Source organism: Rouxiella badensis (assembly GCF_026967515.2).
GTDB lineage: Bacteria > Pseudomonadota > Gammaproteobacteria > Enterobacterales > Enterobacteriaceae > Rouxiella > Rouxiella badensis.
Genome location: NZ_CP114062.1, coordinates 2,983,493 through 3,041,163 on the forward strand (window position 1 = coordinate 2,983,493; position 57,671 = coordinate 3,041,163).

The following is a 57,671-nucleotide window of genomic DNA, read 5'->3' on the forward strand; positions in this document are numbered from 1 at the left end:
CCCCAGGGCGCTATGTTGGCGCGGCTGAGCAGGAAGAAGACGATGAGCTTTTTGCAGAGAAGATGGCCCGGCTGACGGCTCAGCTTAAAGATCAACTAGAAGAAAGTGCAAAGCTGGAAGCACAGATTAGGGCGAATCTAGGGGGGCTGGGTTATGAGTTCTGAATGGATTAATACCATATTAGGGGATTTTCTAAACCTTAAACGTGGCTACGATTTGCCAAAAACAAAACGTAAAGACGGTAATGTCCCTATTATTTCATCCTCTGGCTATTCTGGTGTTCATGACAAATCAATGGCCAAAGGACCTGGGGTTGTGACTGGTCGATATGGTACGATTGGTGAAGTTTTTTATATCCCTGAAGACTATTGGCCACTGAACACAACACTTTATATTGAGGATTTTAAAGGGAATTCGCCACTTTTTTCTTATTATTTACTACAGACAATCGATTTTCATGCTTACAGTGATAAAGCTGCTGTGCCTGGTATTAATAGAAATCATGTTCATATGGCAAATGTCAGAGTGCCTAATTCAATTATTACTCAGGAGAGGATTGCATCGTTCTTAAAAAAAATTGAAGATAAAATTACTTCTAATAAAAAAATCAACCAAACCCTTGAACAAATGGCTCAAGCGCTTTTCAAAAGTTGGTTTGTCGATTTTGAACCAGTAAAAGCCAAAATCGCGGTGCTAGAAGCTGGTGGTTCTCAGGAAGAGTCAACTCTTGCGGCAATGACGGCTATTTCTGGGAAAGATGCTGATTCACTGGTTGTTCTTGAACAAGAAAAGCCTGAAAAATTTGCCGAGTTAAAAGCCACGGCTGAGCTGTTTCCTTCGGCTATGCAGGATAGTGAGCTGGGAGATTTACCGGCTGGGTGGAACACAGGTCCATTGAGTGACATTGCTATTTTTTCAAAAGGAAAAATCGAAGTATCAAAACTAACTACTGATACATATATTTCAACAGAAAATATGCTTGAGAATAAAATAGGAATTTCTCAGGCATCATCTTTACCCTCTGCAAATACTGTTCCTAACTTCAGTGCAGGGAATATATTAATTTCTAATATACGTCCCTATTTCAAGAAGATTTGGCTTGCTAGTTTTTCTGGTGGCAGATCTGCGGATGTTTTGGCATTTGAGGGTAAAACAAACATTACAGTTGAATTTTTATACAACCTTCTCTATCAAGATGTCTTTTTTGATTTCATGATGTTGACTTCAAAAGGCGTTAAAATGCCTCGTGGAGATAAAACAGCCATTATGGGATGGCCTTGCATACAACCGGAAGAAAAGCTTTTGAAAGTTTTCTCAAGAAGAGTAAAGCAATTTTATTTTTATATAGAAAGCCATAATTCAGAAAATAAATACCTTACCGAACTCCGAAACACCCTGCTTCCAAAACTTCTTACGGGTGAATTTGATTTAGCAACAGAAAATAAAAACTGTTCGCAGAATCATGAGGTAAGCCGTAATGAATAATATACCAGAGAATTATTGGGATAAAATCCCCAAATGGGATGGCCACAATCCACACAAAAGTTTTACTATAACTGCTGATAACTTCAGTGGAAGAATACCAGTGACTCGCCTAGAAGACTGGCATGAATTTACTCATCTACTCGAAAATGAAATATTTAATCAACCAGACTTACAATTTGTTTTTAGAGGACATAGACGTTTTGATTGGAGCATGACGCCAACTTTGGGAAGAGTCACACCTAATGGCATTGTCACTAAAGAACTTGCCGGACGCCAATTGGCTCTATTCAGGAAGGCAATCCGAGGTCGTATCAAAGATCATAGTTTATTAGAAGATGATCAAGAAGATGAACTATGGTCGATAGGCCAACACCATGGCTTAATGACACCATTACTTGATTGGACTTACTCACCTTATGTTGCACTCTTCTTTGCATTTTGCAAAGAAGATCAACTTGATGAAGATGAAAATCCCTATCGCTCTGTTTATGTTTTAAATAAAACATTTATAGCTGATAACGATTCATGTCAGGATATTAGGCTTTTTGAACCTAAAAAAGATGATCATGGTAGACTTGTCAGTCAAGCAGGATTGTTCACTTACTCTCCTCACGATGCAACTATTGAGAATAAATTAGCAGAAATTTTAAGTAACGAAGATGTCCACGATGAGGATTTATCTTCTGCATCTGAGGATGAAGAAGCATTTATTCTTGCTAAGTATATATGTAAAATATACATAAAAAATGAAAATCAAAACGATTGCTTGAAATATTTACGTCGGATGAACGTTCATCATGCTAGTCTTTTCCCAGATTTAATTGGGGCTGCTGATTATTGTAATATATTCATTTCAGAAATTGAGAAATCAAACAATAGGAAACAAGAAAAACACCTTAACTACTCCACTGTTACAGCCGAAAATAGTGACTATGAAGTTATTGAAAAAAATAGAGAATTCAACTCCTCAAGCTCGATTTTTGATTTATTACTGACCCCACCAGAAGCTAAAAACTTTGACGCCGAGAGATTAAAATTTATAGCCAATGAAATATCAAATACTCTAGTTAAAGGTAAATTAATTGACTGGGAAGATCGTGAATCTTTGAAAGATAGTATGTTAGCAAAGACTAGAATTATTTTAAGGAGATCTGGATATCCTGAGTCAGCTAGAGGGTTTATCACTTCTAATATTCTTCAAATAGATTTAGACTCAGGTAGTAAAGGAAAGAAAAATGAATGAATCAGCATTAGAAAATTTATGTCTAGATTGGTTTGTCAAGCAAGGGTGGGAAGAGTTATATGGGCCTGATATCGCACCAGATGGCAACAATCCGCTGCGTATTTCATTCCACGATGTATTTCTGCGTCCGGTGTTACGGGAGCAACTGACGAAACTGAATCCACACCTTCCCGCTAGTGTTTGCGATGAAGTGCTCGCCCGTATCACCCGTGCTGGAAGCCCGGATATCGTCGCCAGTAATAAAGCGTTCCATCATCTACTTCTCGCCGGAGTTCCGATCGAATATAAACGTGATGACAAAGTCATTCACGATACTGCCCTGCTGATGGATTTTAATCATCCGGCAAATAACCGTTTCACGGTGGTCAATCAGGTGGCCATCAGCGGTACAAAACAATTGCGTCGCCCTGATGTGATTTGTTATATCAACGGATTTCCGGTCGCGGTTATTGAGCTGAAAAGTCCGATTGATGCTAACGCCGATATCTGGACCGCATTCAATCAGCTTCAAACTTATAAAAACGAAATCAGCGATCTATTTATTTGTAATGAAGCATTGGTGATCAGCGATGGTTATAACGCACGAATTGGCTCTCTGACCGCTGACGAAGAACGTTACTTACCATGGAAAACCATCAACAACGAAGACGATAAGCCGCTACTAGATTGGCAACTAGAAACCGTTGTTAAAGGTTTCTTTAACCGCGAGTTGCTGCTCGATTACATACGTTATTTCATTCTGTTTGAATATGATGGCAAACACCTGATCAAGAAAATTGCAGCATATCATCAATTTCATGCCGTGCGTGAAGCGGTGAATGCGACCATCGTCGCTTCCACCGGTAAATTTTTTCCACTGCGCAGTGATATCAAACCCGGCAGTAAAAAAGCCGGTGTTATTTGGCATACGCAAGGTTCGGGTAAGAGCATTTCCATGTGCTGCTATGCCGGGAAACTATTGCAGCAGGCAGAGATGAACAACCCGACCATCGTGGTGGTAACTGACCGCAACGATCTGGATGGGCAGCTCTACGCCACTTTCTATCAGGCCAAAGATCTGTTGAAGCAAGAGCCGCAGCAAGCCCGTGACCGTGACCAGTTACGCGAAATGCTGGCTGCCCGCGAATCCGGCGGCATCATCTTCACCACGGTTCAGAAGTTTGCGCCATTGGATGACGAAAAAGTACATCCGCCACTGAACGCGCGTGACAACATCGTGGTGATTTCTGATGAAGCCCACCGCAGCCAGTATGGATTGAGTGCCACGCTGGACACAGAAACCGGTGCCTATAAATACGGTTACGCCAAACACATGCGAGATGCATTACCGAATGCCTCATTTATGGGCTTTACCGGCACACCAGTTTCTTCTGAAGACAAAGATACCCGCGCAGTATTTGGTGACTACGTTTCAATTTACGACATTCAGGATGCCGTAGAAGACGGTGCAACCGTACAGATTTTCTATGAGTCCCGACTGGCAAAACTCGACCTTAACCACGAAGAGCTGGAAGAACTTTCAAACCAGGTCGATGAACTGGTTGAAGACGAAGAAACCGACCAAAAAGAAAAAACTAAAGGTGACTGGAGCCGTCTGGAGAAGCTAGTGGGTTCAGAGTCCCGTATTCATCAGGTCGCTGCTGATCTGGTTAAACATTTTGAAGCACGTAACGCGACGATGGATGGCAAAGCAATGGTTGTTGCCATGAGCCGTGACATCTGCGTGCGGCTTTATAATGCTCTGGTAGCACTGCGGCCAGAATGGCATAACGAAGATGTCGAAAAAGGCGGACTCAAAGTCATCATGACAGGCACGGCTTCTGACAAAGAACATCTTCAGTCGCACATTTATAATAAGCAGACAAAAAAACGTCTCGAAACGAGATTTAAGGACCTGAACGATCCTTTGAAAATCGTGATTGTGCGCGATATGTGGTTGACGGGATTTGATGCACCTTGTTGCCACACCATGTATATCGACAAGCCCATGCGCGGCCATAACCTAATGCAGGCCATCGCACGCGTGAACCGCGTGTTCAAAGATAAACCCAGCGGTCTGGTGGTAGATTACATCGGCATCGCTAATGAACTGAAAGATGCTCTGAATACCTACACAGACTCGAAAGGTAAAGGCCAAACGACCGTTGATACTAAAGAAGCCTTTTCTGTGCTGTTGGAAAAACTCGATATTATTCATGGCATGTTTGCCAAAACGGCAACAGACCCAGGTTTCGATTATTCAGCGTTTGAAAATAATCCACAGCGAGTGCTTCTCGATGCAGCAAACTACATTCTCGGACTCGATGACGGTAAAAAGCGTTATTTCGATGTAGTGCTGGCACTGAATAAATCCTGGTCACTATGTAGTACGCTGGATGAAGCGAAACCGTTGCAGAAGGAACTCGCCTTTTTATCTGCAGTGAAGGTTGCCATAATAAAGTTGACCACCACCGATAAAAAATTCAGCCAATCCGAGAAAAACTCACTACTCAGCCGTATTCTAGATAATGCCATCATCGCGACCGGTGTTGACGATGTATTCGCACTAGCCGGTCTAGATAAGCCTAACATCGGCTTACTTTCTGATGAGTTTTTACAAGAAGTACACGATATGCCACAGCGCAACCTGGCGGTTGAATTACTTCAAAAGCTTCTGAATGATGGTATTCACGCCCGAGCAAATAACAACGTCGTTCAGGAAAAAAAATACTCTGATCGTTTGAGATCGGTGCTGCTCAAATACAATAACCGCGCCATTGAAACCGCACAGGTAATCGAAGAGCTGATCCAGATGGCCAAAGAATTTCAGGCTGCTATGGCACGTGATGATGCTCTGGGTCTGAACCCTGATGAAATTGCCTTCTATGATGCGCTGGCGGAAAACGAAAGTGCTGTTCGGGAGCTAGGGGATGATATTCTCAAGAAACTAGCAATTGAAGTGACGGCTCAGTTACGTAAATCCACTACCGTTGACTGGCAGGTACGTGAAAGCGTGCGTGCGCGGTTGCGGATTCTGGTACGTCAGACATTGCGTAAATATAAATATCCACCAGATAAAACCGCTGGTGCAGTTGAGCTGATACTTAAACAGGCTGAGGTTGTTTCAAATAGTTGGACAGTTTGATAAATTACATAAGAAAATTCTAACTAGGTGGCCACATGCCTTTTTTAGACATTGGCCACGAAACTAAATTTAAAGTAAGGAGAAAAAAGATAATCCCCCCACCACTCGCCTTAGAGAGTTTTTTAATAATTTTTTCTCATCCAGTCATTATAATCCTAGGTGTCATTTCCTCACTCGCCATTAAACAAATTTAAACTGAAGGATAAAATCATTAACGCAGCTATTTTCTCATGATTATTTGACTCTTAAGAAAAACACGAATCTAAAAAGCTAGCTGTATTCTATATACCTTAGCCCGAAATCAATGCAGTCATAAACTAGAGATCTTTGTCTTTACGAAGACTTCGGATAAACTCTGCCAAAGTCATACTATTTAATGAAAAGTGCGCCCTTTCATTATTATATTCTCTGTGCCAGTCATTGATTTTATTATGCACATCTTCCAGGAACAGGAACCAATGAATACTCAGACATTCATCCCGCAGACTGCCTTTAAATGATTCAATAAACGAGTTATCTGTCGGTTTCCAGGACGAGTGAAGTCTAATGTCACACCCTGATCATACTCATTTATCCGAACTTTTCGAGATAAATTTGCTGCCATTATCAGTCTGGATACGTTCTGGCAGGCGTTTATCCGCCCCCTAAGAGCGCCCAGTATACTGACCACATCTTCAAAGTTCAGAGACTTCCCTGCATGGATCGCAAGGCATTCGCGACTAAAATTATCCACCAAAGTTAGTGCCTGGAAGCATCTGTCGTTGAACAGACTATCTAACACAAACTGATCCACGTAGGTTAACACTGAGCGCTTCTGACGATGTACTGCACTAACATGCCTTCTGGGGCGTTTCCTGCAGATTCAGGCCCTACAAAGTAAATCCCATGTGTTTTCTTGTGTTTAATTCCGTCTTATGAGGATATGAATGCGTGGACATCCGAAGCATATCTGTTTTTTGCAATTTCCATGATGCGCCAAGTTATCGCCCTATTATCACGTCGACTCAGCCAGTGGTAAACAGTTCTGTGGGCTGACGCCAATGGAAGCATTACTTAATAGAAAGCGCATCTGGGCTGATAAAAATTTAAGCCTGATGCAAACCAGTATAAATCATCAATAACTGTCAAATCAGTTCTGAGATTATACATCTAATGTCACCACATGAGATACTGTAGCTAAATTAATCAACCCCAAACATTAACTGTTTTTGCATCGAAAATTTTAACTTTTGCGTGAAATCTTGACTCTATTGAACGTATATGTTTAGCATCTTTATCAGAATAAACTCCAATATAAATACTCCATAGTTTTGGTGGTATTTTGTTTTGAGCATGCGTGGCTTTATTGATTGCTTCAATAACATGCTCATCATATTCACCAAAGTTAAAGCCAAAGGTAATCAAAGAGCCATTTAAAGATGATAACTTATCAAAACAGTAAGATAGATATCTATTATGTCTTATGTGGCTAAGTTTTTCGTCACCATTACCTGCAGTTACAAATATTGGATAACTTCCTCTATCAAGCCTTCCTTTAATCTTTTCTATTAGAAAATTACTTTGATCATACTGTTCTTTCTCAATATCAACCCCAGAATCGAAAATATGCAAAGCACCGTGTAAATAATGAATATTTTGCTTATCTTTATTTGGACCCCAAACAAGATTAGAATACTCAGGAGGTTCCCCACGAAGAACCTCATCCATATTTTCTATTTCCCTTCCAAATCCATCGATAGCATTTTCAACATGCTGCCGCATAAGAGCCCAGTACAATAACATATCGTAGTTTGTAGATAATATGTGCCCACCACTTTTAATAAATAAGTTTAAAAATTCCGCGCAAGCGATTATCTTTGTCTCTGGTATCTTATATACATGTTCAGGATGAAGTTGATGTATAGAATTTAGCAAACCATTTTTTAGTTTTTTACTTGCTAAGATAATACTTTCTTGTAATTTAACGTCTGAACCAAAAGCCTCTAACAATGCTAATGTCATATCTAATTGTTGCATTACCAGTTCAAAATTCTTTGTTTTTATTACATCGAACAACTTATTTATTAGCTCATCATCTCTTGAAGTTAAAAAATTATAGAGTGCGTTATATGAAAATATTTCGCTATCATAGGCCATGCTAAAACCATTCCCCATAAGCAATGAATATGGTCTAGATTTTCTATGTAGGTAAGTAATCACTTCATCAAAAGCCATCACTTTCATTTAATTACTCCTAAAAACACGTATATTAGGATATACTTTATATGATACTAAGCACTAAGGCTAAATAAATAGGTAATTAGAAAGAAACTGTAGACTTCATCACAGTTATAGAGGTAGGTGGTCTTTCAAAGAAAGATATTTTATAACACCAAGCAAAGAAACTTACAATACCCCCTAATTTTCTCATCAAAACTATCTCAGTATTATTTTCAGCTACGTTTTTGCAAAGTAAAATAGACTAACATCATTTCTCGATTAGCATCCAGAAAATCGGCCCACTACTTTAGCACAAGACTACGCTCTTCAATGTTGAATATCCTTTCAAAGGTTTGGTGTGGTTACAAACATTATCCATGCAGGAGATATACATAAATGTACTACATCGATAAGTTGATGCAGGTTGACCGAAAAAAAGCAGGCTTTGAGGGGACTGAATTTTTTAGACAAAAAAAGACCTCATCTGAGGTCAATTTACATAATAATCGTAACTAAGACTGGGACTATTTTGGCCCCTAAATTCATCCTATTTCACGAAGCTTAGCAAACTCCCCAATATCTTGCTTCTCCAACCTGTCCACATAATCCCCATACCACTGCAACATTTCCCTACGCTGCTCCAGATACTGTGCATGGTTGTACGTGCCACGAATGGTGTTCTTATCCACATGTGCCAGCTGTAACTCGATCCACGCCGTGTTATAGCCTTGTTCATGTAGAATAGTACTCATCGTGTGCCGGAATCCGTGCCCTGTAGCCTTCCCGTGATACCCAATCCTTTTCAGTACTTGATTGATGCTCGCTTCGCTCATTGGCTTAGTGATGTCATTGCGCCCAGGAAATACCAAGTTATAACGCCCTGTCACTGCCTGGATCTCTCGCAGTGCTGCCACAACTTGATCAGATAGTGGCACCAAGTGAGGCCGACGCATCTTCATCCTTTCTACCGGCACTTCCCAAATTTTCTTGTCGAAATTAAACTCCTTCCATTCGGCCATACGGAGCTCAATAGTTCGAACACCCGTTAACATCAGTATCTTTGTCGCTAGCCGGGTTATTGGGCTACCAGAATAAGCGGCGAGCGATTGTAAGAAAGCAGGAAGTTCATCAGCCAACATGTGTGGGTAATGGACAGATTTTGGAGGGGTTAACGCACTTGCCAACTCAGAAGCAGGATTAGTCTCCGCTCGACCGGTGACTATGGCGTAACGAAACACCTGGTTGCACGCTTGGCGAATTTTGCGCAATTTGTCGAGTACCCCACGCTTTTCGAGTTTACGAAGCGAGCTGAGGATCTCCAGAGGCTTTATCTCTGCAATCGGGCGCTTACCAATATCTGGGAAGATATCGTTTTCAAACGCTTCCATAATGTCTTCGGCATAACCCTTCGACCAGTTTGGGCGTTTGTACTCATGCCATTCCAGAGCAATAGCTTTGAAAGTATTTTCTACAGTCGCCTTGCGAGCCTGTTTCTCAATCTTCTTCTGTTCACTGGGATCAATGGCGTTCGCTACCTGCCGTTTAGCTTCATCTCTTCGTTGCCTGGCTTCGGATAAAGAAATTTCTGGATAGATACCTAACGCCAGCATCTTTTGCTTACCGTCAAAACGGTACTGCAAACGCCAGTATTTAGATCCATTGGGATGAACCATTAAATGCATTCCTTCACCGTCAGTAAGCTTGTAAGGCTTGTCGGTGGGCTTTGCACTTCTTACCTTCACATCGGTTAATGCCATTTGAGGCTCTCCGTTGCTGGTTGTTGGTACAAGATTTCATTGAACGGGGATGTACCATCACATATACCAACAGATACTACTTGATGTGGGTAGATACCGGTAGACTCAGGGAGAGTTTCGATGCGCTAAAACCAGCCAATTCACTGAATTTTAGGCATAAAAAAAGACGTCGATTGACGTCTGTTTACTTCGAAATGGTACGCCCTACAGGGCTCGAACCTGTGACCTACGGCTTAGAAGGCCGTTGCTCTATCCAACTGAGCTAAGGGCGCATTAGACTGCTAAAAGGCAGTACAGCGGACTCGGATTATACGGGCCATCCGAGTTGAGTCAATGGCTTTTGCGTTTACTGCTCAATGCCTGAGCAATTTCACCTAAATTTCTAACTAATACGGCAGCAAGGCTGGTGAAATTAAATAAATTTCAATGATTAGGCCTCTGCCGCCGTTTTTTACGATTTGCCGCATTGGCTTACGACTTTAGCGGTTAAAGGCATCTAAAATGACTCGTGCGGAGGACTCGTAGGCCGCATTCTCTGCTGTTGTGAGCTTTGGATGTAGGCGTTTAACAATGCCACCTTTGCCAACAATGGCCGGTTGGCCGATGTAGACCTGTTTGGCCTCGTCCCACGCGGCGACCGGATACACACTTTGCGCATCGGAGAGCACGGCATCAACCAATCTTGCCGTCGCGGTGGCGATGCCGAAGCTGGTCCAACCTTTGCCCTGCAGAATCGCCCATCCGCCGCCGCGCACCGCCGACTCAAGCTGTAGCCAGTTTGCTTCCCCCTCTACCGCCAGTTCGCTAACCGGGCAGCCGCCGATGTTTACCGTGCTCCAGGCCACAAACTGCGATTCGCCGTGCTCGCCCATCACGTAGCCGTTTACGCTTTTCGGATCGACGCTAAAGAACTCACCGACCACGCGCTTCATACGTGCTGTATCCAGAGAGGTGCCGGTACCCAATACCTGCGCATGCGGCAGTCTACTCACTTTCTGAATTACCTGAGTAATCACGTCGCAGGGATTGGTAATATTGATGATAACGCCATTAAATCCGCTGGCGATGATTTTTGGTGTTACCTCACTCACTGCCTCTCGTGTTTCGGCCAGCTCTTCGAGACGGTCTTCGCGCAGCAGCGTTTTAGGCCCGACGGCGATGACAACAACCTCGGCATCCTCCAGCGCCGCATAATCATTGGCGATCACCTGCACCCGCGAAGCCGTCAGCGAAGCCATATCACGCAGCTCAAGTGCCTGACTGTCAGCCTTCGCTTCATTTTCATCGATCAGGACCAGAACGTCACACAGCCCCTGCGTCACAAGTGAAAATGCCGTATCGGCCCCAACGTGACCCACGCCAATAATGCCTACTTTTCTGGTCATTGCCGCCTTCTCCCTCTTAAAATCGATAAAAGTGCATTTTTACGCGCAGAGGCGTCATCGTTTGTATCTGTTATAAAACGCATAACTCTCGATTCTGTCACGCCTTTTTGCACTTTATTGCTACAAAAATCGGCTATTCGATTAATTTACGTTCATCTTATGATGATTCTGCGCCTGACAGCAGCCGCGCGTTCTGACAAAATAGGCGCATTCCCCGCACTTAATTAATTGATGGATTTATTCCCAGATGGCAGCAAAGATTATTGACGGTAAAACGATTGCGCAGCAGGTTAGAAGCGAAGTCGCTGAAAAAGTTAAACAACGCCTGGCCCAGGGTAAACGCGCCCCAGGACTGGCCGTTGTGCTGGTCGGTCAGAACCCGGCATCACAAATTTATGTTGCCAGCAAACGCAAAGCTTGCGATGAGGTTGGTTTCCTTTCCCGTTCATACGATTTGCCTGCTACCACCACCGAAGGTGAGTTGCTGGCGCTGATTGACCAGCTTAACAACGACGACGCAATCGATGGCATTCTGGTTCAGCTGCCTCTGCCTGCGGGCATCGACAACGTCAAGGTGCTGGAAAACATCCATCCGGACAAAGACGTCGACGGCTTCCATCCTTACAACGTCGGCCGTTTGTGCCAGCGCGCGCCTAAGCTGCGCCCTTGTACCCCACGCGGCATCGTGACGCTGCTTGAGCGTTACAATATCGACACTTTCGGCCTGAACGCCGTGGTTATCGGGGCGTCAAACATCGTAGGTCGCCCGATGAGCATGGAGCTGCTGCTGGCTGGCTGCACCACCACCGTGACTCACCGTTTCACCAAAAACCTGCGCCATCACGTTGAGCATGCCGATTTAGTGGTCGTTGCGGTCGGTAAACCGGGCTTTATTCCGGGAGAATGGATCAAACCGGGTGCTATCGTCATTGATGTGGGTATTAACCGTCTGGAAAGTGGTAAAGTAGTCGGCGATGTGGAATTTGAATCGGCGTCCGAGCGAGCTTCGTACATTACGCCGGTTCCTGGTGGCGTTGGTCCTATGACCGTTGCTACACTTATCCAAAATACCTTGCAGGCTTGCGAGGAATACCACGACGTGAATAATCACTAAGACAGGATGGCATGGAAACTTTTTATCTCGAATCTCACCCGCACGTAGAACTCTGCGACCTGCTCAAATTTATGGGCTGGTGTGAGAGCGGTGCAGCAGCAAAAGCGGTGATTGCCGAAGGTCTGGTTAAGGTCAACGGTCAGGTTGAAACCCGTAAACGTTGCAAAATTCTGGCCGATCAGCAGATTGAATTTGCCAGCAGCAAGATGGTCGTTAAAGCCTCCCAGTAATCAGGCAGACCTATTGCGATAAAAAAAACGGCGGTTAAGCAATTAACCGCCGTTTTTTATTAGTTTATCGGAATGATAAATCTGGAGATTTCGCGTCACATCAGGTCGGTGAGCTAATAACTCCCCAGTAGCTTAGCGAACTAAGTGACTGGGGCGCAGAGTAGCTGAAAAGCTATGATTTATTTACGACGCCAGGTTGTACCAGAGGCACCATCTTCCAAAACAATACCCATTTCATTTAAACGATCGCGCGCCTGGTCGGCCATTGACCAGTTTTTAGTTGCTCGGGCATCGTTGCGCTGCTTGATCAAGGCTTCAATCTCGGCCACTTCACCATCGTCTGCCTGAGCGCCAGACTGTAGGAACTGCTCGGGATCCTGCGCCAGTAAACCCAGTACCCCGGCCAAACGACGCAGCTCGGCAGCAAGGCCATTAGCAGCTTCTGGGTTCTCACTCTTCAAGCGGTTGATATCGCGAGCCATATCAAACAGCACTGAATAAGCCTCTGGAGTATTGAAATCGTCGTCCATTGCCGAACGGAAACGAGCCTCAAACTCTTCCCCACCCGCAGGTTGCGCATTGGCATCTGTACCGCGCAGTGCGGTGTAAAGGCGTTCCATTGATGAACGCGCAAGCTTGAGGTTCTCTTCGCTGTAGTTCAGCTGGCTGCGGTAATGGCCAGACATCAGGAAGTAACGCACGCTTTCGGCGTCGTAATACTTGAGAACGTCACGCACGGTAAAGAAGTTATCCAATGATTTGGACATCTTTTCGCGGTCAATCATCACCATACCCGAGTGCATCCAGGTATTGACGTAAGGACCATCGTGCGCACAGCAAGACTGGGCAATTTCGTTTTCGTGGTGCGGGAACATCAGGTCGGAACCGCCGCCGTGAATATCAAAATGGGTGCCCAGCTGTTTGCAGTTCATCGCCGAACATTCGATATGCCAGCCCGGACGGCCGTTGCCCCACGGTGAATTCCAGCTCGGTTCGCCCTCTTTGGACATTTTCCACAGCACGAAGTCCATCGGGTTACGCTTGACATCGGCGACTTCGACGCGAGCTCCAGCCTGCAACTGGTCAAGATCCTGACGCGACAGGATGCCGTAATCAGCATCGCTTTCAACGGAGAACATCACGTCACCATTGACGGCAACGTAGGCATGATCGCGGTCGATCAGGCGCTGAACCAGTTCAACGATCTCGGCAATGTGATGCGTCGCGCGCGGTTCGAGATCGGGAGGAAGGATCCCTAACGCCTCGAAATCAGCATGCATTTCAGCAATCATGCGATCGGTAAGATCGTTAAAACCTTCGCCATTTTCAGCAGCACGTCTAATGATTTTGTCGTCGATGTCGGTGATATTACGCACATATTTAAGCGCATAACCGGAATAACGCAGGTAGCGAGCCACGACGTCGAAAGAGACAAAAGTACGGCCATGCCCAATGTGACAGAGGTCGTAAACGGTAATCCCACACACGTACATACCGACTTTTCCGGCATGAATTGGTTTAAATTCCTCTTTTTGGCGACTCAGGGTGTTAAAAATCTTCAGCATCGAGCTATTCCAATTGTGTTGTGGGTAAATTACTTAAAATGCAAAAAACGTGCGTGTGATAATAATGCTCATAATATAACGAAAAGCCCGCTACCGAAACGGTATAAGCCGCTCATCAACATATTGACGCATTCTATTGTTATAACATAACAAATTAAACAGCATCCAGGCGCTTTGCCGCACCTTATATTAGCGGCCAGCGAGCAAGAAGCTGACGGCTACTTTTGAGTTATGGTATAAGAAAAGGCTATAGTACTGCCTCATTATGAGTAAACACTAACAAAAGCAGGATGATTATTATGGTCACTTTTCACACCAATCACGGCGACATCGTTATCAACACCTTTGCTGACAAAGCGCCAGTCACCGTTGAAAACTTCCTGAACTATTGCCGTAAAGGGTTCTACGACAACACAATTTTCCACCGTGTCATTAACGGCTTCATGATCCAGGGCGGCGGTTTCGAGCCAGGCATGAATCAGAAAAACACCGACGCACCTATCAAAAACGAAGCGAACAACGGTCTGAAAAACACCCGTGGTACGCTGGCAATGGCGCGCACTAACGATCCACATTCTGCAACTGCTCAGTTCTTTATCAACGTTGTTGATAACGATTTCCTGAACTTCAGCGGCCAGAACGCACAGGGTTGGGGCTATTGCGTATTCGCAGAAGTGACCGACGGTCTGGATGTTGTAGAAAAAATCAAAGCAGTTAAAACCGGTCGCAGCGGTATGCACCAGGACGTTCCAGTAGAAGACGTGATCATCAAAAGCGTTACCGTTAGCGAATAACGCACGCAGGAATGACAACGTTTTTTATCGCAGATATCCATCTTTGCGCACAGGAACCGGCAATCACTGCCGGTTTTCTGCGTTTTTTGCGGGAGGTTGCCCCGCAGGCCGAGGCGCTCTATATTCTGGGCGATTTGTTTGAAGCCTGGATTGGCGACGACGATCCCCAGCCTTTACACGCAGAAATCTCTCGTGCACTCAATCAATTACATCAACAGGGCGTACCCTGCTTTTTCATTCACGGCAATCGGGATTTTTTGCTGGGCCGACGTTTTGCCCGCGACAGCCTGATGACGCTGCTGCCTGAAGAGAAGGTGCTGGAACTTTACGGCCGCAGAGTGCTTATCCTGCACGGTGATACGCTGTGTACTGATGACGTGGGCTATCAAAAGTTTCGCAAAAAAGTGCATAACCCACTGATTCAAAAAATATTCTTAATGCTTCCGCTCAAATGGCGTTTGGCGATTGCCGCCAAAATGCGGGCGGGGAGCAAGGCGTCGAACGGCCATAAAGACATGAGCATCATGGACGTCAACCCTCAGGCCGTCGTGCAGCAAATGCAGGCCCACGGCGTTGAATGGATGATCCATGGCCACACGCATCGGCCCGCCATTCATCCGGTCGAGCTGGGCAAAACCCTGGGTCATCGTGCCGTGCTCGGGGCATGGCACGAAGAAGGTTCAATGGTGAAGGTCACGCCCGAAGGCGTAGAACTCGTCACCTTCCCATTTTAACCGGTAAAGATTAAGCCGGTACTCCGCTGTGAAAACGGAACTGTTGGTCTGGTGACAGAATCAGTTCCGCCTCTACCCTGCCTAACTCCTCGACGCGATCGCTGATGTCCACTCCAGCATACTGCTGCGCCAGTGACAGATAATCCTGGAAATGACGCGCTTCGGAACGCAACAGTGAGGTGTAGAATCGCGACAGCGTTTCATCAAGATGCGGGGCAATCTTGGCAAAACGCTCGCACGAGCGCGCTTCGATGTATGCACCAATAATCAGTCTGTCGACCAGAAGATTCAGCTCATCGTGATGGCGTGAATGTTTGAGCAAGCCATTGGCGTAGCGAGATGGCGTAAGAACCTCATAATTTATGCCGCGCTTTTGCATAATATCCACCACCTGCTCGAAATGGTGCAGTTCTTCGCGCGCGAGACGTGCTGCGCAAAACAGCAGTTCGGTGCGGTCAAGATAGCGGGTCATCAAACTCATCGCCGAGGCGGCGGCTTTCTTTTCGCAGTTGGCGTGGTCGATCAGCATAATTTCCTGATTAACCAAGGCAACGTCTACCCAACGTGCCGGGGTTTCGCAGTGCAGAAAGTCATTGATCGGAGCCAGTAAATCTTCAGTCATGGCGATAATTCCAGGTAAAGTCTGTGAAATTTGTTATCCCTTGATTATATGCGCAAAGTCATCGCAGTTGCAGCAATGCTGGCTACGCAACCGTTTTCCTTGCGGATTTGCCGTGCTATTATTTGCGCCCTCTCGGTCAGGTAATCATTCATGTTTACGCCGCTACCTGACAACGCTTGCATAATCACAGGAGCTTTACAGGCATGACATCCAACGTTACCCCGGCAAAAATCGCTATCGTCATGGGGTCTAAAAGTGACTGGGCTACCATGCAGTTCGCTGCTGACGTCCTCACAACGCTGAATATTCCTTTTCATGTCGAGATTGTCTCCGCTCACCGCACGCCGGACAAACTGTTCAGCTTTGCCGAGCAGGCGTCTGAAAAAGGTCTGGATGTAATCATCGCCGGTGCCGGTGGCGCTGCACACCTTCCGGGCATGATTGCTGCAAAAACGCTGGTTCCTGTCCTCGGGGTGCCGGTACAGAGCGCGGCACTGAGCGGCGTTGACAGCCTTTATTCCATCGTGCAGATGCCACGCGGTATCCCGGTCGGTACGCTGGCGATTGGTAAAGCGGGTGCGGCTAACGCAGCCCTGCTGGCGGCTCAGATTCTGGCGCTACACGACACGCGCATCGCAGAGGCTCTCGCCGCCTGGCGTAAAGAGCAAACCGACGAAGTGCTGAACAATCCCGATCCGCGGGAGGAAGCATGAAGCCGGTCTGCGTACTTGGAAACGGCCAGTTAGGCCGCATGCTGCGTCAGGCAGGTGAGCCGCTGGGCATCGCCGTTTATCCGGTTGGGATTGACGCAGAGCCTGAAGCCGTTCCTTTCCAGAATAGCGTGATCACTGCCGAAGTTGAACGCTGGCCAGAAACCGCGCTGACTCGCGAACTGGCGAGCCATACCGGCTTTGTAAACCGCGACATTTTCCCGCGTCTGGCCGACCGCCTGACGCAAAAACAGCTGCTCGACCAGCTGGGTCTGGCAACGGCCCCGTGGCAACTGCTGGCTGACGCCTCAGAGTGGAACAGCATCTACGCGAACATAGGCGAGTTGGCTATCGTTAAGCGCCGCATTGGCGGTTACGACGGTCGTGGCCAATGGCGCTTCCGCCAGGGCGAAGAAACCGCTCTGCCAGAGGACTGCTACGGCGAGTGCATCGTTGAGCAAGGCATCAATTTTTCGGGTGAAGTCTCGCTGGTTGGTGCTCGCAGCCATGACGGCAAGACGGTGTTTTACCCGCTGACTCACAACCTGCATCAGGACGGCATTTTGCGCACTAGCGTCGCATTGCCGACACCGAACGCTGCCCAGCAGCAACAGGCTGAGTCCATGCTTGCCGCGATTATGAACGAGCTTGGCTACGTCGGCGTCATGGCGATGGAGTGCTTCGTGGTTGCGGAAGGTCTGTTGATTAACGAACTGGCGCCTCGCGTGCACAACAGCGGCCACTGGACGCAAAATGGCGCGTCTATCAGCCAGTTTGAGCTACATCTGCGCGCTATCCTCGACCTGCCGCTGCCAACCCCGGTTGTCAGTACGCCGTCGGTGATGGTTAACCTGATTGGCACCGATGTAAACAACGAGTGGCTGAGCCAGCCGCTGGTGAATCTGCACTGGTACGAGAAAGAAGTCAGAGCCGGTCGCAAGGTTGGGCACCTCAACCTCAACGACGCCAATCCCCTGTTGCTGAAGGATAATTTGCAGGCGCTGGTTCCCATGCTGCCCGCCGAATATGCCAGCGGCATCGCCTGGGCGCTTGAGAAGCTTTAGTTTAGCTGAACAATAAAATTGGAAGTCGCGACTCCTCTAGGGGCAGTGAGCTAACGCAAGCTGCCCTTTTCTCTTTGAAAATTAGCATTATTTTTATCTCCCCTCCGCTTATCCCCAACGATAATTAGCACACTCTCAAAAAAATCACGTCTTAATCCTAAACTTTTACTACTCTTATTTTTGGGATAAAGAGGGTTGAGACTTTTCCGAATAATTCAGGCGCACAAAGAGGCATCTGAAATCGCAAAGCAATTTCTATTTTGACGTTTTTTCTTGTAACCCGGGAAGTGGTTTGATTTTTAAATAAAAATTAAATAACAGGAAAATGCTGATGTTTAGATTAGACATAAATGCCCTGCGATTTATCGCGGTGGCATCAGTTGTTCTGTTCCACTTTCAAATTAATTTTCTGCCGGGCGGCTATGCGGGGGTCGACGTTTTCTTTGTAATCTCAGGCTATCTCATGAACGAGATAATCTCCAGACAACCCGTCACACTGTCTTCATCTATCTGATTTTATAAGAAAAGATTCAAAAGGATATATCCCGCGCTGCTGGCAGCCGTCACACTTTATGCAATTATTCTCTTGATAATCAGCCCTCCCAACAGCTTCAAGGATTCTTTTAAAGAGATCGTCCCTGCACTGACATTTACCTCTAATATTTTTTATCTGAAAACCGCGTCGGGCTATTTCTCCAATGCCGCTGACTTTTACTTCCTGCTGCATACCTGGTCGCTGGGTGTAGAATTCCAGTTTTATCTCTGCCTGCCAATATTTTTATTTATTGTTCAGAAGCTGAGAGTCAAGAAGGTGCTTGCCTATGCGTTGATCACCGCAGCGTCATTGGTGTTATGCATTCTGATAGCAAAAAGCCACCCTCAGGCAAACTTCTATCTCCTGCCTACCCGAGCCTGGGAGCTTTTTCTCGGCGCAATGGCATCCAGCATAAAGTGGGAAAATAAATATAAAAAGACCACGGAAATCGTTTGTCTGGTCTTAATTGTCGGCTTCGTTTTAACCTATAAAGAAACAGCCTTCTGGCCCAGCTATCCGACGCTTATCCCTGCTATCGCCACTGCCCTTATTCTGCATGCCGGCGTCAAAAATGAGCAAGTACTGCTAAAAAATCATTACATCCAAAAGATTGGTAAATGGTCTTATTCTATTTATCTGGTTCATTGGCCTATTGTTTCGCTTTTTTATACCAATAACATTGCTTTCTCATTGGCGAATCAGCTTATTGGCATCGCAGTGTCCATATTCCTCGGATACCTGTCTTATGAATTAGTCGAACAGAAGGTTAGATTCTCATGGCTCAAAACCCCGACGGCGGCCATCTGTATTGTGGCGCTGTTCTTTGGGCTTTCATCGGCATCAGTTTCCAGCCAATGGTTGAGCAAAGACGTGGTCTCACTGGATAAATACAGTAACTACATCACCACTGACGCAGGTAAAACGCAGTTTGGGCAGTTGCCGGCACTGTGCTTTATTGAGGGTAGCAATTTGGATTTCAACTATAAGGCCTGCGTTCCAGATAACCAAAAAGGCAAAACCATTTTGTTGCTCGGCGACAGTCACGCCGCTGAATTTTCAGCAGCATTGAAGAAGGAATATAAGAACGATACCGTTCTTCAGGTCACTGCCGCAGGCTGTCCGGCGATTATCGATTCCGTGGGTTCATCACCCTGCGTCAATCTGATGAATTACGCGTTCAATAAACTCATCCCATCGAGAAAAATAGACGCAATTATCGTGGCAAGCGACTGGTATAACTTCCACACCTATAACGACATCAATAAAGGCATTGAGAAGACCCAGCTTTATCTACAGAAGTTCACGCCAAACGTTTATTTCATCACCCAAACCAAACACTTTAAACCCACCGTCTATCGCTTATTGCAAATTCATGGCAAAACGGCGGATATCAATAGTCTGAGAGAGCGTGACACCGAGGAAACCTATAACGACATGAGAACGCTCTCATCCATTGACCATATCAAGTTCTTTGATCTTTATAACTATGGCTGCCAAGGCAAGCAGTGCGTCTTTGTGAAGGATAATACCGTTCCGATGTTCTTCGACGATAACCACTATAACTACGAATGGACGCGCGAGATAGTGCACGACGTGATAGCAAAAAATATCTAGAGGCGTTTACCGGCGTGGAAAACCACGCCGGTAGTTTTCGTCAAGGTATGACAATCAGCCCTGATAACTGCGGAACAAGGCTTTGCCGCGTAAGAGTCTAATCCCCAGCCAGCCGCCGCACAGCGATAGCAGCACCGCACTCAGGAGAGGCACCGACCACCACAGGACCATATTTGGCTGCCACGGGAAGTCGAAGACTTTACGCTGCAGCAGCCAAAGCGCAGCCTCGGCGCCCACTGCGGCGGCTATGCCTGCGACTAATCCCAGCACCGCGAACTCACACCACAGCGTACTGCGCAGCAGTTTTTTGCTGGCTCCCAGCGTACGGTAAACCACCAGCTCCTGACGGCGCTGACGCATACCGACCTGAATCTGCGCCAGCAACAGCAGCCCGCCACAGAGGATGACCAGGATAACCATCACCTCAAGCGCGCGGCTAACCTGCTGAAGCACATCACCAATCTGGCGCAGGATTGAGCCGATATCCAGCAGGCTTAGCGTCGGGAACTGTCTGTTTAGCTCCACCAGCAGCTGTCCGTTTTCCTGATAATGGAAACTGGTTAGCCAGCTTTGCGGCTGCGCATCGAGCGCGCCCGGCGGGAAGATAAAGTAGAAATTAGGCCGCAGGCTGTCCCAATCGACCTTACGCAGGCTGGTAACTTTGGCACTGAAATCCTGCGTATCGCCGCTAAAGGTCACGGTATCGCCCAGCTTGATGTTCAGACGCTCGGCGATGCCCTGATCGATAGACACCTCACCCGCTTTCGGCGGGCCCTCGCCGGAAATCACCTGATTATGCGACGGCAGTCCCTGCATCCAGGTAAGGTTTAATTCACGGTCCAGCGCCTCACGCCCTGCATCACCCGGGTGGACAAGGTCAGTCGCATCCTGCTGGTTAATTTTGGTGAGCCTGACCCGCACGATAGGGTAGAACGTATCCGGCTCAACCTTGTGCTGGCGCAGGAAGTCAGTCACCTGCGGCACCTGCTCCCTGGTGATATTTAGCAGGAAATAGTTAGGACTATCAGGCGGCAGCTGCTGCTGCCATTGGCTGAGCAGGTCACCTCGCAGTACCAGCAGGAGCGACAGCAGCATGAATGACATCGAAAACGCGGCCAGCTGACTCAGCGTTACCCAGGGTTGGCGCAACAGCCTATTGATAGCCAACCGCAGGCCAAGATGGCTAACGGTCAAGCGGCGAAGGACAAGCAGGCTGAACCAGCCAATCCCCCCCAGCAGCAGTGAGAGCACCACAATACCGCCCAACAGCGCCCAAAGCAGAGAACTGTTGCCAACCAGCGCGACCAGCAGTCCAACCACCACCAAAATAATCACCGGCAGGAAATAGCGCAGCGGCCAGACATTGGCGACGACGTCCTGCCTCAACACACGCAGCGGCAGCGTCGCCGACAGCTGGCGGTAAGGCCGCAGGCCCACCAGCAGCGAAATAATGACCAATGCCCCCATCGACCACACCCACGGCCAGAGACCCGCAGGGGGTAATTTTGAGGGTAACACCGGCGCCAGCATTTTCATTAACAGGGCCTCAAAGCCCAGCCCGATAATACTGCCCGCTATCGCCGCCAACACTAAAACGGCGACCCATTGCCCAATAATCAATTTTTGCAGCGCACGTCGCCCTGCTCCAAGCGTTTTCAGCACCGCCACCAAATCGTAACGACTGCGGCAGTAATGGTTCATCGAGACCGCAACCGCGGCAATCGACAGCATTAGCGTCAGCAGCGCTGACAGGGTGAGGAATTGCTGCGAACGTTGCAGAGAACGGCTCAACGCCCCGTCAGACTCTTCCATGCCATACCAGCGCTGGTCCGGGCGCAATAGCCCCTTCACCGCTTCGCCGTAGGTTGCAATATTCTGCGCCGAACCGGCAAACATATAACGGTAGGTCAAACGGCTGCCAGGCTGAATCGCACCGGTTTTAGGTACGTCCTGCAAATTCATGATAACTCTCGGCGCGGTCTGGAACGGGTTAAACCCGGAGTCAGGCTCCTGATTAATCACCGCCGCAATACGCAGCGTGGTATCGCCAACGTCGAGGTTGTCTCCGACCTTCAGATTCAGCAACGCCAGCAGTCGAGGCGCAACCAGCACAGTGCCCGGCTGCGGCTTGACGCCCGGAGGCTGGGTGTCGAGATTGCCGTACAGCGGATACGCCAGATCGGTCGCCTTGACCGACGCCAGCTGCGGCGTATTACCGGCAAAGGTCATGGTCATGAACGACAGCTGGCGGCTGACCTTCAGCCCCTGCTGCTGCGCGTCCTGGATCCAGGCTTCGGTAATCGGCCTGGCGGACTCCAACACACGGTCACCGGCAATAAAGTCTCGGCTTTGCTCACTCAGCCCTTTGTCCATACGGTCACTGATGCTGCCAAGTGCCAATACGCAGGCCACGGCCAGCGTTAATGAGAGCCAGACAATCAGCAGCGAGGGCGATCGCCATTCACGCCAAAACCAACGCCAAATCATGCATCCTCCCACAATTTTCCGTCACGCAGTCGCAGGCGCCTCTGACAGCGCGCGGCAAGTTGCTCATCATGGGTAACCAAAATCAGCGTGGTGTGATTATCGCGGTTAAACGAGAACAGCAGGTCGGCGATGCGTTCGCCGGTATGACGGTCAAGATTTCCGGTCGGTTCATCGGCGAAAAGCAGTTTAGGCTTGCCGATAAAGGCGCGCGCCAGCGCAACGCGCTGCTGCTCACCGCCGGAAAGCTGCGCCGGCAGATGATGTAAACGCTCGCCAAGGCCCAGCTGTTTCAACAATTGCACCGCTTGTTCGCGGCTGCTGGCGTCGGTTTCTCCACGCAGCAACGCCGGAAGCTGCACATTTTCGAGGGCGTTCAGGGTCGGTACCAGCATGAACGACTGGAAGACAAAACCGACATTTTTGGCACGCAGCGCCGCACGCCTTTCTTCATTTAGCGCTGATAAGGGTTTTCCCAGCAGCGTGACTTCACCGCTGCTGCCATCATCCAAACCGGCAAGAATACCGAGTAACGTTGATTTTCCTGAACCCGACTCGCCGATCAGCGCAATAGTCTGAGCGGGTTTGACAACCAGCTCAACACCGGACAGGATGGATAACTCATGTTCACCCTGACCAACGTGTTTACTAAGATGATGAACTTCAAGTACGTTTTCCGCTGGCATCTTCCCTTCCTTCTGTTGATGGGAATGTTAAGTTTTCGCGCCGTTGCTGCTGATACGCTGCTGATCGTAGGCGACAGTTTGAGTGCCGTTTACCGATTACCGGCAAACACTTCATGGCCCACGCTACTGAATAATCAGTGGAAAAAGCGTGGTGGCCTGCCTGATATTGTCAACGCAAGCATCAGCGGTGATACGTCTGCGCAAGGTCTGGCTCGCCTGCCTGGACTGCTGCAACAGCATCACCCGCGCTGGGTGTTGATTGAGCTGGGCGCTAACGACGGGCTGCGCGGTTTTGCGCCGCAGACCATCAGCCAAACGCTCGGCCAGATAGTGACTTTGGTGAAGCAGGCCCATGCCGAGCCGCTGTTAATGCAGATTCGTCTGCCGCCAAACTACGGTAAACGCTACAACGATGCGTTTTATGCGATTTATCCGGCACTGGCCAAACAGGCTGATATCCCGCTGGTTCCTTTCTTTATGGAACAGGTCGCTATCAAACCAGAATGGATGCAGGACGACGGGCTTCACCCGAATCAGGCGGCGCAAAGCTTTATTGCCGACTGGATGTCCGGCAAGCTGGCACCTTTGGTTGCTCCATCAATGAGTAAACCATAATCTCCAAATATTTGGGGCGTTTAACAGGTAAAGTTATGCAAAAAGCGGTTCTGATTACCGGTTGTTCGAGTGGAATTGGCCTTGCTGCCGCTCAGTATCTCCGCAATCGCGGATATCGCGTACTCGCGGCATGCCGTAAAGCGCAGGATATCGACAACCTGCGCCAGCTAGGTTTTGAAACTATCGAACTGGACCTCGACGACAAGCACAGCGTCGCACGCGCGGCTGCCGAGGTGATTGAACTCACCGGAAATCGTCTATATGCGCTGTTCAACAATGCCGGATACGGCGTTTATGGCTCACTGCACACCGCGAGCCGCGAACAGTTTGAACAGCAGTTTTCGACCAATGTTTTCGGGACCCACCAGCTAACCCAGCTGCTGCTTCCGGCGATGTTGGCACACGCAGAGGGCCGTATTATTCAAACCAGCTCGGTGCTGGGTCTGGTCACGACGCCGAACCGCGGGGTGTATGCGGCCAGCAAATATGCGCTCGAGGCCTGGTCAGATACGCTCCGAATGGAGCTGCACGGCACGGGCATTCATGTCAGCCTGATTGAGCCGGGTCCACTGCACAGCAACTTTACACTGAACGTTAAACAGACGCAGTCGGACAAGCCGATTATTAATCCGAGTCTGGCTGACAAATTTACGCTGGGTGCAGAGGCAGTGTTGCCAAAATTACGCCATGCTTTAGAGAGTACACGGCCGAAATTACGCTATCCGGTTACCTTGATTACTCACGCGGTTGTAGTGGCGCGCCGCCTGTTACCCGCCCGTTTGCTGGACAGGCTGCTCAGGGGAAATAGTTGATACCCCGTCTTGAACAACCCTAAATCGCCCCCATTTAGCTACTAAACGGAACGGACGAGAGAGAAAAGAATTCATGCTTGCACAACCTTTATCAATAGATATTACCGAATCCAATCTTCACCAAACGCTGGAGCAGTCAATGACTGTGCCAGTGATGTTTTATTTCTGGTCTGAACGCAGCCAGCATTGCCTAATCCTCGGCCCTATCCTTGAAAAACTGGCCGCAGAGTACGCGGGTCAGTTCATTCTCGCCAAGGTAGACTGCGACGCGCAGCAGGCTATCGCCGGACAGTTCGGTCTGCGTTCAATTCCTGCCGTCTACCTCTTCCAGGATGGTCAGCCGGTCGATGGTTTCCAGGGCCCACAGCCTGAAGAAGTCATTCGCGAGCTATTGAGCAAAGTTCTGCCTAAAGAAGAAGAGATCAAAACCGCACAGGCTATCGAGCTCATGCAGCAAGGTAAGGTGATCGACGCCCTGCCTCTGTTGAAAGACGCCTGGCAACTCAGCAATCAGCGGAGCGACATTGGCCTTTCACTGGCCGAGGCCCAGATTCTGCTTAACCGCAGTGAAGACGCAGAAGCGGTGCTGGCGACCATTCCACTGCAGGACCGCGATACCCATTATCAGGGGCTAGTCGCGCAGATTGACCTGCTGAAACAGGCCGCTGACACCCCAGAGATCCAGCAACTTCAGCAGCAGATCGAGAAAGATCCGCAGAACGTCGATTTGGCCGTTCAGCTTGCGTTGCAGTTGCATCAGGTTGGCCGCAATGAAGAGGCGCTCGAGCTGTTGCTTGGCCATCTGAAGAAAGACCTGGCTGCCGGTAATGGCGCGGCGCGTAAAACGCTGATGGATATTTTGGCCGCCCTCGGCACCGGTGATGCATTAGCCGCAAAATATCGTCGCCAGCTTTACTCACTGCTTTACTAGTCCCACCTGTCTACTCCTGATAATGCCTTACTGCACGCTGTGTTTCCCTCTCTCGACTACAGCGTGCAGTTTCTGGGATACGTCTCCCGTCATACGCCTCCTCTCTGAACTATCCTTTAATCATTACCGCTTTGTCTAAATATGCGATGATTTACCCGCAGCGGCAGTTTGCCCGCTGGCACAGGGAAACGGTTTACCCGACATTTCGGGATATCTCATTACAGGAGTTTCACCATGCTGACTTTTATACCCGTTGTGGTCATTTTTGCGCTGATCGTGGTATTTGCAGGGGTCAAAATTGTGCCTCAGGGTTTTCAATGGACGGTTGAACGCTTTGGTCGCTACACCAAAACCCTGATGCCAGGCCTAACGCTGGTCGTGCCCTTCATGGACCGTATTGGTCGTAAAATCAACATGATGGAGCAAGTACTGGATATCCCTTCACAGGAGATAATCTCGCGCGACAACGCCAACGTCGCTATTGACGCCGTGTGCTTTATTCAGGTCATCGATCCTGCCCGCGCCGCGTATGAGGTCAGCAACCTTGAGCAGGCGATAGTTAATCTCACCATGACCAACTTTCGAACCGTGCTGGGCTCGATGGAGCTCGACGAAATCCTGTCGCAGCGCGACAACATCAACGCTCGCCTGCTGCATATTGTCGATGAGGCCACCAATCCCTGGGGTGTGAAAATCACCCGTATCGAAATTCGTGACGTTCGACCACCGGCCGAACTGGTTTCCGCGATGAATGCGCAGATGAAGGCTGAACGAACAAAACGTGCCGATATTCTTGAAGCCGAAGGGATCCGTCAGTCAGCGATCCTCCGCGCCGAAGGCGAAAAGCAGTCGCAGATCCTCAAGGCAGAAGGTGAACGCCAGTCGGCATTTTTACAGGCTGAAGCGCGTGAGCGTAGCGCCGAGGCAGAAGCCAAGGCAACGCAGATGGTGTCAGCGGCAATCGCGGCCGGTGATGTCCAGGCCATTAACTATTTTGTGGCACAGAAATACACTGAAGCACTGACCAAAATCGGGTCGGCTAACAATAGCAAAGTGATTATGATGCCGCTGGATGCCACCAGCCTGATGGGCTCGATTGGCGGTATCGCGGAATTGCTGAAAGAAACCAAAGGCGGAAAATAATGCTGCAGCAGTTGATGGCAAGTCCACATCTGTTCTGGTTATCGCTCGGGGGCCTGCTTCTGGCCGCCGAAATGCTCGGTGCCAGCGGTTATCTGCTGTGGAGCGGCGTGTCAGCCGCACTAGTCGGCGCGCTTATCTGGCTGGTGCCGCTGCCGTGGGAATGGCAAGGCGTGGCCTTCGCCGTGCTCACCGTCATTGCCGCCCTGCTTTGGGCCGCATGGCTTAAACGCAAAACCACGGTTAGAGAATCAAACGCCAGTCTTAACCAACGCGGTCAGCAGATGGTCGGTCTACACGGCCATTTGCTCGAGCAACCGGAGAATGGCTACAGCCGCATTCGCATCGGCGACAGCACCTGGCGGGTCAGCTGTGCGGACAGCCTGAATATCGGTGAAGAGGTCACCGTGACAGGCGTTGAAGGGAACACCTTACGCGTCATGCCCAGCCATTAATACCGTACTCGCGGAATAACCTATTTGTGGCAGCAGCCGCTCAGATTCTCAATGATTGGGCAGAATGCGCCGTCGTCACCCGGACAAGACTCCGCAAGCGCCAGCAGCCGCTGGCGCATTTCTTTTAATTCCTCGATGTGTCGCCCAATTTCCTGCGCTTTTTCTAGCGTTCGCGCTTTTACATCGGCACTGTGGCGCTGCGGATTATTGAACAGCGCGACTAACTCCTGGCACTCCTCCAGGGTAAATCCCACCTGACGTGCCTGTCGCAACAGCGTCAGTTCTTCAATCTGTTTGGGCGCATAACTGCGGTAGCCGTTTTCGCTGCGCATGGGTGCCGTGACCAGGCCCTTTTCCTCATAAAAGCGAATTGCTTTACTGGTTAAACCGGTTTTTTTTGCTACGTCGCTAATATTCATTTCGCCTCCTTGACCTTCACCTTGCTGGAAGGTTTATTGTATATCATGACGAGGAATTGACGACTTATTCACCTTAAACAGGGCACAAATCGCCCAGAGGAAATAATTATGGCTAACACCACCGTATTGGCCCTTGAGGGCTTATCCTGCGGTCACTGTGTGGCATCTACGCGCAAAGCGCTGGAAGCCGTTGCGGGGGCACAGCAGGTTGATGTGACAATCGACAAGGCCGTGATTACCGGCGAGGCAAGCAGCCAGAGCCTGATCGACGCCGTCGAGAACGCGGGTTATCACGCCAAGCTTCAGGCGGATGACGCGTCCCCAAAATCTGAGCCGCTGACTCTGCCTGAAATGTCTTTGCCGGAACGTCAGTCAGCGGCAACCCTTTCTGTTCCGGCATCCAACGAAACGACTCCCGCGGCAGACGACGACAGCGTTCAACTTCTGCTTAGCGGAATGAGCTGTGCCAGCTGCGTATCGAAAGTGCAACAAGCCCTCGAGCGCGTTGATGGCGTCACCCGCGCCAATGTGAATCTGGCCGAGCGCAGCGCGCTGGTTCGGGGTGCGAAAAACACCCAGGCGCTGATAGATGCGGTTGAAAAGGCCGGATACGGCGCTGAAATTATTATCGATGAAACGCTGCGTCGCGAGCGGCAGCAGCAAACTGCACGCAGCAGTATGATTCGTTTTAGCTGGCAGGCAGCGCTGGGACTGGCGGCCGGTATTCCGTTAATGGCCTGGGGGCTGTTTGGCGGCGAGATGATGGTCACCGACGAGAATCGTAGCGGTTGGCTGGTCGTCGGGCTGCTCACACTGGCGATTATGATCATCGCAGGCGGCCATTTTTATCGCAGTGCCTGGAAAAGCCTCCTGCGCGGTAGCGCCAATATGGACACGCTGGTCTCGTTAGGCACCGCGGCAGCCTGGATTTTCTCGTTTCTGGTCACTCTATGGCCAGACTCTTTCCCCATGCAGGCGCGCCACCTCTATTACGAGGCAGCAGTCATGATAATCGGCCTGATCAATCTGGGTCATGCGCTGGAGCAGCGCGGCCGTCAGCGTTCGTCAAAGGCGCTTGAGCGCCTGCTCGACCTCACGCCACCAACCGCACGGGTAATGACCGACAAGGGTGAAAAAACGCTGCCGCTGGCAGACGTACAGCAGGGGATGCTGTTACGCCTGACTACGGGCGATCGTGTGCCGGTTGACGGTGAGATTCATCAGGGTGAAGCCTGGTTTGACGAGGCAATGCTGACCGGCGAACCTATTGCGCAGCACCGCACTCCCGGTGAGAAAATCAGCGCGGGTACCCAGGTGCAAGACGGCAGCGTGCAGTTTATTGCTCGTGCCGTAGGTGGACAAACTCAGCTGTCGCGAATTATCAACCTGGTGCGCGAGGCCCAGAGCAGTAAGCCGCAAATCGGCAAACTGGCGGACCGAATTTCGGCAGTCTTTGTTCCGACAGTGGTGCTCATTGCGCTGCTCAGTGGCGCAGTCTGGTTCTTCTTCGGCCCGCAGCCGCAGCTGATGTATACGCTGGTTATCGTAACAACGGTCCTTATCATCGCCTGTCCTTGTGCTCTGGGGCTGGCAACACCGATGTCGATTACTGCGGGCGTAGGCCGCGCCGCCGAGTTTGGTGTGCTGGTAAAAGACGCTGATGCGCTACAAAAGGCCAGTTCGCTGACCACGCTGGTGTTCGATAAAACCGGCACGCTTACCGAAGGTAAACCTCAGGTTATCGACGTTCATCTGTTTAATGCTAACGAGCAGCAGCAGGCGCTGAGGCTAGCCGCTTCGCTTGAGCAGGGGTCTCATCACCCGCTCGCCCAAGCAATTGCCGAGAAAGCGGCCGGTATGGCTCTTTCACCGGTTACCGATTTCCGAACTCACGGCGGGCTCGGGGTCAGTGGGAATCTTGGCGCTACCGCCCTGCTGCTCGGTAACCGGGAACTGCTCGAACAACATCAGGTAGATTGCCATGAAGCCGATGCGCTGCTGGCGAAACAGGCTGCCGAAGGTTTTACGCCAGTGCTGCTGGCCGCCAACGGCAAGGTTGTGGCGTTGTTCTCGATACGCGATTCCCTACGCGAAGACAGCATCGATGCGCTGCGTCGCCTGCATCGTGCGGGGTATAAGCTGGTGATGCTGACCGGCGATAATCCTGTTACCGCCAACGCCATTGCGAGACTCGCTGGAATCGATGACGTTATTGCAGGCGTCAGGCCCGAGGGCAAGGCCGAAGCCATCAAGACGCTTCAGGCCCGCGGTGAGCAGGTGGCGATGGTTGGTGACGGTATCAACGATGCACCGGCCCTGGCACAGGCAGACGTGGGGATTGCCATGGGCGGCGGCAGCGACGTGGCGATTGAAACCGCCGCTATTACGCTGATGCGCCCTAGCCTGCACGGCGTTGCCGATGCGCTGGCGTTGTCCAAAGGCACGCTGCGCAATATGAAGCAGAACCTGATGGGGGCATTTGTTTACAACGTGATTGGTATTCCGATTGCCGCCGGGGTGCTGTTCCCGCTGACGGGCACGCTGCTCAGCCCGATTGTTGCCGGTGCAGCGATGGCGCTGTCATCGATTACTGTCGTAGCCAACGCCAACCGACTGCTGCATTTCAGACCCGATAACACCCCATCTATTAAGTAAATGTGCGATAGAGAGTTTTCCCCCTGTTCCTAATTGCGCGCAGGCGATAGCATGAAAAGCAATTGGAATAGGGAGACTATGAATGATACGGGAACTTGTAATTCGCCTGGCTCGCTGGACCGGGCTGCTTTCTCCCACGCAATACCCATATCCTGCTATCGATATTACGCTGCCGGGTGGGCGCAACTTTCATCTGGTGGGCAGTATCCACATGGGGACACAAGACATGTCTCCGCTGCCGAAACAACTGATTCGAAAGGTGGCGCAGGCCGATGCGCTGATTGTCGAAGCCGACATCAGCGGCAATGAATCGCCGTTCGGCGAACCCGCCCCGCTGCCACCGCTGGTGGAACGCATCGACGAGCAGCAGTATCAACATATCGAGCGGCTGTGCGATGAGCTGGGCGTGCCAATGTATTCTCTCATTGCCCTGCCGTGCTGGCAGATAGCGTTAATGTTACAGGCAACACAGGCGCAGCGTTTAGGGCTACGCGGAGAGTACGGCATCGACTTTCAGCTGCTGACCTATGCAAAAACTCATGCAAAGAGAGTCATTGAGCTGGAAGGGGCAGAGCAGCAGCTCGAATTGCTACATCAATTACCTGAAGGCGGGCGTAGCCTGCTTGATGACACTCTTACCCACTGGCACACTAATGCCAGACTCTTGCAAACCATGATCAGCTGGTGGCTGGACAGCCGTCCGTCTGTTGGCATCGAGCAGCTCCCCGCCACCTTTGGTAACGTGCTTTACGATGTGCTTATGCATCAACGTAATCAGCGCTGGAAGCGACTGCTGGAAAATATGCCCGCAGGAAACTACGTCGTCGCCGTCGGCGCGCTGCATCTTTATGGCGAAGGTAACCTTCCCAACCTGCTGAATCAGAAGAATTAAAAATGGAATTTGTTGCGGGATAAAACTCGGGATAAAAAAATGGCCAATATTTCTATTGGCCAGTCAAAGAGGAATTTCATTTTTATTAATTATCGCGGCAACATGGCATTCTTGAGGAATCCATGCCGGCGCGCGTAGGTTAGCAACGTGTTTGACATCTGGCAACACTCAAAATGATTAAAAACCGCACAGAACGATTGATTTTCGTACTTTAGTCTTTAGTATCAAAAGATTGAGCAAAGTGATTATTTTTTTACGTAATCAAGTCGCCGCCTGTGAAAAGCCGACTTTGTTAAATGGAAAAGAGAAATGACACCCGCCGTAAAACTTTTGGAAAAAAATAAAATCAGCTTCACGCTGCATGCCTACGAGCACAGCAGCGATGAAACCAATTTTGGCGATGAAGCGGTAAAGAAATTGGGGCTAGATGCCGCCCAGGTTTACAAAACGCTGCTGGTGGCCTTAAACGGTGAGGCTAAAAACCTGGCCGTTGCCGTTACGCCAGTCGCGGCGCAACTCGATCTCAAGAAGGTTGCCAAAGCGTTGGGTGCCAAAAAGGCCGACATGGCCGATCCCCAGCTGGCTCAGCGTGTAACCGGTTATCTCGTCGGTGGGATCAGTCCTTTGGGGCAGAAAAAACTGCTGCCGACGGTTATCGACAGTCCGGCTCAACAGTTTTCGACTATTTTTGTCTCCGGGGGCAAACGTGGCCTCGATCTTGAGCTCTCGGCAGCGGATTTGTGTCAATTATTAAACGGGCGCTTCGCCGATATCGCTAAACGAGATTGACGGCAATACGCTGAATTCACCCTGCAAATATATAATAATGAGCCTCCAATGACAGATAGCATAGAATCCAAAATCCCTCCAAAGGAGAGTGCGTTAAAAGGCACCGCCTTCAAGGTGTTGACCGCCATCAGCGTCTCACATCTGCTTAACGACATGCTCCAGTCGCTGATTCTGGCGATTTATCCCCTGCTGCAAAAAGAGTTCACTCTGAGTTTTACGCAGATAGGCATGATAACCCTGACCTACCAGGTAACCGCCTCGCTGCTTCAGCCGTTAATTGGTCATTACACCGACAAGCATCCGAAGCCCTACTCCCTGCCGGTGGGCATGGGCTTTACGCTTGCAGGTCTACTGCTGCTGGCGGTCGCGCAAAGCTTTGGCGTGATCCTCATCGCCGCCGCGCTGGTAGGTACCGGTTCTTCGGTGTTTCATCCCGAGTCTTCGCGGGTGGCACGTATGGCCTCAGGCGGGCGTCACGGTCTGGCACAGTCGCTGTTTCAGGTCGGCGGTAACTTCGGCAGCGCCCTGGGGCCACTGCTGGCCGCGGTTATCATCGCACCTTATGGAAAAGGTAATGTAGCCTGGTTCTCTCTGGCCGCGCTGCTGGGTATGGTCGTGCTGTTACAGGTCAGCCGCTGGTATAGCCACCAGCAACAGCTGGCGAAGAAGCGTGGACCAGCACCGGTCGCCGTGAGTCTCTTGCCAAAACGTACCGTCGTGAAGTCACTGACTATTCTGTTGGTGCTGGTTTTCTCGAAGTATTTCTATCTGACCAGTCTGAGCAGTTATTACACCTTCTATTTGATTCACAAGTTTGGCGTTTCCATTCAGGAGGCGCAGTTCCACCTGTTCGCCTTCCTGCTGGCAGTCGCGGCGGGCACGATTCTTGGCGGTCCGATTGGCGACAAGATTGGTCGTAAATACGTGATTTGGGTGTCTATCCTCGGTGTTGCGCCCTTCACTCTGCTGCTGCCACACGCCAACTTGCTGTGGACCAGCGTTCTGAGTGTGATTATAGGGGTGATTCTGGCCTCGGCATTTTCGGCGATTCTGGTCTACGCACAGGAGCTTATTCCGGGCAAGGTCGGCATGGTTTCCGGATTGTTCTTCGGTCTGGCGTTTGGGATGGGCGGTCTGGGGGCGGCGGTATTAGGCTACGTGGCCGATAAAACCAGCATTGAGCTGGTGTATCAAATTTGCGCATTCCTGCCGCTTTTAGGGATATTGACCGCGTTCCTGCCGAATCTCGAACGTAAATCTACGTAAAGACCCGCTCTATGTCATTTCATTAGGCTGATATTGCACTTTTTCTATCGCAAGATAACGTGCTTTATCAGCCTTTTTCACCTTAATGTAATACAAACATTCCCTTCATAAGGTTTTATCAGTATCCCTCGCATTTATCTTATTTTTAAAATTAATTTCTCACCTAAAATTAATTTTTTAACTTAAACTGAAAACACCAGGTTCACGCTGTTCCGTGCATAACGAGAGGGAATCTTGATGCATAATTCCACCCCATTGATTACGACAATTGTTGGCGGGCTGGTTCTCGCCTTTCTTCTCGGCATGCTGGCCAATCGTCTACGTATTTCGCCGCTAGTCGGCTATCTCGCCGCCGGGGTATTGGCGGGTCCTTTTACTCCCGGTTTTGTTGCAGATACCTCACTGGCTCCCGAACTCGCCGAGATAGGCGTTATCCTGCTGATGTTTGGCGTCGGGCTGCATTTCTCCCTTAAAGATCTGTTAGCGGTAAAGTCTATCGCTATTCCCGGAGCCATCGCTCAGATTGCCGTGGCGACGCTGTTGGGGATGGGCCTTTCGCACTTTCTCGGCTGGGATCTGACCAGTGGGCTGGTATTTGGCCTCTGCCTCTCGACCGCCAGTACGGTAGTACTGCTGCGCGCACTGGAAGAGCGGCAACTAATAGACAGTCAACGCGGTCAAATCGCCATCGGCTGGTTGATAGTTGAAGATTTGGCGATGGTGTTGACGCTAGTCCTGCTCCCCGCCATCAGCAATATGATGGGCAATCAGCACGTCAGTTTCGGCCAGCTGTTTACTGAATTAGCCATCACGCTTGGCAAAGTGGTCGCCTTTATTATTCTAATGATTGTTGTCGGTCGTCGTCTGGTGCCCTGGATACTGGCAAAATCCGCTAGCACGGGTTCGCGTGAGCTCTTTACGCTGGCGGTTCTGGCGCTGGCTCTCGGTATTGCCTTTGGCGCGGTAGAGTTCTTTGATGCCTCGTTTGCGCTGGGTGCCTTCTTTGCAGGTATGGTACTTAACGGATCCGAGCTGAGCCAGCGTGCAGCACATGACACCCTGCCACTGCGTGATGCATTTGCAGTGTTATTTTTTGTCTCGGTCGGCATGCTGTTCGACCCGATGATCCTGATTCATGAACCGCTGGCCGTGCTGGCAACGCTGGCGATTATCCTGTTTGGCAAGTCTGCGGCCGCCTTCCTGCTGGTGAAAATGTTTGGCCATTCGCAGCGCACGGCATTAACGATTTCCGTGAGTCTGGCGCAAATCGGCGAGTTTGCCTTTATCCTTGCCGGGTTGGGCATCTCGTTAGGCATGCTGTCTGAACACGCGCGTAACCTGGTTCTCGCGGGTTCAATTCTCTCCATAATGCTTAATCCGCTGCTGTTTTCCCTCCTGGAAAGCTATCTCGCCAAAACCGAGGTCATTGAGGATCAAAGTCTTGAGGAAATCGTGGAAGACGAAGCACAGACGCCGGTCGCATTCTGCGATCATGCCTTGATTGTGGGCTACGGACGCGTCGGCAGTCTGCTGGGTGCCAAGCTCATACAGCAGGGGATCCCGCTGGTGGTGATTGAAAATTCCCGACCACGCGTAGAGGCGCTGCGCGAACAGGGCATCAGTGCGGTACTCGGCAATGCGGCTAATCAGGAAATTATGACGCTAGCCGGTCTGGAATGTGCCCGCTGGCTGCTGCTAACCATTCCAAACGGCTATGAGTCTGGGGAAATCATCGCCTCGGCGCGGGCCAAACGCCCGACCATCGAGATAATCGCCCGCGCGCACTACGATGATGAAGTGACCTACATCATGGCACGCGGGGCGGACAAGGTCGTGATGGGCGAGCGCGAGATAGCCAACAATATGCTCGACTCGATCAACATCGGGATGGCGATGCCGCCCAGAGCCGAAGGTTGCACGATTTGACGACTAACCTAGGTTCGGTGTCCAGAGCTGACATAAGTCAGTGATTCGGGCGCGCGAAAGAAGCCAACGCCGCTACGGTGTTCAGGGCGACGAGGATTTTTAGTACTCCCAGTAAGACTCTTCGAGACTGTCCTCTCTTTCAGGCAAACCTCGCGTCAGGCGCGGAGAGTGTTGGTTCAGCACCTGATAGCTTACGCGGTTGGCGTATTTACAGACCTGCGCCAATGACGAATAGGTCAGATAGTCGCGCGCGTGTTTGCTGGAGTTTGGTACCGACATACGATGGAAACCGTTGGCGGCAATGTCGTGCAGCAGCGCTGAAAGCGCGCCATCGCCTGCCCCGTTGGTGTTCATGATTTTCTCGGGTCCGCCCATATAAGGCGCAATATGGGAGAAAATCTTCAGCGGTTGGGTGCAGCTTTCACGACGCATCGCGCGGCTAAATTCATACTGGTTAAACTCGGCGATTGCACCCGGCAACAGCGGATGATTGGTGGCACGCTTGAAGGCCTCTTCGGTGTAGCTGCCCATATAAAGCCCGCTCGGACCTGCAGTACACAGCACCAAATCGGCCCACTCCAGCGCCTGATTGACCGCCATCAGCGGATCCCCCAAGCCGGTCAGCGCGCAGGCCTCATCTTCGTTCATCGCCAGAATGGTCACATTTTCACGGATAAATTCGCGCCAACCTTCGGGATCGTCGGCGATGACGTACTGCGTGCCGAGAGTTAACACCACCGGAACCTGGTACTTCTTCGCATACTTGATCGCCTGCCTTGTTGCTTCAGGCATAGGATCACCCGCTTCGCCGCGCAGCAGGTAAGAAGTCAGCACCAGTGCCGAAGCACCGGCTATTACCTCTTCAGGAATGCTCTCAGGACGCAACTGATTCATGTGCCCCGGGCTGATAGCAAAGGTGCGTTCACCGCTTTCATTGATCAACGTAAAACAGCGACCAATCGCGCCATCGACGCCCTGCAAGTAGTCAAGATCGGTACGGCTAGAGGTATTGCACAGGTAGCGATAAGCGTAGCTGCCAATCTTCACGTTGCTGCACATCACGCCAAGCAGCACAGAGCGGTCGTCGGCCAGCACCGAATAGTTGTGCAGCGTGTTACCGATGGTGCCACCGGCAAACTGATGGGTAATCAGAGACTGACTAACCAACTCCTGATACAGGCGCTCGGCGCTGTCGTCGTCGATCAGGCTCGACTGCCCCGCGACGAGGCCGTAACGCGCGATGACCTCGTCATCAACCCGGGCTTCAATATCCACCAGCGTCTGATCGATGCCTACGATGTAAGAAGCATTGGCCTCTGGCTCGGTATGCATATTTTTCTGCACCGACTCATGCAACATGGAGTCACGCAGCAGGGGATCGCGGGCGCTAACGGGGAAATAGTGTTTGGATTTACGTTTACCGGGAAATTTCATGAAGTTTGGGCACGGGCAGTGAGACAGACGCGAATGTTATCACACGAAAACAATGGATTCAGGAGAGTTATTATCCGGATGGCGTGCGCGTCAGCCGGATAATCGAGTCTGGCAGGATTAGAAGTGTTGCGTAACCAGTTGCTGCATCATGTCGATATGATCGTTACGATCGTTAAGCGCTTCAATGTACTCAAACTTTTCACCACCGGCGTGCAGGAACAGCTCGCGGTTCTCACCGTTTATCTCCTCGATGGTCTCAAGACAGTCGGCGGAGAATCCCGGGCAGATAACCTGAATATGTTTCACGCCCTGTCCCGGCAGGCTTTCCATCGTTTCATCTGTGTACGGCGTTAACCAAGGCTCACGGCCAAAGCGTGACTGGAAGGTCAGCATGATTTTCCCGGCGGGCAGCTGCAGCGCCGTAGTCAGCGCCTGCGTGGTTGCCTGACAGCGCTGCTGATAGTCGTCGCCCAGCGTCACGAAACGTTTAGGAATACCGTGGAAAGACAGCACCAGGCGGTCCGGTTCGCCGTGTTTCTCAAAGGATTCCAGAATACTGGCCTTTAGCGCGGCGATGTAGGCCGGATGCTCAGCGTAATCGCGGATAAAACTGACAGAAGGCAGGCGACGCTGCTCCTTAAGCACGCGCGCTACGCCGTCAAATACCGAGGCACTGGTCGAACAGGAATATTGTGGATAAAGCGGCAATACCACCATTTTAGTCACACCGCGCTCTATCAGGCGGCCAATGCCATCTTCGAGGCTTGGTTTGCCATAGCTCATCGCCAGCTCAACCGGGGTATCCGGGAAACGTGCTGCCAGCGCCTTTTGCTGACGCAGGCTGTAGACCATCAGCGGCGAACCTTCGTCCATCCATACCGATTTATACAGTTTGGCTACGCGCGGTGAACGGAACGGCAGGATAACGCCTTGCAGTATCGGCCACCAAATCAGTCGATTGGTATCAACAACGCGAATATCACTTAAAAACTCAGCCAGAAAACGTTTTACCGCGGGGGTGGTTGGAGCTTCCGGGGTTCCTAGGTTGACCAGTAACACACCGAATTTCGTCTGCATCATGCTGAATTCCCTAAATAATATTGCTAATTTTTTAACACAGGGCAAGTGACCTGTCTGAATGCGACCTTATTGTAACCAAACTCAGGCAAATCGGAACCGATAACAGTAAATGGGATTAACAATCAATGCTATCAGCAAGGGGGAAATGAGGGAAAAACAAAGGCGACCTAAGTCGCCTCTGATAACGTTTGCGTTCCGTGCAGGAAATTAACCCAGGATCGCAGCCAGTTCTTCGCGAACTTCAGACACTTTTTGGGTGCCGTCGATTTTAACGTATTGGGTGTTGCCGGCTTCTGCTTCTTTACCGTAGTAAGAAACCAGTGGCTCGGTCAGCTCATGGTACTCGACCAGGCGCTTGCGAACGGTTTCTTCCTGATCGTCTTTACGAGTCGTCAGTTCTTCGCCGGTCACGTCGTCTTTACCTTCAACCTGCGGTGGGTTGAATTTAACGTGGTAAACGCGGCCTGAAGGTGCGTGCACGCGACGACCTACGATACGATCAACGATCAGTTCGTCAGGAACATCGAATTCCAAAACGAAGTCAACGCTGATGCCCGCTTCTTTCATGGCGTCGGCCTGTGGAATGGTGCGTGGGAAACCATCCAGCAGGAAACCGTTGCGGCAATCTTCCTGGGTAATACGTTCTTTTACCAGAGCGATAACCAGTTCGTCGGTAACCAGTTTACCGGCGTCCATAATTTCTTTGGCTTTCTTGCCGAGGTCACTTCCGGCCTTAACAGCTGCGCGCAACATATCACCGGTAGAAATTTGCGGAATCCCGTATTTCTCCATGATGAATTGAGCCTGAGTACCCTTACCTGCGCCCGGAGCGCCCAGCAGAATGATACGCATTGCGTAAATCCCCTTGCATGTAATTTTATAAAAAGTCGAAAACGGTCAACCATACCATTCTGCGCCCCCTTCCTCAAGAAAGGGGGCGGCAAGTTAGCGATTAAACGCCAACTATCAGGCAATGGCTGTCTGTTTTTTAGCCTGCAAGGTTTGCGAAATGACGGCAACGATAATGATACACCCGCCGATCACCGCGTTTGGCGTCGGTGCTTCGTTCAGGAAAACATAAATCCACAGTGGAGCCAGCGCGGTTTCGAGCAACAGGAAAAGTCCAGCATTCGCCGGTGGCACATAGCGGGTAGAAAGTGAAATCAGCCCCATGGCAACAGGAATGATCAGTGCCCCTTCAATCACCAGCCACAGCCACTGCTCTGCATGCAGGTCAGCAACGGTTGTCAGCAGGCCAGTACCGGCAAAGGCAGGCACAACAACCGAGGCCAGCACGCCGCCGAGCGAAGGCAGTCCCAACGTGCCCTGCTCGACGCGTGAGGCAAAGATAAACGCCAGCGCCATACAGACGGCAGTTGCCAGAGCAAAGTAGTTGGCGGTTGCATCAACGCCCGCCTGCCTTCCTGACATCACGATAACCACGCCGAGCATACCGACTACCGCCGCAACCATCAGCGACTTGTCAATTTTAGTGGCAAAGAACAGCCGCGAAATAATCGCCGATACGAAGGGTGTTGAAGAGATAATCACCAGAACGGTTGCCACATTGCCGCGATTAAGCGCGTTAACGAAACAGGCCGACGACGCGCAGAAAAACAGTACTGAGAGCAGGTTTTGTCGGGTTATCCACGGCACACCCAGCACCGCACGACTCTTGGGGACTAACAACCACACGGCAAAGACCACTGCCCACATCAGCAATCCCCGCAGCACCACAATCAGCCACGAATTATGCACTGCCATGAGACGGATAAATACCGAATCGGTACTGAGAATAACCCCACCGAGAATGCCGATCAGGTTACCGTTTACTGCACTTGATTTACTCATCTTATATTCCATAGTTTTGAAATATCTTCAAAAACACTGCCGGTACAATTTACCGGCCGTCCATGCTTTCCACGCATCCAGCGGGACAAGCGGAGGGTACCGCTATGTTCGAAATAGCTTCCGTTCATCTCCTTCACCGCCTTGCGCTGCTCGTGCGAAAACGACGGCACCTTGAAACAGCAGAAAGGCAGACCCGGTTCGCCGATTGACTGCAGTCTTTCGCCGTCGGGCAGCCAAAGATCGATGGCATCCACGCTGGCAACGTTGTAGGGCTGCCACCCGGGGGTATTAATCGTTTCGAGCGCCATCGTGAGCGGGGTTTCCGACACCGTCGCTCGCTCGAAGAGACGCAGCTCGCTGCGTAGCAGCATGCTGTACTCTTCCGGGCGCACCGCAATCAGCGTCAGGCCTACCGCGACCGAGGCGTGCTTGTGCAACGGCGCTAAAAATATCGAACCCTGCTTAATCAGGTCATCATGCATGTTGGTCGCAAAACTGTGAGATGCGTCCACCACGATGCCCTTCGCCGGATGATGAAGTCGGTTCAACTCGCCGGTGTAAGGGTTAACGTGCGTCACAATCTGCACGCCGCTGTTTTCTCTGCCTTCCGCCACTGCGTGGGGAAAGAGCATATCAATCGGCTGATAATGCTGATGATTCGCCAGGCTCAGTGAAATATTTTGCTTATGTAGTAAGTGGGACAGCATCGCCAACCCGACGCTGACCGACTGCACCATAAACACATCGTATTGCTCCAGACGGTAAACTTCGGTGAGTTTCTCCCGCAGAACTTCACGCAGCTGATTCACTTTTTTGTAGAAGTGTCCGCCGCCGTGCAGCTTCTGGAGCTGGGGTGACAATGCTGAAGGATCCATTAGTCGATCAACTCCTTCTGGTAGAGCAAAGGAAGCACGTTGTCGCGAAACACTGAGCCCACGCCGACTTCGCAAGGCGGCTTACGGTAATTGACCCAGGCAATCTCGGCGATTTCCGAGCTGGCGACAGGCTGACCGACGACTTCAACCTGATAAACGTGGTTCTCGATGGCTACGGATTCGAACTCCGCGATGCCATGAAACAGGCCGAAAGGCTTGATTTCTGCCGCTTCAACGTTGAGCTCTTCCTTAAGTTCACGGCGCAGGCAGGTGAGGTGATCCTCACCCTGAAGAGGTTTTCCGCCCGGTGAAATAAACACGTCGGTCCCCTCTTTACGCGTCAACAGCAGCGAACGGTTGCGAATAATAATCGCCGAACACTTGATGATAGTTTTCATCACAGGCTCCACTCAGGCAGCTTCAGCGGGAGAGCTGGCCACTTTCTTGGCCAACGTCAGGGTTTCACCCGACAGGAATTTGACAATATTCAGCGCCAGCGGCGTTTTCTCGCGCAGGTAGGCCAGAATGGTGTCGTCGCTTGGGGTGGTAAAGCTATCACCGAAGATGCTCACACCTTCCAGTGACTTGGTGGAGATCCCAAGCTGCAGCAGACGATATTTCACGTCGTCGGAAGACTGGGCAAATTCATATATAGGTGAGTGATACTGAATGCCGAATTCTTTCATCAGATCGACCAGATATTCTTTCGCGACCAGACGCTGCTCCGGGAATTCCTGCTGATAATGGGTAATGCCGTCATTAATGACGTCAATATCATGACGACGACAGAAATCAATAAGATGTGCGTGTATTGCCAATTTTTCGCCGAGCAGCACCAGATTTTTTCTATACTTCAGAATATCTCCTTCGATATTCTCGATAGCGATACTGCGGAACGTCCCGCTAATATCTTCAACCGTGTGTTCCACGACCAATTCACCAAAACGGTTTTTAAGTTCATCAACACGATGAGAAAGAATGCCGCGATGCAGGGAGCAACCGCTGTTAGCGGAGTACAGATGAACCGGGATACCCTGTAACATTAAATAACAAGCTGCCAAGGTACTGTCACGACCACCGGTAAACATCACAAGCTGAGTCTTTACGGAAGTATTATTCATATTGATCCTTAATATTGTCTGAATACCCGGGTGAAAGGCACGGTTTTAAAGGGTTATAGGTTGTCCCGCCACGCTCGTTACTAAGACTAGCTCCGCCATCCTGGCGACTCGTTTTGGGACAAGGTCGAGACTAAAGGGTTTTTTTCACGTTAGAAAATGATATAAACAGACAGACAAGTTGAAATTAACTAACAAGGTGGCGCTATGTCTGATCTCCCTTCACTGCGCGCGTTGCACTACTTCAAACAGGCGGCACTGTTTGAAAGCTTCAGCGCCGCCGCTGAATCCTTAAATATCACTCACAGTGCAATCAGCCATCAAATAAAGAATCTTGAGTCCTGGTTAGGGACGCCTTTATTTAAACGCACGGCCGGACGGGTTTATTTAACCCAGGACGGAGAGACCTTAAAGAAATGCTGTGAACAGGTATTTAGAAATATCGAGGCAACCTGCAAAGAAATAAAAACCCGCGAAGAGAACAGTCTTATTATTTCCTGCGCGCCCAGTTTCTTGTCACAGTGGTTAATTCCCCGTATCGCGCGTTTTTCGCAACGGCATGAAAATATCGCCCTGACATTCCAGACCCATGTAAACATTGAAAATATTCAGGATGAACGCACGGATATTTTAATCAAAAGTAATGAAACACCGCTGTCGGATGAAATAGAGGCGACGCTGATTACCGTCGATTATATTGGGCCCGTCTGTTCGCCAGATTTCCGTCATCGATTTACCTACGAGACCGACTTCGCCACCCTTCCACTGCTGCATGCCGACACCAAAATCAATGCCTGGCAAGAATGGGCAAGAAAAACCAATACGCGGGGAGACTTTATTTCGGGCAAGCATTTTGACAATTTGACGCTGGCCATTCAGGCCGCAAAAAATGGTTTGGGAATTATTATGACGCCGCAGATTTTGGTCAAAAAAGAGATTCAGGAAGGGAGTTTAATTGCGCCGCTGGGCTTTACCGAGGTCGACAGAGCCACCTATATGCTGGTGAAACGTTCGCGTAGCCACGAGAAAGAGATCACGCTTTTCCGCCACTGGCTATTGGAAGAGGCCAGCCGGGGTTAACCGTCTGGCCTCTTATTAGGTCAATATTTCAATTAATTACGCTTGCAGCAGGGTGTTCATACGACGGATGAACTGGTTAGGGTCCTCCAGCGTACCGCGCTCTGCAAACAGAGCCTGGTCAAGCAGCAGCTCTACCCACTCTGAGAACTGGCTCTCCTGGGTTTCATCTGCAGCACGCTTGACCAGCGCATGCTCAGGGTTCAGCTCAAAGATGTATTTCACCTCTGGCGCTTCCTGACCCGCAGCGGCAAACAGCTTGGCCATCTGCGTGCTCATCTCGTCCGCACCGGTGGTGACGATAGCCGGGGTGTCGGTCAGACGATGCGTTAAACGCACCTCTTTAACACGATCGCCCAACAGGGTTTTGACGCGTTCAACGAACGGCTCAAGCGCCTTGTCGGCATCTTTCTGCTGTTCGTTCTTCTCGTCGGCCAGCTTGTCGAGAGACTCATCGGCCTTGCTCACAGACTGGAACACCTTACCGTCGAACTCGGTCAGGTAGCTCATCATCCATTCGTCGATGCGGTCTGACAACAGCAGAACTTCAATGCCTTTCTTGCGGAAGAGCTCAAGATGCGGGCTATTTTTCGCCGCGGCATAGCTGTCGGCGGTGATGAAGTAAATCTTGTCCTGCCCTTCAACCATGTTGGCAACATAGTCTTCCAGCGACAGCGTCTGCTCGGAAGAGTCATTGCGGGTACTGGCGAAACGCAGCAGCTTGGCGATGGTTTCTTTGTTGCTGCTGTCTTCTGCCGGACCTTCTTTCAAGACCAGACCGAACTGCTTCCAGAACTGCAGGTATTTTTCTGCATCGTCTTTCGCCAGTTTTTCGAGCATCTGTAGCGCACGCTTGCTCAGTGCATTACGCAGATTCTGCGTCACGCGGCTGTCCTGCAGAATTTCACGGGAAACGTTAAGCGGCAGGTCGTTGGAGTCTATCAGGCCACGCACAAAGCGCAGGTAGTTAGGCATGAACTGCTCGGCTTCGTCCATGATAAAGACGCGCTGCACGTACAGTTTCAGACCGTGCTTGTGGTCGCGATTCCACATGTCCCACGGTGCCTGTGAAGGGATATACAGCAGGCTGGTATATTCCTGCTTACCTTCAACGCGGTTGTGGCTCCAGCTCAGCGGATCGCTAAAGTCATGAGAGAGGTGTTTGTAAAACTCTTTGTATTCGTCGTCGCTCACTTCTGTGCGACCGCGCGTCCACAGCGCCTGCGCCTTGTTGATCTGCTCCCAGGTAACGGTATCGTCTTCTTCGTTACGGGTCTCGATTTCAACCGGCAGTGCGATGTGATCAGAATATTTGCTGATAATGGAACGCACGCGCCAGCTGTCCAGGAACTCGTCCTGATCTTCACGCAGGTGCAGGGTAATTTCGGTGCCGCGAGAGGCTTTCTCGATGTCGGCCAGGGTGTATTCCCCTTCACCGGCAGATTCCCAAAATACGCCTTCATCGGCGCTAACGCCTGCTGCACGGGTGCGAACGGTGACTTTATCAGCCACGATAAACGCAGAGTAGAAGCCCACGCCGAACTGGCCGATCAGCTGGCTGTCTTTGGCCTGCTCGGATCCGACTGACTGTAGGAAGGCTTTGGTGCCCGATTTAGCAATGGTCCCGAGGTTGTCGATCACTTCATCACGGGTCATACCGATGCCGTTGTCGCTCAGCGTCAGGGTACGTTTTTCTTTGTCAAACGACACACGAACGCGCAGCTCGGCGTCGCCTTCGTAAAGTTCAGGCTTTGACAGCGCGCAAAAACGCAGTTTATCGGCCGCGTCCGAGGCGTTGGAAATTAGCTCACGCAGGAAGATTTCTTTATTCGAATAAAGCGAGTGGATCATCAGGTGAAGCAGTTGTTTAACTTCTGACTGGAATCCGCGGGTCTCTTGTCCTTTCATACTCATCAAATACCTCAATCAAACCGTTTGAGTGGTTAAAAACGTAACTCTGTAAAAACAGACTGAGTATGAAGTGGGGGGTAAAGGCAGATTTTCAAGAGGAACGGGCAAGGAAATATCGAAACGCGCGTTAATTGATTATTTTAGAATCAGCAGGGAACAAACCGCTAACGCTTTGGAAATACAGAAACAAGGCTTTTTAACAGACTGCCTGATTGTGGAAGTGACCAAGGTGGGATTTTAAAAAACAGCCGGTCTGGGTTATAGAAGTTGTAGCAAGGCGGCAGGTTAGTTCATCCCCAGGCGCTGACACAGGCCATTGACTGGGGCGGGCTAGCGCAGCCAACGCCGCTACAGCTTCAAATACGATAACCGAGCAAACTAATATTTGAAGGCGTGCCGACCTGCCAGAGAATGCGCAAGAGTCGTGCCATCAACCATTTCTAGCTCGCCCCCCACTGGAACACCGTGAGCAATTCGACTCGCCAGAACGCCATACTGACCGCACATCTCGGCGATATAGTTCGCGGTAGCGTCACCTTCGACCGTGGGGTTGGTCGCGAGGATCACTTCCTGAATGCTTTCGCTTTCAAGACGTTGCTCGAGACGACCTAATCCGATGTCGTCAGGACCAATGCCGTCGAGAGGAGACAGATGCCCCATCAGGACAAAATAGCGACCTGAGAACTGACCGGTCTGCTCGATAGCATGAATATCTGCCGGGCTTTCAACCACGCAAATCTGACCATTTTCCTTGCGACGCGGATTGGCGCAAATGGTGCAGACATCCTGCTCGGTGAAAGTACGACAGTCGGCACAGTGGCCGATTTCGGACATCGCCCGAGTCAGGGACTGCGCCAGCCGCATTCCGCCACTGCGATCGCGCTGCAGCAGCTGGAATGCCATACGCTGCGCCGACTTCGGGCCTACACCCGGCAGACAGCGCAACGCCTCCATTAATGATTCAAGGAGTGGGCTGGTTTGCATCAGAATGGCATCTTAAAGCCCGGTGGCAACTGCATGCCGCCAGAAACTGCTGCCATTTTTTCTTTCTGAGTTTCATCGATGCGACGAGCCGCGTCGTTGAATGCTGCAGCAACCAGATCTTCGAGCATGTCTTTGTCATCTTCCAGCAGGCTTGGGTCGATTTCAACGCGACGGACGTTGTGTGCGCCGTTGATGGTGATTTTCACCAGACCTGCACCAGACTCACCGGTAACTTCGATGGCAGCGATTTCCGCTTGTGCCTGCTGCATTTTTTCCTGCATTTGCTGGGCCTGTTTCATCAGGTTACCAATGCCGCCTTTTCCAAACATAATCTTCTCTCTTTGCGTCGGGCCGCGTATGTGCACCATGCTCCTACTGCGGCGGTTAAATAGGGCGAATACTCTCTTCGTCCAGCTCGGCGTCAAAGAAACGACGCAAAGTCTGGATATTATTATCCGCGATAATCGACTGACGCGCCTGCGCCAGTTTTTCTTCATAGATGGCCTGTCGCCATTCGAGCGGCGTGCGTATCGCCAGGTTGTCGTCTTCAACCACGTTCAGCGCTATCTCCTGCTGATACAGCGAGGCAAGCGCGTCTGCCAAGGTTTTTTGCGCCGTTGGCGAGTTTAAATGACGCTGCGAAGAACGTAAATGCAGACAGACTGTAGCCGAATCAGGCCGCTCAAGGAAAGCATTGAGCGCCAGTTGCTGAACCAGTTTCGGAATAGTCAGCTTATTGACCGTAGCTGCCCACTCGTCTCGCTCGATGGCCTCTTCGGCCAGGCGTGTCGCCAGCTCCGGCGATTTTTCGTGCTCAAGCGCAGCGCGCAAGGCTTTCGGCGTGGCAACCGGCTCAGGGGCGGCCTCAGGCTCATTCACTGTTCTCCAGCGATAAGCCTCTTCTTTAACCGGCGCAGCGGGGGCTTTCTTCTGCGCAGTCGCTCCCGTGCGTTCTAATGAACGCTCGGTGACGGAAGCCAGTCGCTCCAGCACCGAATTTGCCGGCTGCGCTTTTCCAGGCGCGGCCGGCTCAGCTTTTTTTGGGGATGAGCTTCCCTGCTGTCGAAGCAGCTGTGTTCGCGCCTGCAAGAGCTGCGCGGTGGAGTCAGGTATTGCGACGTCACCGCCCGCAGACGCCTGTTGAGCAGGGGCGGCTTTAGGCTGCGCAGGGGCATTTTGCGCAGGCATGGCCGAGTTCGACATCGGCTGCGGTGCAGCGGTGCGTGGTTCTCTGGCGGCCGGTTCGGCAATCAACACCTTAGGGTGGAACGCCAGCGCACGCAGCAACGTCATCTCGACGCCCATGCGTTTATCCGGGGCGAACGGCAACTCTTTGCGGCCAATTAGCAGCGTCTGATAATAAAGCTGCACGTCGGTCGGCGGAATAACCCGCGCCAGTTCGCGCAGACGCTGTTCGATAGCCGCATAGTGGTTATCCAGCACCGACGGCAGCAGTTGGACCATCGCGATACGGTGCAGCAGCGCCAGGGTTTCAACCAGCAGCGTTTCCCAGTCCACCCCGCGCGAGGCGGCTTGTTCAACCTGCGCCATCACCGTCGCGCCATCGGCACTCACCAGCGCTTCAAGAATAGCCAGCGGCTGTTCGTCGTCGAGGGTGCCAAGCATCTGCGCCACGGTCTCGGTGGTGACTTTGCCCTGTCCCATCGCGATAGCCTGATCGGTCAGGCTGAGCGCATCACGCATACTGCCATCGGCCGCACGGGCCAACAGCTGCAAGGCGCGCGCCTCGTTGTCGATTTGCTCTGCCTGCAACACTTTAGCCAGCTGATTGCGGATCTGTTCGACGTCCAGCGCCTTCAGGTGGAACTGTAAGCAGCGTGAAAGGATGGTGACCGGCAGTTTCTGCGGATCGGTAGTCGCGAGCAGGAATTTGACGTGCGAAGGCGGCTCTTCAAGCGTTTTCAACAGCGCATTGAAGCTGTGGCGCGAGAGCATGTGTACTTCGTCAATCAGATAGACTTTGAAACGCCCTCTGGCCGGTGCGTACTGCACATTATCGAGCAATTCACGGGTGTCTTCGACTTTGGTACGCGATGCGGCGTCAATCTCGATGAGATCAACAAAGCGCCCCTGCTCTATTTCACGACAGTTGTCGCAAACGCCGCAGGGCGCTGAGGTAATGCCGGTTTCACAGTTCAGGCCTTTAGCCAACAGACGGGCAATAGTGGTTTTACCCACGCCGCGCGTGCCGGAGAAAAGATAGGCGTGATGAATTCGCCCCAGCGACAGGCCATTGGCCAGTGCCGTTAGCACGTGTTCCTGACCAACTACGTCAGTGAAAGTTTGGGGGCGCCACTTACGGGCAAGAACCTGATAGCTCATTAATACCGGAGAAGTCGAGGGGTCTGTAGCGTTATGTTATCACAGCCCCGCCTGCACGGGCGAGGCCTGATATAAACAAGAAATTCTAGTGCCTTCGGGTTGACAGGTAGGGTAACTGCACAAGTTCCCGGACGCTGAAATGCATCAGTGACCGAGGTGTGCAAAGCCCCACCGTAACGCGATGGACGCCGAATTTTAGTGACCGGCGAAGTTCACCAGGCAGTAACATTCAATGCCCAGACCGTTCAGGCGTTTTTCACCGCCCAGCTCTGGCAGATTGATAATGAAGGCCGCGTCAGAAACCTCACCGCCGAGACGACGGATAAGCTTGGCGGTAGCTTCGATGGTACCACCGGTCGCCAGCAGGTCATCGATAACCAGCACTTTATCACCTGGCTTGATAGCGTCGGTGTGAATTTCGAGCTTATCGGTGCCGTACTCCAGCGCGTATTCTTCCGCGATGGTTTCACGCGGCAGCTTGCCCGGCTTACGCACGGGAACGAAGCCTACGCCCAGCGCCAGCGCAACCGGTGCGCCAAACAGGAAGCCACGTGCTTCGGTACCCACCACTTTGGTGACACCGGTATTGCGGTAACGCTCTGCCAGCAGATCGATAGTGGCCTGATAGGCCTCGGGGACTTCCAGCAAACTGGTGACATCACGAAACAGTATGCCCGGCTTAGGGTAATCGGGGATGGTTTTGATACTGTCTTTAATAAACTCAAGCTGCTGTGCAGTAGCGGTCATAACGGTAGCGCTCATAATAAAGGCCTGAAAAAGCGTCGGTTCATACCTGAACGGCGCGAGAATCTGTTCAAACCAAACGCCCTACGCCGAGATAATTCGGAATAGCTAACTGAGCTTAAGGCGACGGCGAACGACTCTGGCAGGCGATTCAAGAAAAATAAGTTGGGGATGACCGAGGGTCAAGACGCCCAAATTTATGCAAAGCCACTTTAAAAAGCAACCTACAGCCGGCGATGATCGCCTTTTTTATTGCCCCAGGTCAACCACTGCGGCGAATCAGTGCGTGATAAACCGCCCACAACGCATGATTTACCGCGCAGTTTGTCGCATAATCGCGGAAATAATCGTTCGGGAGAGTCTCGTTGAGCACGCAAACACTTTTGCATTCGCTGGAGCAGCAGATAGAAAATCTGGCGCAAGAAATTGAACCTGTCGCCCATGCACCGGCGCAGCAGGCGCGCTTTGACGTTACGCTTTTTGCGACCAAGGGAACCCGCCTGCGTGAATATCTTGCCGAAGTGCGCGTAAACTTTGCTCAGCTGCGTCAGGTAGTCGAAGAAAACCGCAGCGCGCAGGTCGCCTTTGTCGCCGAGCGGCTGGTCTCGCAAATCACCGCACTACAGCGCGAACTCGCGACCCAGAACCTGCGCAAGGCCGATAAACAGAAAGAACAAAGCGGCGGCGATTACTACAGTAAACTGGTTGAACATCAACAGTATGAGCGTCGATTGCTGGCGATGATTCAAGACCGCGAGAGTCGTCTTGGGAGAGTCGAGACTTTCAAGGAACAGCAGCATATGCAGAAAGAGCTTGCGGCACTGGAGGGACGCCTCATGCGCTGCCGTCAGGCGCTGATCAAAATCGAGCGCAGCATCGAGCGTCAGGAAAGGGGTTTTTGACGCTCTTATCACAAAATTTGAAAAATACCGTCGTTAGTTGAGACAAAATCTCTATACTGGAAATTCGATTACCCGTCGTTAGTCAGCCTGTTAACGACTGATAAAACAGATGCCCACTACCAAGATGACTGGAACGCCTATGTCCATTGAAAACGCCCCTCCCGAACTGCAACTAGCCGTAGATCTGATCTACCTGCTGGAGTGTAACGAAATCGCCCCTGAAGTGGCGTTGGCGGCACTGGAGATTGTCAAAAAGGACTATCAGGAAAAACTCAAGAATCCGACCGGCAGCTTGTCCATAAGCTACCGATAACGACGGTATGAATCAGACGAGGGTCGCCTCGTCCGGCGGCGTGAATGGGCGTTTCACTTCCTGAACTTCGTTGCCGCCTTTGTCGTGCAGATACACTTCCAACTGATTGAAAGCAATATTGATATCGTTATCGCGGCACAGCTGGTCTACGCTGCGGTTCAGCTCATCGACGGTCGAACTCCTGTCGCGCAGCTCGCGAACGTATACCCTGAGCTCGTGGTCCAGCGTGCTGGCCCCGAAGTTAAGGAAGTACACCGACGGCGAAGGATCGCTCATCACCTTGGCATTTTCATGCGCCGCCTGCAGTAAAATCTCCTTAACCTTATCTAAATCAGACCCATAGGCTACGCCAACTTTAATAACTACGCGGGTGACGGTGTCCGACAGCGACCAGTTGATAAGACGCTCGGTCACGAAGGCCTTGTTAGGGATGATCACCTCTTTACGGTCAAAGTCGGTAATGGTGGTCGCACGAATACGAATCTTGCTGACCGTCCCAGAATAGGTCCCGATAGTGACCGTATCGCCGATGCGAATCGGGCGTTCGAACAGAATAATCAGGCCCGAAACAAAGTTGGCAAAGATTTCCTGCAAACCAAAGCCCAGTCCAACCGACAGCGCGGCCACCAGCCACTGGAGTTTGTCCCACGACACGCCGAGCGCACTCAGCGCCACCGCCGCACCGATAACCGTAATGGTATAGGTCAGAATGGTGGTAATCGCGTAGGAGGTCCCCTGCCGCAGATGCAGCCTCGACAGCACCAGCACCTCGAGCAGGCCCGGCAGGTTTCGCGTCAGGACATAGGCAATGATTATCTCGATAAAGGCCAACAGGAAATTGCCCAGCGTCACCGTCTGCTGTACCACCTTGCCGCCGATATTACCGGAGTAGTGCCACAGCGAAATGCTGTCGAGATAAGAGATAACCGTCAGCAAATCTGACCACACCCAATACAGCACGGCGGCAAAGACGATGAACAGCGCCATGGTGATCAGACGCAGCGTCTGCTGGTTAATCTGGTCCAGACCGAGCACGGTTTCCTCGATGGTCTCCCCTTCGGCACCCTCTTTGACATTGGTGTTCTGACGACGCGCCAGCGCACGACGATAGGCCAGACGCCTTGCCGCCACGCTCAGCCCGCGCAGCGCTATCCTGCCGGTGATATTCCAGATTATCAGCAGATAGAGGCTTTCTAGCCAGCGGCTGGCGAGACGCAAGGTAGTATAGAAGTAGCCGGTGAACATCAGTCCCATCAGGAAGACCGGAGCCAATGCAATGGCGGTGACGATAACCAGATGCACGCTGTGCGCATTTTTCTCGCGCCAGCCGTCCCTGAACATCGGAAAAAGCAGAACTGTCAGCGTCGCCAGCGTCAGTAAAATAATCACCTGACCGATAGTATCGTCCACCAGCCCCAGCGGGATCTTCTCACCGCGAACAGTCCAGAAAATCAGCGGCAGCATGGTGAGTGACAGACGAAGGATTGAGCGTCGGTAATGCGCGCAGGTGGCCGCTTCCATATTAAAGTGGCGCTCACTGACCCCGCGCGGCCCCAGCAGTCGGTAACAGAATCCCATCACCAGCTGGAACACGGCGATGCGCTGTGCCAGCGTCCATAAAAAGTTATTAAACTCGATATCACAAACGGACAGCCAATAGCCAACGCCGAGCGTCAGCAGCATGCCCGGCATCACTCTGAGAACGAGAAGGAGCAGCGCCTGAGGCGTATGCAGTTGGGAATCACGCTTCAATTGGCCGACGTCGCTGCTCAGTTTATCGATACGCGCTTTGATAGCCTTCTGACGCCACAGAAGAATGACGACAGCTATCAGCATCGGCACGGTCACCGGCAACGAGCGCAGCGCGCCCTGCTTCAGCTCGTCAACCGGCAGCTTGAAACTCAGACTGTTAATCTGATTTTTGACGTCTTCGGGCAGCGATTTAATAAACTGCCAGTCAATCGGCTTGTTGCTGCTGACCCAAAAGATTTGCTGGGTCAGCGTGTCGTTGAGGGTCTGGTTTACGCTCAACAGCTGCTGCTGGTTGATTTGCAAATTGATCGCCAGCGCCAGCTCGTTGCCAAGCTGTTTATTGAGCTGGTCCAGCAGGTCGCGGCGCACGTCAACGATTTGCTCAAGCGCATCGCTAATGTCGTCATTAATCTTTTCTTTGCTGCCTTTTACCAGATTCTGAATATAGTCATCACCCTGGAAAAGCGCGTCGCGCTGCTCATTGATATTGAACTGCTCAAGGCGCAGATCGGCGATTTGCGTCTGGGTGTCGGTCATCAGATTGGCCGTCGGCTGCGCATTTTGCTGCTGCTGATAAAGGATACGCGAGAGCAGCAAACTCCCCTTCAAGACGCTGATTTCTTCACTCAGATCGTGTTCCGACTGCGACGAACGTTCCAGCCAGTTCTTGATGGTGATGTTCTGTTGCAACAGCTTGTTGCCATCCTCGGTAGAGGCTATCAGGCGTTGGCTCAGATGGCGGTTGATGTCCAGTTCCTGACTCACCAGCGGATCTTTTTGCAGATCGGTGGTGCTTTCCGGCGTCTGAGCTTCTTTCGCCGTACGCTCGGACAGCGTCAGACGTTTACCGTTGACCACCTCTTGCAGCGTTTGAGTGTAGGCTTCGAGCTGTGAAATATGGGCATTGGTATAGTCGCGCTGCTTCTGGTAGAGGTCCTGCAAGGTGGTGTTGGCCTCCAGGCTGTTGCGCTGGAAATCCACCTCGGCATTAAGCAGCGCCTGCTCGGTGACCAACATCGCCTGCTGCGTTGGCCGCAGATCCTGCTGATTCGGCGCCATGCCGTTAAGCTCGTTTCGCACCTGTTCCAGGCTTTGCGAGTAGCTGTACATCGCACTCTGCGCCCGTTCAGGCTGGGTCTGCAAAGAAATCAGCTGAGTATTGTAGGTTGAGAGGTCATTCTGCGAAGACTGCAAATCGTTGAGCGTATCGCCGAGCGTGCTTTCCAACTGATGCAACGACATCGCCAGCAGCGCCGTTTTATCCGCCGCCGGGTTGCTCTGATTTTGCAACTTGGCGAGGCCGTCGGTGGCGATGCGCAGTTTTTCAGGCGCATCATCCAACTGCTGTCTGAGCTGATTTTGCTGCTGTTTGACGCGATCCAGCGCGTCGAGCAGTTCCATCGTGCGATAGAGATCCTGCTGCGTCAGTTTTTCAACCGGCGTTAGCGTTTTCTGGCGGCTCAGCGCATCAAGTTGATTCTGCACTTCACCGCGCAGGGGGATATCCGCCGTTCCCGCCGCTAACGCACGAGGAGCAGCCAGCATAGCGGCGCAAAAAACCAATGCAATCAACAGGAAAGAAATTAATCCTGAAGAGGCCAAACGCAAAAAGTCGGCGTGGCGGTAGCGAAAGTCAGCGGATAGGCTAAACATAGTTAACTTAATTCAAATAAAGATGCGCAATATTAACACGGCCCCCTTCTACAGCGTATGCAGTGAAGGTGCTCAGGCAGCATCAAACTTGTAAAACTTTACTAAACTCTACTTACAGCCACTTGACACACTTAATTACCTTTAATCAATCTTGGACATAACCTCAACATCTCGATATAAGTATCAATAAATTGACTTACCTGGTTGTGGAGGTCGTTACTTTCTGGCATAAAAAGCCAACTCTCCATCATTTCAGTCATGTAGGCGCAACGGACTGTCGGCGCCCGGCGTGCGTCATGGACGGAGCACATCTCCCCAACAAATTCACATTTGTGAAATAGGATTTTCACCCTCCATGGGTGCAAAATCGGTAATCGTAGTCAGCACATACTAAAAACGCAGCTGCGGGATGTCACAGCGCCGCACGCAACGAAGTTAATTTTAAAATCGGACACTTGAGGTTTATTTATGAACAAAAACAGAGGGTTAACGCCTCTGGCGGTCGTTCTTATGCTAACCGGTGGATTAGCTCTTACAGGATGTAACGATAAAAAAACCGAGCAGGGAGCCGCTAAAGCCCCCGAAGTGGGTGTCGTCACGTTGAAAGCCGCCCCGCTAAATGTAACAACTGAGCTTCCGGGACGCACCTCGGCCTACCGTATTGCCGAGGTACGTCCTCAGGTCAGCGGCATTATCCTGAAACGTAACTTTGTGGAAGGCAGTGAAGTCAAGGCCGGTACCTCGCTCTACCAGATTGATCCTGCGCCTTATCAGGCCACGTACGACAGCGCCAAGGGTGATTTGGCGAAGGCACAGGCCAGTGCGCAGATTGCCCACGTGACGGTCAACCGCTACAAGCCGCTGTTGGGCACCAACTACATCAGTAAACAAGATTATGATACTGCTAACTCCACCGCACTCCAGGCCGATGCTTCGGTCGTAGCGGCCAAGGCAGAGGTTGAAACGGCGCGTATCAATCTCGCCTACACCAAGGTCATTGCCCCAATCAGCGGCCGTATCGGTAAATCCTCAGTGACGGAGGGTGCGCTGGTGACCAGCAGCCAGACCGACGCGCTGGCGACGGTTCAGCAACTTGACCCTATCTACGTTGACGTGACCCAGTCCAGCAATGATTTCCTGCGCCTGAAGCAGGAGCTGGCCGACGGTACGCTCAAACAGGAGAACGGCAAAGCGAAAGTGACGCTGATTCTGGATAACGGTAAAGAATATCAACAACCTGGCACATTGGAATTCTCCGATGTTACGGTTGATGAAACGACGGGGTCTATCACTTTACGTGCGGTATTCCCGAATACGCAGGACTTCCTGCTGCCGGGTATGTTTGTGCGCGCCCGTCTCGACGAAGGTGTCAACAACAATGCCCTGCTGGTGCCTCAACAGGGGATCACCCGTAACCCGCGCGGCGATGCAACCGCGATGGTTGTCGGTGCCGATAATAAAGTGGAACTTCGTACGGTGACGACGACTCAGGCTATTGGCGACAAATGGGTCGTCACGGATGGCCTCAAGCCGGGCGATAAAATCATCGTGACCGGCCTGCAAAAAATCAGACCCGGTGTTCAGGTGACAGCACAGGAAGTTGACCAGAACGCCCCCGCAGATGAAGCGACGAAGTCTTAAAAAGGAGCCGGTAATTCATGGCTAATTTCTTTATTGATCGCCCGATATTTGCGTGGGTTATCGCCATCATTATTATGCTGGCGGGGGGACTTTCGATCCTCAAACTTCCTATCGCACAATATCCGACCGTAGCGCCGCCGGCCATTGAGCTGACGGCGACCTATCCTGGTGCCGACGCACAAACGGTGCAGGATACTGTCACCCAGGTTATCGAACAGAACATGAACGGTATCGATAACCTGATGTATATGTCATCTACCAGTGACTCCTCTGGTGCGGTTCAGATAACGCTGACCTTTGCTTCAGGTTCCGACGCAGACATCGCACAGGTTCAGGTGCAGAACAAACTGCAGCTGGCGATGCCTTTGCTGCCGCAAGAAGTTCAGCAGCAGGGGATAAGCGTTCAGAAATCGAGCAGCAGCTTCCTGATGGTGGCAGGCTTTGTTTCTGATGGCAGCATGACCCAGGAGGATATCGCCGACTATGTGGCATCAAACGTCAAGGATCCTATCAGCCGCGTGTCGGGTGTAGGGGATGTGCAGCTGTTTGGTGCGCAGTATGCGATGCGTATCTGGATGGATCCGAACAAGCTAAATAACTATCAGCTGACGCCGGTTGACGTTATCAGCGCGATTACCGTGCAGAACAACCAGGTGGCCGCAGGTCAGTTGGGCGGAACGCCTCCGGTACCGGGCCAGCAGCTCAACTCGTCTATTGTGGCGCAAACCCGCCTTAAATCGGCCGACGAATTCGGCAAGATTCTGCTGAAGGTTAATCCAGACGGCTCGCAGGTTCGCCTGCGCGACGTGGCGGACATCAAGCTCGGTGGCGAAAGCTACGACGTGATTGCCCGCTTTAACGGACAGCCTGCCGCAGGTCTGGGGATTAAACTGGCGACCAACGCCAACGCCCTCGACACCTCGACCGCCGTAAAAGCGGAGCTGGCCAAGCTGCAGCCGTTCTTCCCGAACGGACTGAAGGTGGTCTATCCGTATGACACCACGCCTTTCGTCAAAATCTCGATTCAGGAAGTGGTGAAAACGCTGGTTGAGGCCATCGTGCTGGTGTTCCTGGTAATGTATCTGTTCCTGCAAAACTTCCGCGCTACGCTCATCCCGACGATAGCGGTACCGGTGGTCTTGCTCGGCACCTTTGCCATTATCGCCGCCTTCGGTTACTCGATAAACACTCTGACAATGTTCGGGATGGTACTTGCCATCGGCCTGTTGGTGGATGACGCCATTGTGGTGGTCGAGAACGTCGAACGCGTCATGGCCGAAGAGGGGTTGCCGCCGAAAGAGGCGACGCGCAAATCGATGGGCCAGATTCAGGGCGCGTTGGTCGGCATCGCGATGGTGCTCTCGGCGGTCTTTATTCCGATGGCATTCTTCGGCGGGTCGACCGGGGTTATCTACCGCCAGTTCTCGATTACTATCGTTTCCGCGATGGTGCTGTCGGTGCTGGTTGCCTTGATTCTGACTCCGGCGCTTTGCGCCACCATGCTCAAACCGATTGCCAAGGGCGACCACGGCAAAACCAAAGGCTTCTTCGGCTGGTTCAACAAGAAGTTTGAGCAGAGCACGCACCACTACACCGACAGCATAGGCAACATCCTGCGCAGTACGGGGCGTTATCTGGTCATTTATCTGCTGATCGTCGTGGGCATGGCGTTCCTGTTTGTTCGCCTGCCAACCTCCTTCCTGCCGGAAGAAGATCAGGGCGTGTTCCTGACCATGGCGCAGCTGCCGGCCGGTGCAACGCAGGAACGTACTCAGAAAGTGCTGGATGAGGTCACTCATTACTACCTGACCAAAGAAAAAGCCAACGTGAACTCGGTGTTTACCGTTAACGGCTTCGGCTTTGCGGGTCGCGGCCAGAACACCGGTATCGCGTTCGTGAGCTTAAAAGACTGGTCGCAGCGCAGCGGTGAAGAGAACAAGGTTGCCGCCATTACCGGTCGCGCAATGGGCGAGTTCAGCAAAATCAAAGATGCGATGGTCTTTGCCTTCAACCTGCCCGCGATCGTTGAACTGGGTACGGCGACCGGCTTTGACTTCGAGCTGATTGACCAGGCCAACCTCGGCCACGACAAGCTGACGCAGGCGCGTAACCAGCTGTTGGGCATGGTGGCACAGCATCCTGATTTGCTGGCCGGTGTGCGTCCTAACGGACTGGAAGATACGCCGCAGTACAAGCTGGAAATCGACCAGGAAAAAGCCGTGGCGCTGGGCGTGTCCCTCTCGGACATTAACACCACCCTCGGGGCCTCTCTGGGCGGCAGCTATGTCAATGACTTCGTTGACCGTGGCCGCGTGAAGAAGGTTTATGTTCAGGGTGATGCCAAGTTCCGCATGCTGCCTAAAGACATCCAGAACTGGTACGTTCGCGGCAGTTCGGGTCAGATGGTGCCCTTCTCGGCCTTTTCAACCGCCAAATGGGAATACGGTTCACCGCGTCTTGAGCGCTATAACGGCCTGCCTTCGATGGAAATTCTGGGCCAGCCTGTTCCGGGCAAGAGTAGCGGTGAAGCGATGGCAATGATGGAGTCTCTGGCGTCCAAACTGCCAACCGGCATCGGCTATGACTGGACCGGTATGTCGTATCAGGAACGTCTCTCGGGCAACCAGGCGCCGTCGCTGTACGCCATCTCGCTGATCGTGGTATTCCTTTGTCTGGCCGCGCTGTATGAGAGCTGGTCGATTCCGTTCTCGGTCATGCTGGTGGTGCCGCTTGGGGTCGTGGGTGCGC

General features: G+C 51.4%; 48 protein-coding genes, 1 tRNA gene and 2 pseudogenes (2 of these 51 running past the window's edge). 27 read left to right on the forward strand and 24 right to left on the reverse strand.

Features of this window, described 5'->3' with window-relative positions; genetic code table 11:
* The 4 genes in view from O1V65_RS13835 to O1V65_RS13850 are tightly spaced (each overlapping or abutting the next) and all read left to right on the forward strand, a layout consistent with a single transcriptional unit that may run on beyond the window.
* Positions 1–164, forward strand: the 3' end of a protein-coding gene (locus tag O1V65_RS13835) for a class I SAM-dependent DNA methyltransferase (RefSeq protein ID WP_269129809.1). 1,543 nt of this gene lie to the left of the window's left edge; 164 of the gene's 1,707 nt are visible here — the last part of the coding sequence; the start codon falls outside the window, past its left edge; its stop codon occupies positions 162–164.
* Positions 154–1,485 carry a restriction endonuclease subunit S gene (locus O1V65_RS13840; protein ID WP_269129810.1) on the forward strand — a complete coding sequence of 444 codons (1,332 nt, stop codon included), beginning with the start codon at positions 154–156 and terminating at the stop codon, positions 1,483–1,485. The genes O1V65_RS13835 and O1V65_RS13840 overlap by 11 nt, the downstream gene beginning before the upstream one ends.
* The gene (locus O1V65_RS13845; protein ID WP_269129811.1) at positions 1,478–2,728 is read left to right on the forward strand and encodes an FRG domain-containing protein; all 1,251 of its coding nucleotides are present in this window, start codon (positions 1,478–1,480) and stop codon (positions 2,726–2,728) included. Before O1V65_RS13840 ends, O1V65_RS13845 begins: the two co-directional genes overlap by 8 nt.
* Complete coding sequence (locus tag O1V65_RS13850; protein WP_269129812.1) at positions 2,721–5,852, forward strand: type I restriction endonuclease subunit R; 3,132 nt, start codon at positions 2,721–2,723, stop codon at positions 5,850–5,852. The genes O1V65_RS13845 and O1V65_RS13850 overlap by 8 nt, the downstream gene beginning before the upstream one ends.
* Before the next feature lie 317 nt (positions 5,853–6,169).
* Here O1V65_RS13850 and O1V65_RS23175 read toward each other — a convergent pair.
* The 5 genes and pseudogenes from O1V65_RS23175 to O1V65_RS13870 all read right to left on the reverse strand — a co-directional run.
* Positions 6,170–6,878 (reverse strand): annotated as a pseudogene (locus tag O1V65_RS23175) (integrase core domain-containing protein); the annotation flags it as partial.
* A gap of 159 nt (positions 6,879–7,037) precedes the next feature.
* Positions 7,038–8,075 carry a DUF4917 family protein gene (locus tag O1V65_RS13855; RefSeq protein ID WP_269129813.1) on the reverse strand — a complete coding sequence of 346 codons (1,038 nt, stop codon included), beginning with the start codon at positions 8,073–8,075 and terminating at the stop codon, positions 7,038–7,040.
* Positions 8,076–8,593: 518 nt separating this feature from the next.
* The gene (locus O1V65_RS13860) at positions 8,594–9,808 is read right to left on the reverse strand and encodes a tyrosine-type recombinase/integrase (RefSeq protein WP_269129814.1); all 1,215 of its coding nucleotides are present in this window, start codon (positions 9,806–9,808) and stop codon (positions 8,594–8,596) included.
* Between the two features lie 195 nt (positions 9,809–10,003).
* A tRNA-Arg gene (locus O1V65_RS13865) sits at positions 10,004–10,080 on the reverse strand.
* 207 nt (positions 10,081–10,287) lie between these two features.
* Positions 10,288–11,193 carry an L-lactate dehydrogenase gene (locus O1V65_RS13870; protein WP_227952621.1) on the reverse strand — a complete coding sequence of 302 codons (906 nt, stop codon included), beginning with the start codon at positions 11,191–11,193 and terminating at the stop codon, positions 10,288–10,290.
* Positions 11,194–11,440: 247 nt separating this feature from the next.
* On the opposite strand from O1V65_RS13870, the gene folD reads away from it, so the two are divergent.
* Entirely contained in the window at positions 11,441–12,307 is an 867-nt protein-coding gene (folD, locus tag O1V65_RS13875; protein ID WP_017492640.1) for a bifunctional methylenetetrahydrofolate dehydrogenase/methenyltetrahydrofolate cyclohydrolase FolD, read from the forward strand.
* A gap of 11 nt (positions 12,308–12,318) precedes the next feature.
* A complete protein-coding gene (gene ybcJ, locus O1V65_RS13880; protein WP_017492641.1) occupies positions 12,319–12,537 on the forward strand; it encodes a ribosome-associated protein YbcJ in 219 nt (72 codons plus the stop codon).
* A gap of 179 nt (positions 12,538–12,716) precedes the next feature.
* On the opposite strand, the gene cysS is transcribed toward ybcJ, so the two are convergent.
* A complete protein-coding gene (gene cysS, locus O1V65_RS13885; RefSeq protein WP_084911906.1) occupies positions 12,717–14,102 on the reverse strand; it encodes a cysteine--tRNA ligase in 1,386 nt (461 codons plus the stop codon).
* 299 nt (positions 14,103–14,401) lie between these two features.
* Here cysS and ppiB point away from each other — a divergent pair, with 299 nt between their 5' ends.
* Both ppiB and lpxH read left to right on the forward strand, forming a co-directional pair.
* A complete protein-coding gene (gene ppiB / locus O1V65_RS13890) occupies positions 14,402–14,896 on the forward strand; it encodes a peptidylprolyl isomerase B (RefSeq protein WP_017492643.1) in 495 nt (164 codons plus the stop codon).
* Positions 14,897–14,907: 11 nt separating this feature from the next.
* The gene (lpxH, locus tag O1V65_RS13895) at positions 14,908–15,630 is read left to right on the forward strand and encodes a UDP-2,3-diacylglucosamine diphosphatase (protein ID WP_165429729.1); all 723 of its coding nucleotides are present in this window, start codon (positions 14,908–14,910) and stop codon (positions 15,628–15,630) included.
* Between the two features lie 10 nt (positions 15,631–15,640).
* Here lpxH and O1V65_RS13900 read toward each other — a convergent pair whose 3' ends face one another.
* Positions 15,641–16,252 (reverse strand): MiaE family protein, encoded by a 612-nt coding sequence (locus O1V65_RS13900; protein WP_084911908.1) that lies wholly within the window; start codon positions 16,250–16,252, stop codon positions 15,641–15,643.
* A gap of 203 nt (positions 16,253–16,455) precedes the next feature.
* Between O1V65_RS13900 and purE the strand changes: the two genes are divergently transcribed.
* The 4 genes and pseudogenes from purE to O1V65_RS13920 all read left to right on the forward strand — a co-directional run bounded on the left by purE (position 16,456) and on the right by O1V65_RS13920 (position 20,175).
* Positions 16,456–16,965, forward strand: a complete 510-nt coding sequence (gene purE / locus O1V65_RS13905) for a 5-(carboxyamino)imidazole ribonucleotide mutase (RefSeq protein ID WP_017492646.1) — start codon at positions 16,456–16,458, stop codon at positions 16,963–16,965.
* Positions 16,962–18,026 (forward strand): 5-(carboxyamino)imidazole ribonucleotide synthase, encoded by a 1,065-nt coding sequence (gene purK, locus O1V65_RS13910; RefSeq protein WP_269129815.1) that lies wholly within the window; start codon positions 16,962–16,964, stop codon positions 18,024–18,026. The genes purE and purK overlap by 4 nt, the downstream gene beginning before the upstream one ends.
* 331 nt (positions 18,027–18,357) lie before the next feature.
* A pseudogene (locus O1V65_RS13915) lies at positions 18,358–19,293 on the forward strand (acyltransferase family protein); the annotation flags it as partial.
* A gap of 138 nt (positions 19,294–19,431) precedes the next feature.
* A complete protein-coding gene (locus O1V65_RS13920) occupies positions 19,432–20,175 on the forward strand; it encodes an SGNH hydrolase domain-containing protein (protein ID WP_269130527.1) in 744 nt (247 codons plus the stop codon).
* Positions 20,176–20,229: 54 nt separating this feature from the next.
* Here the strand turns inward: O1V65_RS13920 and ybbP are convergent, their stop codons facing one another.
* Both ybbP and ybbA read right to left on the reverse strand, forming a co-directional pair.
* Positions 20,230–22,662, reverse strand: a complete 2,433-nt coding sequence (gene ybbP / locus O1V65_RS13925) for a putative ABC transporter permease subunit YbbP (RefSeq protein ID WP_269129816.1) — start codon at positions 22,660–22,662, stop codon at positions 20,230–20,232.
* A complete protein-coding gene (gene ybbA / locus O1V65_RS13930) occupies positions 22,659–23,345 on the reverse strand; it encodes a putative ABC transporter ATP-binding protein YbbA (protein WP_017492650.1) in 687 nt (228 codons plus the stop codon). Before ybbA ends, ybbP begins: the two co-directional genes overlap by 4 nt.
* On the opposite strand from ybbA, the gene tesA reads away from it, so the two are divergent.
* From tesA to O1V65_RS13955, 5 genes are all read left to right on the forward strand, one after another.
* Entirely contained in the window at positions 23,313–23,960 is a 648-nt protein-coding gene (gene tesA / locus O1V65_RS13935) for a multifunctional acyl-CoA thioesterase I/protease I/lysophospholipase L1 (protein ID WP_139802759.1), read from the forward strand. The genes ybbA and tesA overlap by 33 nt on opposite strands.
* Before the next feature lie 35 nt (positions 23,961–23,995).
* Entirely contained in the window at positions 23,996–24,772 is a 777-nt protein-coding gene (locus O1V65_RS13940; RefSeq protein ID WP_269129817.1) for an SDR family oxidoreductase, read from the forward strand.
* Positions 24,773–24,845: 73 nt separating this feature from the next.
* Positions 24,846–25,703 (forward strand): thioredoxin family protein, encoded by an 858-nt coding sequence (locus tag O1V65_RS13945; protein WP_269129818.1) that lies wholly within the window; start codon positions 24,846–24,848, stop codon positions 25,701–25,703.
* A gap of 234 nt (positions 25,704–25,937) precedes the next feature.
* Positions 25,938–26,846, forward strand: coding sequence for an SPFH domain-containing protein (locus tag O1V65_RS13950; RefSeq protein WP_084911915.1), 909 nt, complete (start codon positions 25,938–25,940; stop codon positions 26,844–26,846).
* Positions 26,846–27,298, forward strand: a complete 453-nt coding sequence (locus O1V65_RS13955; RefSeq protein ID WP_269129819.1) for an NfeD family protein — start codon at positions 26,846–26,848, stop codon at positions 27,296–27,298. The genes O1V65_RS13950 and O1V65_RS13955 overlap by 1 nt, the downstream gene beginning before the upstream one ends.
* A gap of 20 nt (positions 27,299–27,318) precedes the next feature.
* Here O1V65_RS13955 and cueR read toward each other — a convergent pair whose 3' ends face one another.
* Positions 27,319–27,717, reverse strand: coding sequence for a Cu(I)-responsive transcriptional regulator (gene cueR, locus O1V65_RS13960; RefSeq protein ID WP_017492656.1), 399 nt, complete (start codon positions 27,715–27,717; stop codon positions 27,319–27,321).
* A 108-nt stretch (positions 27,718–27,825) separates the two neighbouring features.
* Here cueR and copA point away from each other — a divergent pair, with 108 nt between their 5' ends.
* The 5 genes from copA (at position 27,826) to ybaL (ending at position 35,245) form a co-directional block, all read left to right on the forward strand.
* Positions 27,826–30,372 (forward strand): copper-exporting P-type ATPase CopA, encoded by a 2,547-nt coding sequence (copA, locus tag O1V65_RS13965; RefSeq protein WP_269129820.1) that lies wholly within the window; start codon positions 27,826–27,828, stop codon positions 30,370–30,372.
* An 82-nt stretch (positions 30,373–30,454) separates the two neighbouring features.
* On the forward strand, positions 30,455–31,264 hold the full coding sequence (locus O1V65_RS13970; RefSeq protein WP_017492658.1) for a TraB/GumN family protein: 810 nt from the start codon (positions 30,455–30,457) through the stop codon (positions 31,262–31,264).
* Positions 31,265–31,573: 309 nt separating this feature from the next.
* Entirely contained in the window at positions 31,574–32,053 is a 480-nt protein-coding gene (gene ybaK / locus O1V65_RS13975) for a Cys-tRNA(Pro)/Cys-tRNA(Cys) deacylase YbaK (protein ID WP_084911923.1), read from the forward strand.
* 48 nt (positions 32,054–32,101) lie between these two features.
* The gene (locus tag O1V65_RS13980; RefSeq protein ID WP_084911925.1) at positions 32,102–33,319 is read left to right on the forward strand and encodes an MFS transporter; all 1,218 of its coding nucleotides are present in this window, start codon (positions 32,102–32,104) and stop codon (positions 33,317–33,319) included.
* 237 nt (positions 33,320–33,556) lie between these two features.
* Complete coding sequence (gene ybaL / locus O1V65_RS13985; RefSeq protein ID WP_084911928.1) at positions 33,557–35,245, forward strand: YbaL family putative K(+) efflux transporter; 1,689 nt, start codon at positions 33,557–33,559, stop codon at positions 35,243–35,245.
* Positions 35,246–35,344: 99 nt separating this feature from the next.
* Here ybaL and O1V65_RS13990 read toward each other — a convergent pair whose 3' ends face one another.
* From O1V65_RS13990 to O1V65_RS14020, 7 genes are all read right to left on the reverse strand, one after another.
* Positions 35,345–36,679: an inosine/guanosine kinase gene (locus O1V65_RS13990; RefSeq protein ID WP_017492303.1), complete on the reverse strand. Its 1,335-nt coding sequence runs from the start codon at positions 36,677–36,679 to the stop codon at positions 35,345–35,347.
* A gap of 117 nt (positions 36,680–36,796) precedes the next feature.
* Positions 36,797–37,759, reverse strand: a complete 963-nt coding sequence (gene hemH, locus O1V65_RS13995; protein WP_017492302.1) for a ferrochelatase — start codon at positions 37,757–37,759, stop codon at positions 36,797–36,799.
* Positions 37,760–37,966: 207 nt separating this feature from the next.
* A complete protein-coding gene (gene adk / locus O1V65_RS14000; protein WP_017492301.1) occupies positions 37,967–38,611 on the reverse strand; it encodes an adenylate kinase in 645 nt (214 codons plus the stop codon).
* A gap of 114 nt (positions 38,612–38,725) precedes the next feature.
* Positions 38,726–39,610 (reverse strand): DMT family transporter, encoded by an 885-nt coding sequence (locus O1V65_RS14005; protein WP_017492300.1) that lies wholly within the window; start codon positions 39,608–39,610, stop codon positions 38,726–38,728.
* Complete coding sequence (locus O1V65_RS14010; protein WP_017492299.1) at positions 39,607–40,485, reverse strand: DUF6024 family protein; 879 nt, start codon at positions 40,483–40,485, stop codon at positions 39,607–39,609. Before O1V65_RS14010 ends, O1V65_RS14005 begins: the two co-directional genes overlap by 4 nt.
* Positions 40,485–40,883, reverse strand: a complete 399-nt coding sequence (locus O1V65_RS14015; RefSeq protein WP_017492298.1) for an NUDIX hydrolase — start codon at positions 40,881–40,883, stop codon at positions 40,485–40,487. Before O1V65_RS14015 ends, O1V65_RS14010 begins: the two co-directional genes overlap by 1 nt.
* 12 nt (positions 40,884–40,895) lie before the next feature.
* Positions 40,896–41,606, reverse strand: coding sequence for a hypothetical protein (locus tag O1V65_RS14020; RefSeq protein ID WP_017492297.1), 711 nt, complete (start codon positions 41,604–41,606; stop codon positions 40,896–40,898).
* 204 nt (positions 41,607–41,810) lie between these two features.
* Here O1V65_RS14020 and O1V65_RS14025 point away from each other — a divergent pair, with 204 nt between their 5' ends.
* A complete protein-coding gene (locus O1V65_RS14025; protein ID WP_017492296.1) occupies positions 41,811–42,683 on the forward strand; it encodes a LysR substrate-binding domain-containing protein in 873 nt (290 codons plus the stop codon).
* 36 nt (positions 42,684–42,719) lie between these two features.
* On the opposite strand, the gene htpG is transcribed toward O1V65_RS14025, so the two are convergent.
* The 5 genes from htpG to apt all read right to left on the reverse strand — a co-directional run bounded on the left by htpG (position 42,720) and on the right by apt (position 48,665).
* Positions 42,720–44,588 (reverse strand): molecular chaperone HtpG, encoded by a 1,869-nt coding sequence (htpG, locus tag O1V65_RS14030; RefSeq protein ID WP_038328085.1) that lies wholly within the window; start codon positions 44,586–44,588, stop codon positions 42,720–42,722.
* A gap of 381 nt (positions 44,589–44,969) precedes the next feature.
* Positions 44,970–45,575, reverse strand: coding sequence for a recombination mediator RecR (gene recR / locus O1V65_RS14035; RefSeq protein ID WP_026110586.1), 606 nt, complete (start codon positions 45,573–45,575; stop codon positions 44,970–44,972).
* Complete coding sequence (locus O1V65_RS14040; RefSeq protein ID WP_017492293.1) at positions 45,575–45,904, reverse strand: YbaB/EbfC family nucleoid-associated protein; 330 nt, start codon at positions 45,902–45,904, stop codon at positions 45,575–45,577. The genes recR and O1V65_RS14040 overlap by 1 nt, the downstream gene beginning before the upstream one ends.
* A gap of 55 nt (positions 45,905–45,959) precedes the next feature.
* Positions 45,960–47,918, reverse strand: coding sequence for a DNA polymerase III subunit gamma/tau (gene dnaX / locus O1V65_RS14045; RefSeq protein ID WP_084911931.1), 1,959 nt, complete (start codon positions 47,916–47,918; stop codon positions 45,960–45,962).
* 195 nt (positions 47,919–48,113) lie between these two features.
* Positions 48,114–48,665: an adenine phosphoribosyltransferase gene (gene apt, locus O1V65_RS14050; RefSeq protein ID WP_038328083.1), complete on the reverse strand. Its 552-nt coding sequence runs from the start codon at positions 48,663–48,665 to the stop codon at positions 48,114–48,116.
* Between the two features lie 362 nt (positions 48,666–49,027).
* On the opposite strand from apt, the gene priC reads away from it, so the two are divergent.
* Both priC and rsmS read left to right on the forward strand, forming a co-directional pair.
* The gene (gene priC, locus O1V65_RS14055) at positions 49,028–49,564 is read left to right on the forward strand and encodes a primosomal replication protein PriC (RefSeq protein WP_017492290.1); all 537 of its coding nucleotides are present in this window, start codon (positions 49,028–49,030) and stop codon (positions 49,562–49,564) included.
* 139 nt (positions 49,565–49,703) lie between these two features.
* Positions 49,704–49,877 (forward strand): pleiotropic regulatory protein RsmS, encoded by a 174-nt coding sequence (gene rsmS / locus O1V65_RS14060; protein WP_017492289.1) that lies wholly within the window; start codon positions 49,704–49,706, stop codon positions 49,875–49,877.
* A 12-nt stretch (positions 49,878–49,889) separates the two neighbouring features.
* Here the strand turns inward: rsmS and mscK are convergent, their stop codons facing one another.
* Both mscK and O1V65_RS14070 read right to left on the reverse strand, forming a co-directional pair.
* A complete protein-coding gene (gene mscK, locus O1V65_RS14065; RefSeq protein ID WP_017492288.1) occupies positions 49,890–53,282 on the reverse strand; it encodes a mechanosensitive channel MscK in 3,393 nt (1,130 codons plus the stop codon).
* 131 nt (positions 53,283–53,413) lie between these two features.
* Positions 53,414–53,632: a hypothetical protein gene (locus O1V65_RS14070; protein WP_225741454.1), complete on the reverse strand. Its 219-nt coding sequence runs from the start codon at positions 53,630–53,632 to the stop codon at positions 53,414–53,416.
* Between the two features lie 118 nt (positions 53,633–53,750).
* Between O1V65_RS14070 and O1V65_RS14075 the strand changes: the two genes are divergently transcribed.
* Both O1V65_RS14075 and acrB read left to right on the forward strand, forming a co-directional pair.
* Positions 53,751–54,923, forward strand: a complete 1,173-nt coding sequence (locus tag O1V65_RS14075; protein ID WP_017492287.1) for an efflux RND transporter periplasmic adaptor subunit — start codon at positions 53,751–53,753, stop codon at positions 54,921–54,923.
* Between the two features lie 17 nt (positions 54,924–54,940).
* On the forward strand, positions 54,941–57,671 hold the 5' portion of the coding sequence (gene acrB / locus O1V65_RS14080; protein WP_017492286.1) for a multidrug efflux RND transporter permease subunit AcrB. 419 nt of this gene lie beyond the right edge of the window; the window shows 2,731 of its 3,150 coding nt (coding positions 1–2,731); it begins with the start codon at positions 54,941–54,943; its stop codon lies beyond the right edge, outside the window.

Excerpts from the sequence above, each read along its gene's own strand:
- O1V65_RS14010 (WP_017492299.1), bottom strand. The coding sequence starts at position 40,485 with ATGGATCCTTCAGCATTGTCACCCCAGCTCCAGAAGCTGCACGGCGGC.
- adk (WP_017492301.1), bottom strand. The coding sequence starts at position 38,611 with ATGCGTATCATTCTGCTGGGCGCTCCGGGCGCAGGTAAGGGTACTCAG.
- tesA (WP_139802759.1), top strand. The coding sequence starts at position 23,313 with ATGATGAACTTCAAGTACGTTTTCCGCTGGCATCTTCCCTTCCTTCTG.
- hemH (WP_017492302.1), bottom strand. The coding sequence starts at position 37,759 with ATGATGCAGACGAAATTCGGTGTGTTACTGGTCAACCTAGGAACCCCG.
- apt (WP_038328083.1), bottom strand. The coding sequence starts at position 48,665 with ATGACCGCTACTGCACAGCAGCTTGAGTTTATTAAAGACAGTATCAAA.
- ybaK (WP_084911923.1), top strand. The coding sequence starts at position 31,574 with ATGACACCCGCCGTAAAACTTTTGGAAAAAAATAAAATCAGCTTCACG.
- O1V65_RS13845 (WP_269129811.1), top strand. The coding sequence starts at position 1,478 with ATGAATAATATACCAGAGAATTATTGGGATAAAATCCCCAAATGGGAT.
- O1V65_RS14025 (WP_017492296.1), top strand. The coding sequence starts at position 41,811 with ATGTCTGATCTCCCTTCACTGCGCGCGTTGCACTACTTCAAACAGGCG.
- O1V65_RS13850 (WP_269129812.1), top strand. The coding sequence starts at position 2,721 with ATGAATGAATCAGCATTAGAAAATTTATGTCTAGATTGGTTTGTCAAG.
- O1V65_RS14075 (WP_017492287.1), top strand. The coding sequence starts at position 53,751 with ATGAACAAAAACAGAGGGTTAACGCCTCTGGCGGTCGTTCTTATGCTA.
- ybaL (WP_084911928.1), top strand. The coding sequence starts at position 33,557 with ATGCATAATTCCACCCCATTGATTACGACAATTGTTGGCGGGCTGGTT.
- copA (WP_269129820.1), top strand. The coding sequence starts at position 27,826 with ATGGCTAACACCACCGTATTGGCCCTTGAGGGCTTATCCTGCGGTCAC.
- O1V65_RS13940 (WP_269129817.1), top strand. The coding sequence starts at position 23,996 with ATGCAAAAAGCGGTTCTGATTACCGGTTGTTCGAGTGGAATTGGCCTT.
- O1V65_RS13840 (WP_269129810.1), top strand. The coding sequence starts at position 154 with ATGAGTTCTGAATGGATTAATACCATATTAGGGGATTTTCTAAACCTT.
- O1V65_RS14015 (WP_017492298.1), bottom strand. The coding sequence starts at position 40,883 with ATGAAAACTATCATCAAGTGTTCGGCGATTATTATTCGCAACCGTTCG.
- O1V65_RS13900 (WP_084911908.1), bottom strand. The coding sequence starts at position 16,252 with ATGACTGAAGATTTACTGGCTCCGATCAATGACTTTCTGCACTGCGAA.
- ppiB (WP_017492643.1), top strand. The coding sequence starts at position 14,402 with ATGGTCACTTTTCACACCAATCACGGCGACATCGTTATCAACACCTTT.
- purE (WP_017492646.1), top strand. The coding sequence starts at position 16,456 with ATGACATCCAACGTTACCCCGGCAAAAATCGCTATCGTCATGGGGTCT.
- O1V65_RS13990 (WP_017492303.1), bottom strand. The coding sequence starts at position 36,679 with ATGAAATTTCCCGGTAAACGTAAATCCAAACACTATTTCCCCGTTAGC.
- dnaX (WP_084911931.1), bottom strand. The coding sequence starts at position 47,918 with ATGAGCTATCAGGTTCTTGCCCGTAAGTGGCGCCCCCAAACTTTCACT.
- rsmS (WP_017492289.1), top strand. The coding sequence starts at position 49,704 with ATGTCCATTGAAAACGCCCCTCCCGAACTGCAACTAGCCGTAGATCTG.
- O1V65_RS13950 (WP_084911915.1), top strand. The coding sequence starts at position 25,938 with ATGCTGACTTTTATACCCGTTGTGGTCATTTTTGCGCTGATCGTGGTA.
- ybbA (WP_017492650.1), bottom strand. The coding sequence starts at position 23,345 with ATGCCAGCGGAAAACGTACTTGAAGTTCATCATCTTAGTAAACACGTT.
- O1V65_RS14040 (WP_017492293.1), bottom strand. The coding sequence starts at position 45,904 with ATGTTTGGAAAAGGCGGCATTGGTAACCTGATGAAACAGGCCCAGCAA.
- htpG (WP_038328085.1), bottom strand. The coding sequence starts at position 44,588 with ATGAAAGGACAAGAGACCCGCGGATTCCAGTCAGAAGTTAAACAACTG.
- mscK (WP_017492288.1), bottom strand. The coding sequence starts at position 53,282 with ATGTTTAGCCTATCCGCTGACTTTCGCTACCGCCACGCCGACTTTTTG.
- O1V65_RS13955 (WP_269129819.1), top strand. The coding sequence starts at position 26,846 with ATGCTGCAGCAGTTGATGGCAAGTCCACATCTGTTCTGGTTATCGCTC.
- ybcJ (WP_017492641.1), top strand. The coding sequence starts at position 12,319 with ATGGAAACTTTTTATCTCGAATCTCACCCGCACGTAGAACTCTGCGAC.
- O1V65_RS13870 (WP_227952621.1), bottom strand. The coding sequence starts at position 11,193 with ATGACCAGAAAAGTAGGCATTATTGGCGTGGGTCACGTTGGGGCCGAT.
- recR (WP_026110586.1), bottom strand. The coding sequence starts at position 45,575 with ATGCAAACCAGCCCACTCCTTGAATCATTAATGGAGGCGTTGCGCTGT.
- O1V65_RS14020 (WP_017492297.1), bottom strand. The coding sequence starts at position 41,606 with ATGAATAATACTTCCGTAAAGACTCAGCTTGTGATGTTTACCGGTGGT.
- cysS (WP_084911906.1), bottom strand. The coding sequence starts at position 14,102 with ATGCTGAAGATTTTTAACACCCTGAGTCGCCAAAAAGAGGAATTTAAA.
- folD (WP_017492640.1), top strand. The coding sequence starts at position 11,441 with ATGGCAGCAAAGATTATTGACGGTAAAACGATTGCGCAGCAGGTTAGA.
- O1V65_RS14005 (WP_017492300.1), bottom strand. The coding sequence starts at position 39,610 with ATGAGTAAATCAAGTGCAGTAAACGGTAACCTGATCGGCATTCTCGGT.
- purK (WP_269129815.1), top strand. The coding sequence starts at position 16,962 with ATGAAGCCGGTCTGCGTACTTGGAAACGGCCAGTTAGGCCGCATGCTG.
- O1V65_RS13945 (WP_269129818.1), top strand. The coding sequence starts at position 24,846 with ATGCTTGCACAACCTTTATCAATAGATATTACCGAATCCAATCTTCAC.
- ybbP (WP_269129816.1), bottom strand. The coding sequence starts at position 22,662 with ATGATTTGGCGTTGGTTTTGGCGTGAATGGCGATCGCCCTCGCTGCTG.
- lpxH (WP_165429729.1), top strand. The coding sequence starts at position 14,908 with ATGACAACGTTTTTTATCGCAGATATCCATCTTTGCGCACAGGAACCG.
- O1V65_RS13860 (WP_269129814.1), bottom strand. The coding sequence starts at position 9,808 with ATGGCATTAACCGATGTGAAGGTAAGAAGTGCAAAGCCCACCGACAAG.
- O1V65_RS13855 (WP_269129813.1), bottom strand. The coding sequence starts at position 8,075 with ATGAAAGTGATGGCTTTTGATGAAGTGATTACTTACCTACATAGAAAA.
- cueR (WP_017492656.1), bottom strand. The coding sequence starts at position 27,717 with ATGAATATTAGCGACGTAGCAAAAAAAACCGGTTTAACCAGTAAAGCA.
- O1V65_RS13970 (WP_017492658.1), top strand. The coding sequence starts at position 30,455 with ATGATACGGGAACTTGTAATTCGCCTGGCTCGCTGGACCGGGCTGCTT.
- O1V65_RS13980 (WP_084911925.1), top strand. The coding sequence starts at position 32,102 with ATGACAGATAGCATAGAATCCAAAATCCCTCCAAAGGAGAGTGCGTTA.